This is a genomic window from Clostridium chromiireducens (genome assembly GCF_002029255.1).
In the GTDB taxonomy this organism is placed as follows: domain Bacteria; phylum Bacillota; class Clostridia; order Clostridiales; family Clostridiaceae; genus Clostridium; species Clostridium chromiireducens.
In genome coordinates, this window is sequence record NZ_MZGT01000045.1 from 1 (window position 1) to 45,217 (window position 45,217).

The window sequence follows — 45,217 nt, forward strand, 5'->3', positions numbered from 1 at the left end:
ATAATATGCTATAATTATTTATATACAGCAGTTTGCCGTATTATTCTATTTAGTATTATGGATCATAAAATACTTAGAAAGGTAGGTGGTAAATAGAATGAGCACATTTATGTTGAAAAATAAATCTCAAGGATTTACTCCTGTTAGTAATGTATTTATAGAAAAATACATGCCACAAGCTAGAGGCGAATTTGTAAAAATTTATTTATTAATGCTAAAGCATAATATTTCTGGAGAGTTAGGTGTTAGCTCATCAATACTAGCTTCCTCACTTAATTTATTAGAATCTGATATTATGAACGCACTCAATTATTGGAATGATCAGGGAGCTATAAAGCTTACTCAAATAGATAAAATGGGTAACTTTAATGTTGAATTTATAGATTTAGTTGACGAACCAGTTAAACCTAATAATCAAGTAGACTTATTAGAAGCTCTTGATAGCTCTAGCACCAAAGATATGCTAAAAGATATAGAAACGCTTTTAGCTAGACCACTATCACCAAACGAAATGTCAATTTACTTAAATTGGCAAAGAGAATTCGGTTTCTCTTCTGAATTAATTTTGATTTTAATGGAATACTGTATATCAAAAGGTAAAAGTGATTCGCGATATATAGAAAAGGTGGCATTGGCTTGGCACGATCAAAAGATAACTAATATTGAACAAGCACAAAATTTAATTAAGAAGACCGAAGATAAGTGGCTTAACATAAGAAAAATATTAACCTATTTAGGTATTAACAATACTGATATAATGAAACCTCAACAGGACTTGATAGAAAAATGGCTTCTTATTTATAAGTTTCCAAATGAAATTATTTTAAAAGCTTGCGATGTATGTTTTGAAAGATTAAATAGAGCAGATTTTAAGTATATTGATGGTATACTATCTAATTGGAATAAAAATAATATTAGAACTCTAGAAGATATAGCTATTAAAGATATTAAGAATAATAAAAATGTTAAATACCAAAAAAGCTATAATAATAGTAATACCGAAAAATCTCCTCTTAAGTTCAATAATTTTGAGGCAAGAGAGTATGATTATGATTCCTTAGAAAAAAAACTTTTAGGATGGGATAATGATGATTAAAGGCTATCAAACTGAAATTTTAAAAATATATGATAAACTTAGAGAAGACGAAGCTAAATCACTAAAATCTAGAAGAGCAGAGATATCTGAAAAATATCCTGAAATTATTGAATTAGATAATCAGATTCAAAGAATGTCTTTGCAGATGGCAGTATCGATTCTTAAATCTAGAGATGGGGAAAAAACAATAGACAATTTTAAAGAACGTATTACAGATTTAAGAGTAAAAAAATGTGAAATGCTGGTTGAAAGAGGATATGATCCTGAATATTTAAACTTGCATCATCATTGTAACAAATGTAAAGATACAGGATTTATTGGTAATATTAAGTGCAGTTGCTATAAACATAAGTTAATTAAGCTATACTATAAAAATTCCGAACTTGAAAGTGCCATTGCATCAAATAACTTTGATAATTTTGACTTAAGTTTATTTTCAAGTCATAAACTTGGGGATGAGAAGTTTTCCCCTCGAAAAAATATGGAGAATAATTTAGAATATATATTAAAAGATTATCTTCCAAACTTCTCTGCAATCTCAACAAATCTACTATTTTATGGAAATCCAGGCAGTGGAAAGACTTATTTATCTTATTGCATTGCTAAAGCTGTATTAGATATGGGATATTTAGTTATATACAAAACTTCAGATGAATTAATTAAGAATTTAAGAGACATAAGATTTAATAATGACTCCTCTCTAGAGTCGTTAATACTTGATTGTGATTTATTGATTATTGATGATTTAGGTGCGGAACATCTTAATGAATTTTCTGTTACTGAATTATTTAATGTTATAAATAAAAGAATTCTTAGTAAAAGAAAAATGCTTATCTCAACCAATTTAACTCTACCAGGAATTACAAAGCAATACAGTGAAAGAATCGCTTCAAGATTAATTGGTGAATTTAAGCTTTGCAAATTTTATTCAGAGGATATAAGAATAAAGAAGAATCTTGAGAAAAACAGATAAATGAATTAAGCTAGAGCACAATATATAATGTACTCTAGCTTTTAACACCTTTAAAAGAAACAATTATTTTTCTTTGTGAAAATTACTTGTATAGCAAGATGATATTTAAATACAATAAAAAAACAAGTTCTAGTTTATACTAGAACTTGTTCTTTAATGGCGACTCAGAAGGGGCTCGAACCCTCGACCTCCGGCGTGACAGGCCGGCACTCTAACCAACTGAGCTACTGAGCCATCTTATGGTGGGCACAACAGGGCTCGAACCTGTGACCCCCTGCTTGTAAGGCAGGTGCTCTCCCAGCTGAGCTATGCGCCCATAAGATAGATAAAATGGTGACTCCTAGGGGAATCGAACCCCTGTTACCACCGTGAAAGGGTGGTGTCTTAACCGCTTGACCAAGGAGCCATATTAAGTTTTATGTTTTATTTAAAATGGAGCTGGCAATAGGAATCGAACCTACAACCTGCTGATTACAAGTCAGCTGCTCTACCGTTGAGCCATGCCAGCATATTTTAAATGGCGACTCAGAAGGGGCTCGAACCCTCGACCTCCGGCGTGACAGGCCGGCACTCTAACCAACTGAGCTACTGAGCCATCTTATGGTGGGCACAACAGGGCTCGAACCTGTGACCCCCTGCTTGTAAGGCAGGTGCTCTCCCAGCTGAGCTATGCGCCCATAAGATAGATAAATGGTGACTCCTAGGGGAATCGAACCCCTGTTACCACCGTGAAAGGGTGGTGTCTTAACCGCTTGACCAAGGAGCCATGCTTATATTGTCTTTCGCTTAAATATCTTAACTTTATATCCTTTAGTTATTCAAGCTGCCGACCACATAGACTATAATACCTAAAATTAGATTGCGTGTCAACACATTTTTTCATTTTTTTTATTTTTATCTTATTTTATTGATTTCAAAAGCTATTCTTTGGCTCTATAATGTGATTTTTACTAGGCTTTTGTTAATAATAAAAATAAACATAATAAAATATTTAACAACTTATATTATTGATTCTTTTAACGTTAACACTACTATGATAAAATTTATTTATTATAAAACTAAGGAGTGATTAAAAAAATGATTTATCACGATTTAATAGTTGTCGGTGGTGGTGCATCAGGCTTAATGGCCGCAATAATAGCAAAAGACTTTGGAATTGATGTTGCTATTATTGAGGGAACCGATAGAATTGGTAAAAAGATTCTTGTTACAGGAAATGGAAGATGCAATATTTCCAATAAAAGTATATCATATCCATATAAATGCTTTCATAGTGAAAATAATACTTTTTTTGAAGAAGCTTTAAATAAATTCACAGTAAAGGATACAAAAAATATGTTTTTATCTCTTGGACTTCCTTTAGTTGAATTAGAAAATGGTAAAATGTATCCAAAGTCTCTTCAAGCTTCTTCTGTCATAGATATATTTAGAATGGCTCTGGATGATAGACAAATACCTTTATATTCAAATTGTAAAATTAATTCTATAAATAAAAATAAGATTTTTACTTTATGCAGTAATAACGAAGAATTTAAAAATTTTTCCTGCAATAAACTTATTTTGAGTTGTGGGGGTAAATCTGCCGTGAAAACAGGGTCAGATGGTTCTGGTTACAAGTTATGCAAATCTTTTGGTCATAGCATTATAAGCACGCTTCCTGGTATTGTTCAGTTAAAATTAGATTACCCTTACTTAAAAGCTTTATCTGGGATTAAATTTGATGGCTCTGTTTCTCTTCTAGTTAACGATGAAATAGTGCGTACAGAGGTTGGAGAAGTCCTATTCACAGACTATGGAATTTCTGGGCCTCCTATAATGCAGTTATCATCTCATGCCTCTAAAGCTCTTTATAACAACTCAAAAGTTACTATAAGACTTGATATGTTTCCATATGAAAGCAAAGAAGATATTGAAAATTTCTTTTCTAGTCATTTTTCAATGTTTAATTACAGAGGTATATCATCTGCATTAATTGGAGTAATAAACAAAAAATTAATTCCTACGATATTAAAAGACGTTGGAATAAAAGATATCCATTTGCCTTGTAGCAATATTGATTGGAAGAACATTAACAAATTAATTGATAGATTTAAAGAATGGGATTTCAATTGTATAGATACTAACGGCTTTCCTAATGCTCAAGTCACTGTAGGAGGTGTAAATACCTCTGAGGTAAACAATAAGCGTTTAGAATCCAAGCTAGTTAAGGATTTATACTTCTGTGGAGAAATCTTAGACGTTCATGGTGATTGTGGAGGTTTTAATCTTCAATGGGCATGGAGTTCCGGCTATTTAGCTGCCAAGTCTGCTGCTAGTAGATAATCAATTAATAAAAATTATTCAAGATTACATATTAAAAATAAGTAACAACTATAAAATTCTTAAAAATTTTATAGTTGTTACTCTAATGGTTATTCTTTTAACCTTTCTAATTCAGTTTCAAGTAAAGTAACAGTATCTCCTTCTCCATTCCTTATAGTGTGATATGATTTTAGACTATCATCATTTACTTCCTTAACTGTTGCAATTGATGATATAGTATCTCCATACTTAGTCTCTTTCTCAAATGTCACTTTAATTCTTTTAATAATATAGCTATTAACAATATCCAGAGGAACAGCTTCAGTTGCCCACTCAATATATTTAACGTTATTAACATGATTATTTGAATCAATATCACTATACCTAATTCTGAACTCCTTCTGATACTGCTCTTCATCAACCCTTTCTATTTTATCCATACTTATGTCATAGTCTACATCTCCATCCACCCCATAAATATCATATTGCTCTTTTTGTATCCTCATAGGTCTTCTTTTTTTAATATCAATCAAGAAAAATAGTGCCTGAGCTTCTCCAACAATATTATTTTCCTCATCTCTTATAAAATACGCCCTCAATCCATAGAACTTTTTAAATCCTATAGGCTGAGTCGTAATGCTTACAGTTTCGCCAAACATTGGATACCTATTTATTTTAATATCATACTTATAGAAAACCCATGCACAATTATTTTCTGTGCAATATTCTATTCCACCGCCCAAGTGTTCAGATTGCTGAGTACCTACGTCACAGATAAAATTAATCAAAGATGACAATTTACATCTTAACTTAGAATCTACTTCATAATAGTGTATTTCATATTTCTTAGTAAAACTTTTACTCATATTTATTCATTGCTTATTAATAAATAACAGGTAAACTTCATAGTTAAAAACCTCTTTCTATCCACAATAATTTTTCACTTATACTATTACCTTAAATTATTTATAATTCAACAATGTTTCTCTCCCCCCTTATTGTATACTTTGTTACCTTATCTATTGATACAGCCCTAATTTCAGTAAAGCTGTATCTTACTATAATATATTTTATCATCTATTAACACATAAGAGTTAATAGAATTATTGATTTTCGCTTAATTTTTAAAATCCATAATTCTAATTACTGTGATATTAGTGCGAAGAAAAGAGGACTCTCTAAAAAGAAAATCCTCTAATGAACAATATTATTATCTATTTAATGCTTCTAATAAATCGTCTAAATTTAATCCGTGAACTGTTGCTGCTTCAGCTATAGTTTCAGCTTGAGCTGATGGACATCCAACACATCCCATTCCAAAACTCATTAGAACTTGAGCCTTAGATGAATCTGAACTAACTACTTCACCAATTGTCATATCTTTAGTTATCATACTTTCACCTTCTTTAATATAACTTTTATGTAATTATTGTCTACAATAAAATTATATTTTATACAAAACATAAAGTCAATACCCGAGTATAATACTAAACAATAGGCTATATACTGTCTATTCTCATAGTTTGATCTCTCTTCGGACCAACCCCAACTATTGAAATTTTAGTTTCTGTAAATTCTGATATTCTAGCTAAATACTTTTTAACATTTTCAGGTAGTTCATCATAACTTCTAACATCAGCTACACTATCATCCCAACCATCAAATTCTTCATATATTGGCTCACATTCAGCTAGATCTTCTAAACTTGCTGGGAAGTAATCTATTACTGTATCATTGAATTTATATCCAACACATACTTTAATTTTTTCTAAACCAGCTAGTGTATCGATTTTAGTTACTGCCAATGAAGTCAATCCACTTACTCTAGCAGCTGTTTTAACTATAACTAGATCTAACCACCCACATCTTCTTGATCTTCCTGTAGTTACGCCATATTCATGTCCTTTTTCCCTGATCCACTCTCCAGTTTCATCAAGTAATTCTGTTGGAAATGGCCCTTTACCAACTCTTGTAGTATATGCTTTTGTTATCCCTACTGAATTTGTTATCATATTAGGCCCTATTCCAGCACCGCTTGATACTCCTCCAGCAGTTGTATTAGATGATGTCACATATGGATATGTACCATAATCGATATCTAAAAGCATTCCTTGAGCACCCTCAAATAAAACAGTTTTATCAGCTTTTATTTCATTGTATACTCTAACAGATGTGTCCTGAACAAATGGTCTTAATTTCTTAGCAATTTCTAAGTATTCTTTTAATATTTCATCAAAATCTAATGCTTCGCCACCTAATATCTTTGTAATATAGGCATTCTTCATTTCAACATTTTCTCTTAATTTTTCTGCGAAAACATCTTCATGCATTAAATCACAAACTCTAATTCCGCATCTTTCAAATTTATCCGTATAACAAGGTCCTATTCCCTTACCTGTAGTACCTATATCATTTTTACCTCTAGCCTTTTCTTTTAATTGATCTAATATCTTATGATATGGCATGATAAGTTGAGCTCTGTCACTTACGATTAACTTTTCAGGTGTAACTTTAACTCCAACACCTTCTAAATAATCTATTTCTTGAAATAAAGCCTTTGGATCAACAACTACTCCGTTTCCAATAACATTTAATTTGTCATCATATAAAATCCCTGATGGTATTAAATGTAATTTGTATTCTTTATCGCCAACCATTACAGTGTGACCAGCATTATTTCCACCTTGAAATCTAACAACTACATTAGCCTCTTCTGCTAAGTAATCTGTCATCTTTCCTTTTCCTTCATCTCCCCATTGCGCTCCTAAAACAATAAATGCTGACATTTATCTTGCCTCCCTTAATATAAATAAGCTTGCACTTTTAGCTTTAATTTTAATTATTAATTTGGAGTTTTATTAAAAATTATTTTAATCTCTCCTTTTAAATAGTAGCAAAGTACCTTTCTATGGTCAACTATATATCGAATATTTTTTTGCTTTTTTTATAAATAATTCGTATAATTGTTTTATAATGTTATCTTAAAGCCTATATTTCAGTGAATTTAAATATATTTAACATATTAAGGAGTGTTTTTAATGAATATTTATGAAGAAGCCTTAAAATTTCATGAAGAAAAAAAAGGTAAGTATGAAATCAAACCTACATGTGAGGTAAAAACTGCCAAGGACTTAAGTCTTGCATATACACCTGGTGTTGCAGAGCCTTGTCGTGAGATACATAAAGATCCATCAAAAGCTTACACATATACTCGTAAATGGAATACTGTTGCTGTTATTTCCGATGGTACTGCAGTTTTAGGCCTTGGAGATATTGGTCCGCTTGCTTCTTTACCTGTCATGGAAGGTAAAAGTATTTTATTTAAGGAATTTGGTAATGTAGATGCATTCCCAATAGTTCTAGACACTAAAGATGTAGATGAAATTGTTAATACAGTTGTAAATATCGCGCCAACTCTTGGTGGAATAAATCTAGAAGATATTTCAGCTCCTAGATGTTTCGAAGTTGAAAGAAAATTGAAAGAGAAATTAAATATACCAGTATTTCATGATGACCAACACGGAACAGCTATAGTTGTTTTATCAGGTCTGTTGAATGCCTTAAAAATAGTAAACAAAAAGCTAGAAGACATCAAAGTAATTATAAATGGTGCCGGTTCTGCCGGAACTGCCATATGTAAGTTATTACTTTCTTCGGGAGTTAAAAATATAGTAATGTGTGATATAGATGGCGTAATAAGTAGAGATAAAGATTTAAGTCATAATATTTACATGCAAGAGCTAGCTAATATAACTAATCCAAATAATGAAGCTGGTACACTTAAAGATGTTATAAAGGGTGCAGATGTTTTTATTGGTGTTTCTGCTCCAAATATAGTTTCTAAAGATATGGTTAAAACTATGAACAAAGATGGAATAATATTTGCAATGGCTAATCCAACTCCTGAAATTTTTCCTGAAGATGCAAAAGAAGCTGGAATCGCAGTAATGGGTACTGGTCGTTCAGATTATCCTAATCAAATAAACAATGTATTGGCCTTTCCAGGAGTATTTAGGGGCGCATTAGATGTAAGAGCTACAGAAATTAATGAAGAGATGAAAGTAGCTGCTGCTTATGCTATTGCAAATGCTATATCATCTGATGAATTAACTCCTGAAAATATAATTCCTAAAGCATTTGATCTCAAGGTTCAAGCTTTAGTCGCAGAGGCTGTCAAAGAGGCTGCAATTAGAAGTGGAGTTGCTAGTATTCAATATTTCTGAATTTAATCTTGAATAATTTATTTTAATAAAAACCTATAGTTGAACTTATATTTCAATTATAGGTTTTTATTATTCCTTTACTGATGAGTTATGCATACAAAAGACGATCTTAACTTTATCCACAAATACATTTTAATAAAAATTATTTTTAGAATTTATCCACAGAATTAATATAATATAATTATCCACATTATATTATTATAAATCTTATGCACAAAAAATTTTTTTAAATGTTATGTTGATAAGTATTTTCTCTCCCTAAAAGAACTTAATCCTAGACAATATCAAATCATTTAGTTAATATAAAATTGATATTAATCATATTAGGAGTGAATTATATGGCTAAATTACTAATCCCTATAGATGATGATGCTTTTAAATCCGAAGTCAGTATAAGATTTAATAATATTTTGGAAGGCTTCGATTCCTTTAAAAATTTTACTCTCATGGCTAATAGCATTGAAAACGGAGAGAACAACTTTATCAAATTTATAGAATATATTTTCGAAATAAATAATTGTAGCGCTTATGTAGATTTTTATATAAATAAAATTTCAGATGCTGATAAAAAAAAGCTTCTTGATTTAGTTCCAGATGAAGATAAAGATATATTAAAATCCCATTTAAGTTTTGATAAACATACTGGAGTATTTTTTAAACTTCTCAATAAAGATCTTATACCTTTTTTAGTTCGTTTAAATACAAGGGAAATTTTTTTTCTTACTTTTTATTTTACTTACAAACCTATCAGTATCTGGGGAAATTATAACTTAAACTTTCCTTGCTTCTTTAATAGTCAGGAAAATCTCGAATTTTATTATAATATATCTAAATCTTTTGAATTAATATCAGTTTTATGAATTAAAACTAATAAAAGTATGGGAAGCTGAATGTATTATAAACATTCAGCTTCCCATTATTTTGTTTATCATTTTAGATTAATAACTTAAATTATTAATTCTATTCAATAAATTCCTAATTGTAATTCGCACTTTTTTATTGGTGTTAAGTTCTTAATTGCGCTTCGCACTTTTTTTAATTGTGAAAGGATCTTAATTGCGCTTCGCGCTTTTTTTAATTGTGCATATTTTTTGATTTCTCTGCGCACTTATCCATTGCTTGTATGACACTATTTCTAAACCCTAGTTTTTCTAATTCAACTACTGCATCTATAGTTGTACCAGCAGGTGAGCAAACCATATCCTTTAATTCGCCTGGATGCTTTCCTGTTTCTAGAACCATCTTTGATGATCCTAAAACGCTTTGAGCTGCCATTTTATAAGCTTTAACTCTAGGTATTCCTAATTTTACTGCTGCATCTGCCATAGCCTCTATAAACATAAATACATATGCTGGTGACGATCCACATAATGCTATAAATCCGTGAAAATCTTTTTCCTCTAGTTGAACACACTCTCCAAAACTTTCAAAAATCTTAAAACAATAGTCTAGCTCATCTTTGGTAACATTTTTGTTAGGACATATAGCTGACATTGCTTCCCCTACAAGGGCTGGCGTATTTGGCATTGTTCTAATTATTTTAGAATTACCGCTAATCCATTCTTCCATATTACTAATTGTAATTCCAGCAGCTATAGTAATAATCAATTTATCTTCTGTTAACTCTGATCTAATTTCAGTTATCATTTGCTTAAACATAAAAGGCTTGATAGCCAAAATGATAATATCTGATTCCTTTGCAACAATAGTACTATCTAAAGTTGTTTTCACTTGAAACTGCGCTTCTAGTTTCTTTAAAGATGCTTCGGTTTTAGTTGATACTATTATATCCTCAGCTTTTAGAAAGCCTGAATTAATAAGACCTCCAACCATTGAACTCCCCATATTACCACAACCAATAAAACCAACTTTTTTACTCATTTCATAGCCCCCATTAAAAAATTTTTGTTATTATTTGAAATTTTATGATTTTATATGAATATCTTAATTATAAACCACCATAATCATAGGATAGCTTGTATCAAAACTCACAAACTATAGTTAAATATGAAGGGAGGAATATATATGAAAGATAATTCTTTAGTATATAATAATTCTTTAATCAGCCCAGAGAACTTTATTGACTCTATTTTGTATCATGAGCCTAAAGAACAACTTCCCACATGCGATATTGAAGAAAGTCCAGACTTTTACTATATAAATATAAGTTCATTTTACGACGATAAACACGTATTAGAAATATCATATAAAAATAATTTTTTAACACTAAAATTTATGCTCGATGATGATTTTAAGCAACTTCTATTTCAAAGAATCTTTTATCTTTTAAAAATTGATTTAGATTATATATTACTGCACGAATATAAAGACAGTATAAAATTAATAATACCTAAAATGGCTTAACTTATATAATACAACAATAATATTCTTCAAATGAATATTACTTACAATACTCAAAGATATAAGAATAGTTATGTCAAACTGTTCTTATATCTTTATTCTTAGTTTTTCTATTTTCTTTAAATTTTATTCTCTATGAATCACATCTAAATTACCAAATTTACTAAACTGTCCAAGCCAAGCAAGTTTAACAGTACCAACTGGACCGTTTCTTTGTTTAGCCATTATGCATTCAGCCATATTTTTATCTTCAGTTTCTTTATTGTAATACTCATCTCTATACAAGAACATAACTACGTCTGCATCCTGTTCTATAGAACCTGATTCTCTTAAGTCAGATAACATTGGCCTATGATCTGCTCTTTGTTCAGGAGCACGCGATAACTGCGATAAGGCTATTACAGGACATTCCATTTCTTTAGCCAATGCTTTAATAGATCTAGATATTTCAGATACTTCTTGTTGTCTATTATCAGAACCAGCACCTCCAGACATAAGCTGCAAATAGTCTATAACAATTAAGTCTATTCCATATTCCATCTTAAGCCTTCTGCATTTTGATCTCATCTCCATAACAGTAACCCCTGCTGTATCATCTATATAAATCTTTGCCTTGGATAATGGCCCTGCGGCCATAGCAATGTTTTCCCAATCTTTATCTTCCAAATTACCTGTTCTAAGCTTTAACATATCAACATTAGCTTCTGAACAAAGTAATTTATAAGCTAGCTGCTCCTTAGACATTTCCAACGAGAATACTACAACGCTCTTATTTTCTCTAAGTGCTGCATTCTCTACTATATTTAATGCAAATGTTGTTTTTCCCATTGAAGGTCTAGCCGCAATTAATACCATATCTCCACTTTGAAATCCAGATGTCTTTGCATCCAAATCAGTAAATCCTGACGGAACTCCTGTAACTGAACCCTTATCATTAAAAAGTTTTTCTATTTGTGCAAATCCTCTTTCTAATACATCACTTAGTGGCTCAAAATCCTTTGATGTTCTCTTCTCTGCTATGTTAAATATCTTCTTTTCAGCACTATCCACAACATCTTCTACATTACTTTGATTATTATAACTTTCTTCAATTATAGCCGTCGATGATTTAATTAGTTTCCTCAAAGTAGATTTATCTGAAACAATTTTTATATATGCGCTTAAATTTGCAGTAGTAGGTACAGACGAACTCAATTCTGTTATATATGTTACTCCACCAGCTCTCTCAAGCATGTCAGTGCTCTTTAAATATTCTAATAAAGTTAATAAGTCCACAGCTATATCATTCCTAAACATCTCTAATATAGCTCTATATATTACCTTATGACCATCCCTATAAAAATCCTCTTCTTCTAAACCTTCTAGAACTTTTGCAATAGAATTTTTATCAATGATCATCGATCCTATAACTGATTGTTCTGCTTCTATGCTTTGAGGTAAACTCCTCATTACTGATGCATCCAAGCTTTATTCCTCCTATCTAATTATCGGTTGACAATTATTCTGCACTTTATCATATGTATATAATAATTCTAATTCTATCATTTGTTAGGAATAAAAAAAAGCCTCCTATCCTTATCAAGGAGGCTTATTTTATTAAATTAGCTAAAAGCAATGTCCATAATCTCTTCTATAGAGGCTATAGCTTTAACTTCTATATCTTCAGTATTTAAAGGAATTTCCTTTTCATTATCTTTCGGAACTATAACAAGCTGTATTCCCATTCTCTTAGCTCCATATATCTTTTCAAATATCCCTCCTACTGGTTTAACTTTTCCCTGAAGAGATATTTCTCCTGTAATCGCCATATCCTGTCTTATAGGTTTATCTAATAATGAACTTATTATGCAAATTGTGATGGCAGCTCCTGCTGACGGCCCATCAATTTTTCCTCCACCAACAACATTAACATGAATATCATAATCTTTAATGTCTTTATCGGTTAAATTTCTAATAACAGAGGCCGCATTAAATACAGAATCCTTCGCCATAGACCCAGCTGTATCATTGAATCTAACCACACCTGTTCCTTTTTTCTTTGCTGGAAAAACAGCTGCTTCTATTTCAATTGTAGATCCTAAAAATCCGTTTACTCCTAAACCATAAACATGACCTACTTCGCTCTTATTTATATTTACTAATCTTTCAAACGGAGTATACCTTCCAATCGATATCACTTCATCCAAATCTGATAGCTTTATTTCTAAATCCTCTACAAACTGTTTAGTACGGTGCAGTGCATACCCATATGTATCCGTCAATATATTTACGGCTTTTCTTCCTTCAAAGGTATAATTACTTATTTTCTGAGCAACGCCATCTTCCAGTATAACCTTTAACTTTCTAGCAGCATCTTCAACTATAAGAATAATATCCTTTGATGAAAGTGGTTCAAAGTATACTTCAGTACATCTTGATCTTAATGCTGGATTTATTTCACTAGGACTTTTAGTGGTAGCTCCAATCAAAACAAAATCTGCTGGTGCTCCATTATCGAAAAGGTACTTAATGTACTTAGGAATCGTTTCATCATCTGGATCATAATATGATGATGAAAATTCAACTCTCTTATCTTCTAAAACCTTTAAAAGCTTATTTTGAAGCATAGAGTCTAATTCTCCTATCTCGTCTATAAACAATACTCCACCATGGGCTTGTGTAACCAATCCTGGTTTAGGCTCAGGTATTCCTACTTCAGCTAAATCTCTTTTACTTCCTTGGTATATAGGATCATGTACTGATCCCAATAAAGGATTTGTAATTTCTCTAGGATCCCATCTTAATGTAGTCCCATCAACCTCAACAAAGTTAGATTTGTCATCAAATGGAGTAAACGAAAGTTTCTTAACTTCATTTAACGCAAGTCTTGCCGCTGTAGTCTTACCAACCCCAGGAGGCCCATATAATATTATATGTTGAGGGTATGGAGATGAAAGTTTTGATATTAGAGATTTAATCGCTCTCTCTTGACCAACTACTTGACTAAAATTAGATGGCCTTAGAAAGCTCATAATATTCTTACTGGTAGTCCTACTGTCTAATTCTATCAAATTATTTAATTTATTTATTGTTTTCTTATTTTCAGCACCTTTTTGCTTATTTATAACTGAGAGCCTAACTTCATCTATGTACTTTTCTTGTTTCTCCATAATTGATTGCTCAACTTGAGACTCAATCTTATTTTGAACATATCTTTTTGCTAATTCATTTGAAATTAACCTTACAGTTTTATTAATAGCTTGCTGCAATTCCTCTTTTTTGGGTGCAGACTTTAGATCCTTACCCTCAGCTAAAATAGTATTCAATGCAAAAATTTTATCACAAAGATTTGCTGATTGTATATACTTATCTAATTTAAATCTAACTGTTCTAGCTCTAAACGCACCTTTATCAAGAATATTCTTAGTTATAGAAAATAACGCTTCTATTTGAGAATCTAATGATAAAGTTCCTGAAATAATATCCTGCAGTAGGCTTGTGTCATCATATGAATTCAAAATTAATCCTCCTTATTCTTGTGGAACAATAATCACCTTCATTTTAGTACTAACTTCTGGATATAACTTAACATCTATTTCATATCCGCCTGCTAATTTTATTGTATCCATAACAATTTTCTTCTTATCAACCTCAATTTTATATTGTTGTTTAATTAATTCTACAACATCCTTACTAGTAATAGCACCAAATAATTTCCCGTTTTCGCCTGTCTTAGCCTTTATTGTGATTTCTTTTCCCTTTAACTCTGCAGCTAATTTTTGTGCTGCTTCAAGTTCTGCTAATTTTTGTTTTCTTTCATTTTCTTTTTTGTTGTTTAATATATGCATATTTGAAGTACTAGCCTCTTGAGCTAATTTCCTTGGAAATAAAAAGTTTCTTGCATATCCATCAGATGCTTCAATAACATCACCTTTTTTCCCAATTTTCTTAACATCTTGTAATAAAATAACTTTCATATTTATTCACCTATCCTTAAGTATTTTTTCATTGCTTCTTTTAATTCAATGACCACTTCTTCAATTGTCTTATTTGATATTTTAACACCAGCAATATTCATGTGGCCGCCACCTCCAAGTGCTTCTAATACAACTTGAACATTAATATCTCCTACTGATCTTCCACTAATATATATATCATTATTTATTTCACCTAAAACAAAACTAACTGAAATTCCAGATATATTTAACAATTCATCGGCCGCCTTGGCTATAATTACAGTATCTATATTTTTAGGCGTTATTGCAATAGCAGTACTTTCATTCACCTCTGCTGATTTTATTGTTTCGGCAATAAGTAAATAATCTTCTAAATCATCAGTAAACATCTTTTTAATTTCAATAGTATCTGCACCTAAAGACTTTAAAAATGATGCAGCTTCAAATGTTCTAACACCGGTTTTAAACGAAAAACCTTTTGTATCCATAAAAATACCTGCAAGCAATCCTTCGGCTTCAGTCCTTGTCAGATTTGGCTTATCAACCATATACTGAATTATTTCTGTAATCATCTCAGACGTAGATGAGGCATACACTTCTATATAATTTAATATATCATGTTCTATCATATCAGGACTTCTCCTATGATGATCTATGATGACTTTTCTTTCAGCTTTCTCAACTAACGATAAATCGGCTATATAACTTTTATTATGAACATCTACAATGACTACTAGAGTTTGATTATCTAATTCATTTTTTGCTTCTTCGATTGATATAAATAAATCATCATATTTTGACTCTTTATTTAATTTATTTAAGAAGTAGTCAATTGCATTAATATCACTGCTTAAGATGATATTACAACTTCTTCCTAATTGCTTTACTATACTTGCTAATCCAACTGCCGATCCGAAACAATCCATGTCAGGGTTCTTATGTCCCATTATATATACTTTACTACTCTCATATATTAATTCACTCAGAGCCCTAGCAATTACCCGCGCTTTTACCTTAGTTCTTTTCTCTATCTCTTTAGTATTTCCACCAAAGAACTTGATATCGTTATTGGTCTTAACAACAACCTGATCTCCACCTCTTCCTAATGCTAATTCTTTTGCTATATTTGCATTATTATAATTTTCAAGTGGAGACATGCCACCTTTTCCAACCCCTATACTTAACGTAGTTTCTATAGAATTTCCTTTATCTATTTCTGAAATTACTTCTATTATATTGAATTTTTGCTTTATTTCATCTTCAATATATTTATCTTGAATTGATAGCACATATTTATTCGTATCATACTTTTTAATCATTGCCTTCAAGTTATTAGCATATGCATTTATTGTTCTTTCTATTTCTGCAACTAATAAGGGCCTATTACTTTCATCAGTCTTATCTAATACTTCAGTAAAATTATCTACTTCAATCAACATTATACTTTCTTGAGTAGTTTCATAATCTATAAGTTTGGTTATGTCATTAAAAGACAGCAGATATAGATACTCTTTATTTTTTGTTTCAATAAATGTAGCATACACATCATATAACTTATTGTTGATGCTTAATCTTTGATGCGAATTTTCTTCATTTTTCAATATATTATCTAAATTTACTCCTCTAGTTATACTCAAAATATTTCTCTCTGGATCTTCTTTATTTGTTTTCAGAGTTTTAAATAGATTATTGCACCATATCATTTCACCATCTTCTTTTATTAATGCTAATGGATAAATAGATTTTAGTACATTATCAGATATTCCTTTATCTATGCTCTTTATAAATTCGTTTGCATCTGTTTGATTTTTCCAATAATAGTTTAACTGATAAAAATCATCTATTAAATAAACTATAAGGATAATTATACCTATGCCTATATAATTATATGCAAATAATATTGTTAAAACTATAATTAGCAGTCCCGGCTTAAGCAAGCGTTTAAGCATAGTTATCCAATTCATAAAAAGCCTCCTAAGTTATATTTAATCTCTTCTATCACTAATATAACGTTTTAATTTACTTAAGCTCTTACCCTCTTTTTCTACTTGATCTTCAGCCCTTATCCCCAAATCTAACTTTGATTTCATAATATGATCAATATCTACAAATGAATATCCCAATTTCTCGCCTAAGATATAAAGTACAATTATAGCGCTAGAAATGCAATCTAAAATGGAATCACGGGCTATATTGTTACCTTTTGTTAAAAGCTTAAAAAACTCTCCTATTATACAAAGAAGTTGTGCCTTTAAATCTTCTATAATTTTAATGTTAGTCATTATATTAAAATTATCTTTTCTCATAGTCCTATCACCCCTCTCAAAACCCTTGTATTCTTATTTTAGTTTTTTTTTAGAAGTAATGCAAGAACTTATAGGTCATTTACTAAATTTTACCACAACATAAAGTTTCATTTTATTTTTTTCTATACTAAAAACCCCCTGATTTCTCAGGGGGGATTGTAATTATTACCTTTATTCTGTTGTAAATGGTAATAATGCTATGTTTCTAGCTCTCTTAATTGAAGCTGTTAATTCTCTTTGGTGCTTAGCACAAGTTCCAGAAATTCTTCTTGGAAGAATCTTTCCTCTTTCTGTAACATATTTTCTAAGCTTATTTATATCTTTGTAGTCGATAAATTCAGCTTTATCTACACAAAAAGCACAAACTTTTTTTCTAGATCTTCTCATTTTACCGCCCGGTCTTCTATTATTGTTACCTTCTTCTCTGCTCATCTTATTCCCTCCTTACTCAAAAATTAGAAAGGCATATCTCCATCATCAACTGGAGTTATATCCTCTTCAAAACCTCCACCACTGAATGCATCATTCATTGGCATTGAATATTCATTGCTGTTACCAAAACTAGCTCCAGCATTTCCTGACGCATTTCCTTTACTTAAGAACTGAACCTCAGTAGCAACTACTTCTGTTACATATCTTTTAGTACCATCTTTTGCATCATAACTTCTGGTTTGAATTCTACCACTAATAGCCATTTGGCTACCTTTACTCATGTAATTAGCAGTACTTTCAGCTTGTTTTCCCCATACTACTACGGGTACAAAATCAGCTTCTTTTTGACCAGTTTTTGTGTTATATTTATCAACTGCTAATGTTAAGGTTGTTACTGCTGCTCCACTTCCTGGAGTAAATCTTAGTTCTGGATCTTTAGTTAATCTTCCAATTAGAACTACTTTATTCATTTACAACACCACCTTATACTTGTTCATTAACAATGATATGTCTGATAACACCATCAGTGATTCTGAATATTCTATCTAATTCTCTTGGTAATTCAGGACTAGCAGTAAAGCTAACTAAAGTATAGTAACCTTCACCAACTTTTTTAATTTCATAAGCAAGTTTTCTCTTACCCCAGAAATCAACGTTATCTACTGTTCCTCCACCATTTTCTATAACACCCTTAAACTTTTCGATGTTAGCTTTAACTGTTTCTTCATCGAATGATGGGTTTAATATAAATATAGTTTCGTACTTTCTCATTAATTTCACCTCCTCCCCTCGGACTAACGGCTATGCTTTGCATAGCAGGGATTACAATAAATGATTATAACATCTATCATAATCATTATCAAGTATTTTTTCTAATTTTCTGCAACAACTACTATTTTTTTTGCTTCCTTTTTAAATTTTCCCCTCGGAATCATTACTATTCTGCCACAGCCAGTACATTTTATTTTTATATCTGCACCTACTCTTATTACCTCAAATTGATTTGTTCCACAAGGATGCTGCTTTTTCATTTCTACTATATCTCCAAGATTAAAACTTTCTATCATTACCTATCACTCTTTCCTATATTTTTATCTACTAATCGGATTTTATGAAGCTGGCATTTCTATTTTGTTTTTATCTAGCGCCAATTTTATTGCCATTCTAAGTTCATTTTCCATTTTTCCTTGCATTAATGGTTTCGCTTTTCCTACAACTCTTATTGTAACGCTTGCTACTCCTAATGCTGTAACACCTGTAACTTCTAATGACTCGCTTATATATTCTTCATTTTTATCTTTAAACTCATTGCAGGCAGTTTTAATAATTTCAATTACCCTTTCCACATCTTCTTCATGAGAAATATTCAAATCAACTACAAATCTAATATTATTTCTGGAATGGTTGGTTACTCCGGCTATAGACCCATTTGGAATTGAATGAATATCTCCAGTAAAATCTGTGATTACAGTAGTTCTAATTCCTATACTCTTCACTATCCCATTAAAGCTTCCTATCGTTACATGATCTCCAACGCCAAATTGATTTTCAAATAAAATAAAGAATCCGTTAATTAAATCTTTTATTAAACTTTGTGAACCTAACCCCACAGCAACTCCGCCTATACTTGCAAAAGTAAATGATACTGCACCAAATAATATTGATATTATTATTGCACTTCCCATAAAATATACTGAGTATTTTAAAATACTTTTTAATACTTCACCTATAGTCTTAGCTCTTTGAGTATCTAAGGAAAGTACAGCATTACTTTCAATTTGCCTTTCAACAAACTTCTTTATTAAATACTTACCAATTTTAATTGAAAAATACATTGCAGTGATTACAAAAATTATCTTCAATCCCTTACTTATAACCATTTCAAGCGTTTCAATACTTATAGCCTCTTCTATATATAATTTAAAGCTTTCTTGTAACTTTATTAGATAATTATCATGCAAATATACTCCCCCTTTCTACTCACTAAATAATGCATATCCTCCATTATCTCTGAAATATACATTTTTATATTCTAGTATATTTTTATTTATTACTTCATCAATGTCATCTTTTTTATCTATCCTAACACATATTCCACAACTCATAGTTATAGATGTCGGTGTAGGCATAATTTTAAATTCATATTCTAACTCTTTTAGTTTCTTTTCTGCTGCCATAGCATCATATGTATTTTTAAACACTATGATATAATAATTCATGTTTGCACCACCTTCTTATACTGTTATACTATAATTTATATTATATATATTTTTTTTACTTTATAAAGGTAAGATTGTATTTAAAATAAAAACTTCGTAATTTTAATGAAAAAAAGTACTTTTTATTTTATAATAATATACAAATGTAACTTAAAGGAGAATATGATGTTTTCAGTAATTAATATATTACAAGCTATATTAATAGGTTTTTTTACAGGTTTTATGGCCTCTATCCCATTAGGACCATCAGGTCTTGAATCTGTTAGCCGTTCCATGTCAAAGGGCTTTAAAGAAGGTTTTAAGGTATCTCTTGGTGCTGTATCTGCAGATATTATATATATAATAATTATAAATCTGGGTTTACTTACTATACTAACTGCAAATCCTAAATTTCATAGTTTATTTTGGATAGTTTCTGGATTTGTTTTAATTTTGGCCAATAGAATATCTTCAAAATCCAAAAATACAAACTCTAAACTCGAAAAATCAATTTACAGCCATGCTTCTAATTCTTTCCTAACTGGATTTTTGATAACATTTTTGAACCCCACTACTCCTTCATTGTGGATTGCTCTTAGTGGTACAATTTTCAATGTTTGGAGGCATCACGGAAGAATATATTTCTTTTTTTCTATTTCTTCTATGATAATTGGAAGTATAACATGGTTTTGTTTTTTGAACATTTTAGTAAGCAAAGGTTCTAAACGGTTAAAACCTGGTTTCACAAATAATACTTCAAAAATCTTAGATTATTTCCTTCTCATACTAGGCATAATATTTATGATTTGGGGAATATATAAATTTATTTTTTAGAGGTGAATAATGGAAGTTTATTTAGATAATTCATCAACTACTTTTCCTAAGCCAAAACAAGTTATTGATAGTATGTATGAATATATGCTTAATGTAGGTGGTAATGCTGGGCGAGGTAACTATAATAATTCTCTTAAAAGTAATCGATATCTATATGATGCTAGAGAAAGCGTCTGTAACTTTTTCGGATATGACTCTCCTAGTAATGTAATTTTTACAGGCAATGTTACTATGTCTTTAAATATGTTAATTAAAGGAATATTAAATCCTGGAGATCATGTAATTACTTCATCCATGGAACATAATTCTGTTATTAGACCACTTTCTTTTTGTAAAGAACACCTTAACATTAAGTTAGATATAGTAAATGCTGATTCTAGAGGATTCCTTGATATTGATGATTTTAAAAGTAAAATTACAAGCAAAACAAAATTAGTTGTAATAACTCAAGCATCAAATGTCACCGGATCAATTCAAGATATACATAGTATAGGTGAAATTTGTAACTCACATGGAGTATTCTTTGTTATTGATTCTTCTCAAGGAGCTGGAGTCTTGGATCTTAATATGAAAAAGATTAAAGCTAATGCAATAGCCTTTACAGGGCATAAAAGCTTATTAGGACCACAGGGTGTAGGAGGCTTCATACTCGACTCAAAATTTAATGAATCCTGTTCTAGTTTGTTACATGGTGGTACCGGAAGCCTTTCATCATCTTTAGATCAACCCGACTTTTTACCTGATAAATTTGAATGCGGGACTCATAATCTTCCAGGTATAATAGGATTGGCTGAAGGAATTAGATACATAAATTCTATAGGCCTAAATGTCATATACGAACATAATCATGATCTAATGAAAAATCTTATTGACGGTTTATTAAATATAAGTGAACTTGAGGTTTATGGAGACTTATCTGGAAAAAGGTTATCAACTTGCGTTTCCATAAATGCTAAGGCTTTAGATTCTTCTGAATTAAGTTATTACCTTGATGATCATGGAATTAAAACTAGAGCCGGTTTACATTGTGCTCCATTAGCACATAAAACTATAGGCACTTATCCAATAGGCACTGTAAGATTGAGCATTAGCTATTTTACTACAAAAAAGGAAATCGATTATACTCTTAACGCTTTAAATAAAATTGTAACTAATTTAATAAACTAAATTAGACCTTTTATGGAGCCATTATCGCTAATTATTATTTTATTGAATTAATAATTATAAAACTAATGAATAAAACCTTTTTTTATTGGAAATAAATCTAATAAAAGGAGGTTCTTTTATGTGCGAAAGTTTTTCTGTAAATTCAGCTTCACTTAACTCCTACATAAAGATTAAAGATTATTTATTTACTGAATTACAACCAATTCTTGAAGAAAAGAGACCTATCATATTTATATGCATTGGTAGTGATAGATCAACTGGAGATTCTCTTGGTCCATTAGTAGGACATAAACTTAAGTACTTTTCAAAAAATAATATATATATTTATGGCACACTTGAAAATCCAGTTCACGCAAGAAACATAGTAAATATTTTGGATGAAATCAACTTAACCTTTCACAATCCATACATAATAGCTATTGATTCCTGTTTGGGTTCTATAAATAATATTGGAAAGATATTTATACAAAAAAAACCTCTTCTTCCTGGCTTAGCATTGAATAAAAATCTTCCATCTGTCGGAGAAATGAGTATAACTGGCATAGTTAACATATCGGGAAGTTTTGATTTTCTAGTATTACAAAACACACGCTTAAATACAGTAATGAACTTAGCAGATTCTATTTCAAGGGGCATATATTACTTTATTCTCAAGAGTACTGATAAAAATACTTTTGAAAAATATTCTATATAAATTTTCAATTATCTTCTACTTATACTTTATATAAATATTAAATTTACATATAATTTGAAATGCTCTATAAATTTTACTTGATATTATTTATAGCTTATTTTTATATTTAATATAAGCCTCTTTCGTCTTTGTTTTGTAAAGTATGGTTAAATTAATAATCAAATTCATGAAACAATATTTTCTTCTATTAACTTAATACTTTATTGTTTCACGTGAAACACTTTTAAAAGTCACTAATAATTTTACCTAATAGTATAAATTACTCTTCTATCATAAAATTATTACTTTTCAAAGAATCTTTATCTATATCTATAATTGTAATATCATTTAATTATTATCAGCCTTAAAATATTGTGTTTCTATCTTCACCCTCAAATTATGTGATTATATATTTATATTTTATTAAAAAGTAAAGATATCACTAGTTGCACAATTAAACCAAGCTATGAAAAATTAATAGTTGATTATTCTTCATTACGATTCTATAGTTAAACAAAAACATACATGGCTGATAAACACTATGGGCTACACAAATAATAAAACTGAATCACATAAAATTAAAACTTGAGTTTCCAAAAACGTATGATCCAACTTACTTTAAAGACTGATTATCAGCATGCAAAAAATCAAAAGAGCTGAATTTATTAATAAATTCTATTAAAAATGAAATGGAGAATGGAGCCACTATCTAAATAAAACAAGGCTTATGTTAAAATTTACTTTGCTAATGTAGGAGAAGCTGTTTATAAAACGTATCTTTTATACTCTTATAATACTTTTAAGCCCCTAGCGTGTAGCTATTTTAGAATTATACCGTAAATTAAATACAACGTAATTCATAGTTATCATGATGCTTGTGTTGGTAATTCTATCTATAGCATAAAATTCCATAATACTCAAATTATTTTACGTACTTCTAATCTTTAAGAATGTAAAACTAGGTATGCTATGGTATTTGATATTGCAATTTGTCGTTAAATTGACTTATATTAAATTACATATAAATTTTACGTATACGATATCTGTATTTACAATATCAGAAATCTAAAGATTCATTTATATATTTACAATGTTATAGTAACTAAAAAGGGGCTGTTGCAAAACTAACATAGTTAGTTTTGTAGCAGCTCATTTTTTTATAGAAATAAAAAAATGTGAATTCCGAAGAACTCACATTGATTGTATAATTAAATTATGCGACTAACTAAATCATACATTAAAAATTATAATGAGTTTAATGATAATTTTCAACTTATATTACCATTAAATTTAGAAAACTTAATACCAGAAGATGATTCTGTCCGCTTGCTAAGCCATGTATTGGAGGGATTAAATTACAAAAAGTTGTATAAGGCGTACTCTTCCGTTGGAAGAAAACCGGCAGTGGAACCCAAAATCATGTTCAAAATAATATCGTATGCTTATTCTCAAAATATTTATTCAAGTAGAAAAATAGAAAAAGCATGTAGAAGAGATATAAATTTCAGATGGTTACTTCAAGGATTAAAAGCACCTGATCATGCTACAATTAGCAGATTTCGTAAAGACTATCTTTCAAATGAAGTGATTGAAGATTTGTTTTATCAACAAGTTAAATATCTAGCGGATCAAAAGGAAATATTATTTGAAAATGCATTTATTGATGGTACTAAAATCTAGGCGAATGCTAATTGTTATACATTTGTTTGGAAAAAAGCAATTTTAAAAAATGAAGGGAAAATGTTTCAGAAAATTCTTGCTCTTTTTGAAAATATCAACCTTGAAGAGTTAAAAGATTTTACTGTTCAAAATGAAACATTAACAGATGATATTAATAAAATCCTTCAATGGCTGCTTGTATATGAAAAAAAGAAAAGAAACATAGAATTTGTTCACGGAATTGGTAAAATAAAAACTAAAATTCAAAAGTGGACTGAGCAACTATCTGAATATAAAGAAAGACAAGAAAAATATAATTTGAGTAAAAAAATATTTTCAAAAAGAAATAGTTACTCCAAAACTGATACAGACGCAACTTTCATGCATATGAAAGACGATCGTATGAGAAATGGGCAATTAAAACCTGCATATAATGTGCAAATCGCAGTTGAAAGTGAATACGTAACCGGTGTCGGAATATTTGTTGATAGAAATGATATAGCTACTTTAATACCTATGCTTAAGAATTTGAAAGAAAAAATTGGTCTTAAATATCTTAATGTAATTGCAGATTCAGTTTATGAAAGTGAAGAAAATCATCTGCTTTTAGAATCAAGTAAACAAACTCCTTATATAAAGCCACAAACTTATGAGAAGTGGAAAAAAAGAAGTTTTAAAAATGACATAAGTAAGCGTGAAAATATGAAATATGACTCTGAATCAGATTTTTATATTTGCCATAATCATAAAAAATTAATACCCACTTCTATTATCCATAGAAAATCCACAAGTTGATACAAATCAGAAGTAACTGTGTATGAATGCGAAAACTGTGATAATTTCGATCACAAAGTAAAGTGCACAAAAGCAAAAGGAAATAGAAAAATGCAGGTTTCAAAAAAATTTGTGAAAAAGCGTGAAATATCCTATAAAAATATTACAACTGAATTTGGAACTAAATTAAGAATGAACATATCTATTCAGGTCGAAGGAGCATTTGGAGTTCTGAAAAGTGATTATGAGTTCAATAGATTTTTAACACGTGGAAAAAATAGTGTTCAAACTGAGTTTATTTTGCTTTGTTTGGTTACAACATTAACAAAATACATTCAAAAATACAAAATGAAAGAACTCAGAATTATCTTCATGAATTAAAAACCACTGCCTAATTATGGAGTAAAGTGACTAGGCTTATTTGAGTGCGCATAAAAGCCAGAAATATTCAAATAATTGATATTGGATTTTAAATATTTGGAAATTTACTAGTTTAAACCGAAAAGGAGCATCGCTCCTGATTAAAATTTAATCATTTTGCGACACTCCCTTTAATATATGTGACCTATAATATATAAAATTTAATTTTATTTACTTTCTTTATTTGCTGCTTCATTTAAAACATATAGTTCTTCTTCAGATAGATCATATCTTGATATTCCTTTGTCAATAGGTTTAGCATATGTTGTACTTTCTTGTCTTCCGTATATTCCTGTTAAGATAACACCATCATTTTTATCATCCAACATAGCTATCGAAAAACTTAAATCACTACCAACATTCTCGAAAGCTTTATATCTCATGATTGCAACTTTTTGAATACAATCTTTCATTTTTATTTCTAATCTTTTACATTCATCAATAGCCTTATCAGAAGTCTCTTTTGCTTCTTCAATAGTCTTTAGACGATCTAAAAGCATTTCTTCAATGTTAATGTTATTAGTCCCCTTCATAAATTTTCTATATCTATTTTCCACTCTTCCTACTGCCTTAAATAAGACTACTACCATTATAAATAATAATATTATTATTATCATCATTCCACCCATTAAATATGGCGTTATCTCATTAATTGTGTTAATTAGCATATCCAATTTTATGTCATTCCTTTCATAATTGTTTCACGTGGAACATTATATATTAATAATATCTAATATCCTTTGCAAATCTTCTTCCGAATAATATTCGATCTCTATCTTTCCTTTATTTTTTTTATTTGAAATATTTACTTTCGTTCCAAAATAATTCTGAAGTTGATTTTTTATTTCTTTATAATATGGATTTAATTCACCAGTATTACTATTAAGCCTATCCTTTTCAACATCATCATTAATTCTTTTTACTAATCTCTCAAGTTCTCTAACAGATAATTTTTCATCAATTACCTGTTGTGCCACTTCATACTGTCTTTGTTTATCATTAATCGCAAGAAGAACTCTTCCGTGCCCCTCTGAAAGTATACTCTCAATTATATACTGCTGAACTCTTTCATCTAAGTTTGTCAATCTAATTGTATTAGCTATAGCAACTCTTGATTTTCCTATTCTTTTGCTTAACTCTTCTTGAGTTATTTCAAAATCATTTAATAGCTTTCTAAAAGCTACTGCTTCCTCTATTGGATTTAAATCTTCACGCTGAATATTTTCTATAAGAGATATTTCTAAAGTATCCTTATCACTTAGTTCCATCATTATGGCAGGTATTTCTGTTACTCCAGCCATTTTAGCTGCTCTCCACCTTCTTTCACCTGCTACAATAGTATATTGTTCATTAGAGTTTTTCTTCAATATTAATGGCTGGATAATTCCATGAACTTTAATTGATTCTGCTAACTCAGCAATCTTCTCAGAATCAAAAAGCTTTCTTGGTTGTTCATCATCACTTTTAATTTTATTTATTGAAACCAATATCCTGCTGCTTTGTTCCACATCATTTTCTGGTTCTTCTGGTATAAGAGCACTCAATCCTTTTCCTAAAGTAAATTTTTTTGCCATCTTATCACCTACTGCCTTTTTAAAAATTCTTTTGTTAATTTTACATAAGCTTCTGCACCTTTGCATTTCTCGTCATATAGCATTATTGGTAATCCAAAACTAGGCGCTTCAGCTAATCTCACATTTCTTGAAATTGTTGTTTTATAAACTTTGTCCTTAAAATATTTCTGAACTTCTTTTAATACTTCATTGCTAAGATTTGTCCTATAATCAAACATAGTCATTACAACACCTTCAATTTCTAACTTCTTATTAAGTGACTTTTTTACTAGCTGTATAGTATTTACTAATTGACTGACTCCCTCTAATGCATAAAATTCACATTGAATAGGAACTAAAACTGAATCAGCACAAGTCAATGCATTGATTGTTAATACTCCTAAAGAAGGCGGGCAATCAATAAATACATAATCGTACTCATCTTCAATTTCCTTTAACTTATTCTTTATTATGTTTTCCCTATCACTTCTATTTATAAGTTCAACTTCCGCACCTGCAAGCTCCATAGTTGATGGTGATATATATAAATTTTGAACCAGATCACTTCTAAGTATAGATTCTTTCATAGTCGTCTCAGAAACAAGTACATCATAAATAGACAATTTTAAATTATTTTTATCTAATCCTAGTCCACTCGTTGTATTTCCTTGAGGATCTATATCTATAGTTAAAACTTTATAACCTTCCATTGCAAGGTAAGAGCATAAGTTTATATTAGTGGTCGTTTTTCCAACGCCACCCTTTTGGTTAAAAATACAAATTACTTTCATAGTTTAGCCCTAAAAGAGCCTCCCCCCTTTCCCATAATATTATTATATATACTTTTTTACGATAATAAAAGATTTATGTTCTAAAAAGTAAAATCTGAGTGACATAATCCATTGAAAATCTGTTGAAATTTTTATTTATGAATATATTTAATATACCCTAATTATAAACCAAGTATAATTATATTACTGCACATAAAGTAAAGTTAAGATTACGCAATGATAACCTTAACTTTACTTATATGTTATTATTGAATTCTATTTATTAACTTTTGGAATCTTTACAATTACTTCTATGAACTCATCTTCATCTTTATATGCATATTCAGCGGGTATATCAAACTTTTGTAACACCTGCTTAATTGTATTTACGTATAACTTTGCAGGCAAGACACCTTTAACAGTCCTCTTTCTTTTATTCTTTAATTCCTCACTTGCTAGCTTAAGTAACTGATTATTGATAAGCTCTTCTGTTTTTTTTACATTCAATCCATCCTTTATTACTCTTTCAACTATTTTTAGCTGCAATTCCTCACTCGGAACCGTAAGTAATGCCCTTGCATGTCTTTCAGTTAATTTATTATTTAAACATATTTCTCTAACTTCAGAGCTTAGCTTTAATAATCTTAACTTATTTGCAACAGTAGATTGTTTCTTTCCCATTCTCTTAGCAAGCTCATCTTGCGTAAAATTATGGTCATTAATCAAATTATAATATGCCTCTGCTTCTTCTATATAATTTAGATCCTCTCTCTGCAAATTTTCCAATAAAGCTATTTCAGCTGATTCAGAATCTGTAATGTCCACAATATTACATGGAACTGTTTCTAGATTAGCTAATTTGGCTGCTCTAAGTCTTCTCTCACCAGCAACAAGTTCAAAAATTTCCCCTCTTTTTCTTACTGTAAGAGGTTGAATTATCCCAAACTGCTTAATCGACTGAGATAATTCCTCAATTGCTTCTTCATTAAAATATTTACGTGGTTGATAAATATTTGGAATTACCATATCTATGCTAATCTTTACTATTTCGTTATTCATGCTCCCAACCCATCCCTTATTAAATTACTATACACTTTGCACAACTTCTTAATTATCTATTCTACTTTAGTTTTATTTTTCCTCCAAAAATCTAATTGTTTCCTTGCTTTTACAATATTGTAACTTGCATTTATTACTTAAGAGGATTTTTAGTAATTAAACCTGCTTTTCTTGGATATGTTTTAGGGCATTCTTTAATCTTTTTTACTACAACTAAATTATGCCTTAATTCAGTTTCTTCAATATTGATTTCACAAATATCTATTAATTCACCACCAAGAACTCTAATAGCATTTAAACTGTCTTTGATCTCTTGATCAACAGAAGGCCCCTTTAATGCTATGAAATTCCCACCAACCCTTACATATGGTAAGCATAGTTCTGATAATACGCTCATATTTGCAACTGCTCTAGAGGTTGCTATGTCAAACTTTTCTCGTAACTGATTATTCCTTGCACCATCCTCTGCTCTTGAATGAATTGTTTCTACATTAGAAAGTCCTAACTTAGTGACAACATTATTCAAAAAGTTAACTCTTTTATTTAAAGAATCCAGCAATGTTATTTTAATATCATCTTTCATAATAGCAATTGGTAATCCAGGAAATCCTGCGCCTGTTCCAACATCTATTAAATTGGCAGCATTTTTAAATTCTTTCCTTTTAAATGCTTTTATTGAATCTATAAAATGCTTTTTAATTATTTCTTCATCTTCGGTTATGGCCGTTAAGTTTATTTTTTCATTCCATTCTTGAAGAAGCTTCATATAATCAATAAATTTTTCATACTGTTCCTTTGATAGTTGTAAACCTACATCTTCAGAAGATTTACTCATTAAATCATAAAAATTCATAATTCCTCCATACTAATATATTAGGATTGCTTATTATAGCGATGTTCAAGATAAATAAGTAAAACTGAAATATCTGCTGGAGATACTCCTGAAATACGTGAAGCCTGCCCCATACTAATTGGTTTAATACTATTCAACTTCTGCACAGCCTCTGTCCTTAACCCCTTCACGCTACTATAATCAATATCTCTAGGTAATAATTTTTTTTCAAACTTCTTAAATTGTGCAACTTGTTCAAGTTGACTTTGTATATATCCTTCATATTTTGTTAGTATATTAATTTGTTCACCAACATCATATGGTAAGTCTAGTCTTTCATCATCTAATGGAGATAAATCAAAATAATCTAGCTCTGGTCTTTGCAATAATTCATAAAAACTGATAGGTTTTCTTAATTCAGCTGAATTTAATGAAATTAGGAATTCATTTACTTCCTTTTTATTTGTTATTCGTAATTTTTTTAATCTTTCTAATTCATTTTCAACATTTTGTTTTCTAACTAAAAATCTATTATATCTTTCTTCTGTAACAAGTCCTACTCTATGACCAATTTCAGTTAATCTAAAATCTGCATTATCTTGCCTTAATAATAGCCTATATTCAGCTCTTGAAGTCATCATTCTATAAGGCTCATTAGTACCCTTTGTCACCAAATCATCAATCAGTACTCCTATGTAAGCATCTGATCGCGTTAAAATTAAGGGTTCTTCATTCCTAATTTTTAGTGCCGCATTTATTCCGGCAACTAATCCTTGTGCACCAGCCTCTTCATATCCTGAACTCCCATTTAGCTGGCCTGCACCATATAATCCTTCAACCTTTTTAAATTCTAATGTTGGTTTTAATTGAGTCGGATCAATTGAATCATATTCAATTGCATATGCTGTTCTCATCATTTCAACATTTTCAAGTCCTGGTAAAGTTTTAAGCATCTTAATCTGAACTTCTTCAGGTAGCGATGAAGAGAATCCTCCAACATACATTTCTAAAGTATCAAGGCCTTCTGGTTCAATAAATATTTGATGTTGAGGCTTATCTGGAAATCTCATTATCTTATCTTCTATTGATGGGCAATATCTTGGCCCAACACCCTTTATACTACCATTATAAATCGGTGATCTATCAATATTATCCCTAATTATTTTACGTGTTTCTTCATTTGTATATGTTAAATAGCATGGAACCTGTTCCTTTTCAATATTGCCATTCATGAATGAAAATGGTACTATTTTATCGTCACCATTTTGCTCTACCATCTTTGAAAAATCAACAGATTTCTTATTAATTCTAGCCGGAGTTCCCGTTTTAAATCGCCTTAATTCAATACCTAATTTTAAAAGTGATTGTGATAAGTCATTAGCTGGAAATAATCCATTAGGGCCTCCATCATATGATACTTCTCCAATAATGATTTTTCCTTTTAAATATGTACCTGTTGCAAGTATCACTGCTTTACATCCAAAAACGGCACCATTTTTAGTTATTACACCAACTACTTTTCCACCTTCAACCTTAAGTTCTGTAACTTCAATTTGCCTGATTATAAGATTATCTTGCTCTTCTAATATTCTTTTCATTCTATACTGATAATCTTTTTTATCTGCTTGTGCTCTTAATGAATGAACGGCTGGTCCCTTTGAGGTATTTAACATTCTTGATTGAATAAATGTGTTATCAATATTAACACCCATTTCTCCACCAAGTGCATCAATTTCTCTAACCAAATGTCCCTTTGCAGTACCTCCTATATTAGGATTACAAGGCATTAAAGCTATTGAATCTAAATTTATCGTGCACACTAATGTATTAAGCCCCATCCTTGCCGAAGCCAATGCTGCCTCACACCCAGCATGCCCTGCACCTACAACAATTACATCAAATTGCCCGCCATCATAATTTATTGCCATTACTCTTACCTACTTTCCTACACAAAATTCACTAAAAATCTTATTTAATAAATCTTCTTCTAGTTCATCTCCTGTTATTTCACCTAACGCCTTCATAGCCGCTGTAACATAAATAGATATTAAATCAAGATATTCTCCAACACTAACTTTGTTTAAAGCTATATCACAGTTATCCAGCGCTTTATAGAGCGCTTGCTTATGCCTTACATTAGATATTATTAAGCTTTCAGATTTTACATCTCCATTAAAAAATAAGTTTTTAATTTCTTTCTTTAAATTATCAATACCTTCTCCTGTTTTTGCTGATATATTTATCTTGTTATCAAGATTATTAATTATGTTTTCTGATATCTTTGCATCTAAATCTACTTTATTTAATAAAACTATATTTTTTTTATCTTTTATTTTATCAATTATAATTTGATCCTCTTCATCAATCTCCCTCGATACATCAAGCATTAATATTATTAGATCAGCTTCATCTATCTTTTCTTTAGATTTTTCAACGCCTATTTTCTCTACTATATCCTCAGTATCTCTTATTCCTGCAGTATCAGTTATTCTAATCGGAATTCCATCAAGATTAATATACTCTTCAATTACATCTCTTGTTGTTCCTGGAATATCAGTTACTATTGCTCTTTTTTCCTTAAGTAATGCATTAAGTAATGATGATTTACCTACATTGGGCTTACCAACAATAACAACATTTAGCCCTTCCCTTATTATCTTACCTTCATCCGCATTTACTAATAAATTTCTTATATTCACAATCGATTTATTTATTCCATCTTTAATCTGGCTAATTAAATCTTCATCAATAATATCCTCATCATCCTCTGTAAAATCAACTGCATATTCTATTAATGCCAATACATTTAGTAAATACTTTCTTAATTCTCCTATTTCCTTAGAAAGAGCCCCCTTACTTTGTAATATCGCTGCCTTCATAGCTAATTCAGTCTTTGCAGTAATGATATCCATTACTGCTTCTGCTTGACTTAAATCAATTCTTCCATTCAAAAAAGCTCTTTTAGTAAATTCTCCAGGCTCAGCAAGTCTGGCCCCTGACTTAATAACTTGATTCAAAACGCTATTAGTTGATACAACTCCACCATGACAATTAATTTCAACTACGTTCTCTCCTGTATAACTGCTTGGCGCCCTCATATAGCTTAAAATAACTTCATCAATAGTTTCCTCATTTTCCAAATTAATAACATTTCCATACTTCATTGTATATGTCTTCATATTTTTAATATCAAAATCATTCTTAGGTTTAAATATTCTACTAGCAATATCTAAAGCTTTTTCTCCAGATATTCTTATTATTGCAACTCCGCCTTCCCCGATTGGAGTCGCAATTGCAGAAATAGTATCAAATTCCTTCATTTATTTTCCTCCTTCATAAAGAAGAATCTTTATATTAATATCCATTAAAACTAATATTAATTTTACATAACAAACTTTAAATAGTCAAAGTCATATTAACTAAAATTTTCTTTATACAATCATGAAATATATTTATAAATTTAAAAAGAAAGCCCTAGGGCTTTCTTCTACAAATTATTTTTTAATTCAACAACTACTCTTCTAAATGGCTCATCGCCTTCACTATATGTATTAACAAAAGTATCTTCTTGAAGCGCAGAATGAATAATTCTTCTCTCATACGGGTTCATTGGTTCCAACTTAAATACTTTCCGTGTCTTTTTAACTTTATAGGCAGTTTTAGTCGCAACGCCCCTAAGAGTTTCTTCTCTCTTACTTCTGTAATTTTCTGTATCTAGTATAACTTTTTTATGAGGAAGCTCATGTACCTTATTAACTACTAATGAAACTAAATATTGTATAGAATCTAAAGTCTCCCCCCTATAACCAATTATCACACCCATCTTTTCTCCTGATAAATTAATTATAAGCGTGTCATTTTCCTCTTTGATATCTATCTTAGCTTCTATTTCCATACAATTAAGTATATTTGCTATAAAATTTCGCGCTTCTTCAATATAATAATATTTTTTAGAAACCCTAATTCTAGCTGGCTTAACTCCTATAACATTAAATAAACCCTTTGAACCATGATGCAAAACTTCAACATTAACCATGTTTTCATTTGTATTTAATTCAATTAAAGCTTTATTTAAAGCTTCTTCAACAGTTTTTCCCTCTACTTCTATTGATTTCATCCGTTAATTCACCACCTCTAATACTAAATCAAACTTAAATAACCTATTTATTTTTCTTTCTTTTTCTACTAGCTAAATTTTTAGGCTCTTCAACTGCCATAACAAATTTTTCTGATTCTACTTTAGCTTCTTTTTCTTTTCTAGAATCAATTTCTTTAATTGCTGGTTTATAGTTTAAGAAATATGTTTGTATAGTTTGAATTATATTACCAATTATCCAGTATAAAACTAATATAGCACTAAAGTTCCATGACATAACGCCCATCATTCCAGCCATAGTAATATTCATAGTTCCCATATTCATGCCTCCTGGTTGAGCCGGAGTTGCTTTAGACATTAAATATGATGGAATATATGTTGATAGTGCTGCTAAAACAGGAAGTATGTGCCAATTATCAGGAGCAAATAAGTTTGTAATCCATAAAAATGATGCTCCTTCTATTCCATGTATACCCATAAACACCCAATAAAGAGCCATCAATATTGGTAATGGTAATAGTGACGGAAGACATCCTCCTGTCATGCTAACATTATGCTCTTTATATAGTTTCATAGTCTCGGTACTTAATTTTTCTTTATCATCTTTATATTTCTCTTGAATCTTTTTAATTTCAGGTTGAATTTTTTGCATTCCTTGTGTAGATTTTGCTGCCTTAATATTAAATGGCAATATTAAAATTCTTATGATTAATGTAAAAATAAATATTGCTAAAACATAAGACAATCCTACATCTGATACACCCATACTTACAATAAAGTTATGCAGGGAATCAAATATATTTCTCATAAAATCAACTATTGATTGAAACATTAAAATATATACCTCCTATATTTCATCTTACTGGATCATATCCACCCTTGCAAAAAGGATTACATCTTAATATTCTGTAAACAGCCATTATGCTCCCTTTTAAAACACCATATTTATTTATAGCATCTAACGCATATTGTGAACAAGTCGGCGTAAACCTACAACATGGAGACCTTCCAGGCGAAATATGTTTTCTATAAAAATTAATTAGGTGTATGAGTAGTTTCTTCATTATTATATAAGCCTGCCTTTTTAATTAAATTTTTCATAGCCTTCTCTACCTCAAGGTAACTTTTTCCCTTCATAGGATTTCTTGCTATAAAAATAAAATCATATCCCTTTATTGCATATTGATAATTTAATCTAAAACTTTCACTTATTAATCTTTTACATCTACTTCTAACAACACTGTTTCCTACTTTTTTGCTTACAGAAACGCCTAATTTATTGTAAAGATTAAAATCTTTATCTTTATTCCTCTTATTCTTTAATATATACATAACTAAAATTTCATTAGCAAATGATTTACCTCTTTTATATATAATTGTAAATTCAAAATTCTTCTTTAATCTATAAGTCATAGATATTTTTATTCTCCTTTTTTCCCTGCATTTGCAGAAAAAAGGCCACTTAGAGCGGCCCTTAAGCTGTTAGTCTTTTTCTTCCTTTTTGTCTTCTGTTTCTAAGAATGTTTCTTCCTGATTGAGTGCTCATTCTTTTTCTGAAACCATGTTCTTTTTTTCTTTGTCTCTTTTTAGGTTGGTAAGTCATGAACATTATAAATGCACCCCCTTAAAATTATTATTTATAGTAAAACTATACTTTACGCTTTTAAATTTTACTTTATTTATTATATATATATACTATTTTTCTGTCAAGGTGGTAATAATTGTTGATAATTATATTTATATATATTTTTTTGTGGATAACTTATTGAATATGAATAATTACTTATGTTATCATAAGTATTATGTTGTGAATAACTTATTAATGCTAAAACTTATCCACATGTGTGGATAAAACTGTGTATAACTTGTTTGTTTCTATTATTAGTACATCCTAAATCCCTTGATAATGCTAGTTAAGCATATGTTCATAAATTTTAGTAACAATTTGTTATTAATTTTTTATTCAATTAATATATACACATAATTATTAACATGTTGATATATTTATATACATACTTGGCTATAATAAATAAATGTTGATATCTCTGTTAATAAACTGTACATAATGTCATAAAAAATTTTTTTATAAAAATATTGGAGGAATACGAATGGATGCCGATCTTAAAAATTTGTGGGGTAAAACCTTAAATATCATAAAAAGTGAACTAAGTGAAGTTAGCTTTAATACTTGGATTAAAAGCTGCGAGCCAATATCTATTTCTTCTGATACTCTAAAGATAAGCGTTCCGAATTCCTTTACTCAAGATATTTTAGATAAACGATATAAAGATTTAGTTGCAAATTCAGTAAAAGCAATCTGTTCAAAATTATATAAAATTGAATTTATTATAATGTCTGATAACTTTGATAAAGAAGATAGTAAAAATAATTCTAACCCATCTCCAAAATCAGTTATTGTTAATGATGAAATGTCATCTACTTTAAATCCAAAGTATACATTCAATTCATTTGTAATCGGAAATAGTAATAGATTTGCCCATGCTGCATCTCTTGCTGTTGCAGAATCTCCTGCAAAAGCATATAACCCTTTGTTTATATACGGGGGAGTTGGACTAGGAAAAACCCACTTGATGCATGCCATAGGACATTATGTTTTGGATGGTAATCCTAACGCTAAGGTTGTATATGTTTCATCTGAAAAATTTACAAATGAGTTGATTAATGCAATTAAGGACGATAAAAATGAAGAATTTAGAAATAAATATAGAAATGTAGATATATTACTTATAGATGATATTCAATTTATAGCTGGAAAAGAACGTACCCAAGAGGAGTTTTTCCATACATTCAACGCATTACATGACGCAAATAAACAAATTATATTATCTTCAGATAGACCCCCAAAAGAAATTCCGACTTTAGAAGATAGGCTGCGTTCTAGATTTGAATGGGGACTAATAGCGGATATTCAGGTTCCTGATTTTGAAACAAGAATGGCTATCTTAAAAAAGAAAGCTGATGTTGAAAATCTAAATGTGGCTAATGAAGTTATGGGGTATATTGCTACTAAAATTAAATCCAACATAAGAGAACTTGAGGGTGCCTTAATAAGAATAATTGCTTATTCTTCATTAACAAACAGAGAGGTTACTGTAGATTTGGCTTCAGAGGCACTAAAAGATATAATATCTAAAAAACAAGGAAAGCATGTGACTATTGATTCTATACAAGATGTAGTTTCTAGTTACTTTAATTTACGTGTCGAAGATTTAAAGTCTCAGAGGAGAACGAGAAATGTAGCATATCCAAGACAAATTGCAATGTATCTAAGTAGAAAACTGACAGATATGTCCTTGCCTAAAATTGGAGAGGAATTTGGAGGTCGAGATCATACTACTGTTATACACGCTTATGAAAAAATTTCTGAGAACTTAAAAACTGATGATTCATTGCAACATACTGTCAATGACATTACAAAGAAACTGACTCAAAATTAATCCACAGCTGTATATAACAAATCTAGTATATACTGTGGATAATATTTTTATAATAATATAGTGTTTATTATTGTGGATAACTAGGTCAATTTGTTACTGAATTATCCACAATATTTTTGAATGCAATTTTGTTGATATTACTGGGTTTGATGTAGTTATCAACAAATCAACAGCCCCTACTACTATTATTACTATAAAAGTATTTATCTATATCTAATTATTGTCATTAATTTATTGTTAATAAATAAGGAGGTTTTCCAATGATTTTTACATGTGAAAAACAAAAAATATTAGAAGGTATATCAATAGTTCAAAAAGCTATAACAGGTAAATCAACTATGCCTATACTTGAAGGAATATATATAAATACAAATAAAACAACATTAACTCTTATAGGATCAGATATGGATGTAAGCATTGAAACATCTGTTAATGCAACAATCATAGAAGAGGGAAGCATCGTTATTGATGCCAAAATATTTGGAGAAATAATAAGAAAGCTACCAAATTCAACTATAAGAATAGAAACAATCGAAAACCAATTAATAAAAATAACTTGTGAAAAATCGGTATTTGATGTAGTTTATATGAATACAAATGAATTTCCTGAATTACCTCAAATTAATGAAAACTTAAAAATATCAGTAAATCAAAACATATTAAAAAATATGATAAAAGGAACATCATTCGCAATTGCACAAGATGAAACTAGACCAATTCTACAAGGGATTTTATTTGAAGTAAAAGAAAAAAATTTAAATTTAGTTGCACTAGATGGATATAGGCTAGCAATTAAAAGTGAATTCTTAGATACTGATATAAATATAGAAGTTGTTATACCTGGTAAAACTCTAAATGAAGTATCAAAGATACTTGAAGATGTAGATGACATTGTGGATATAACTTTTACTAATAATCATATTTTATTTAATTTAGAAAGAACTAAAATAATATCTAGATTGTTAGAAGGAAAATTTATAAATTACAATTCATTATTGCCTCAAGAGCATAAGTTATTTGTTAATGTTAATAGACAAGAATTACAAAATGCTATTGAAAGAGCATCTTTAATGGCCAAGGAAGGAAATACAAATTTAATAAGATTAGATTTACAACAAGATAACCTGATAATAACATCCAATTCTCAATTGGGAAAGGTAAGAGAAGAAATATCTATAAAATTGCAAGGTGAAGAAATACAAATTGCATTTAATTCAAAATACTTGTTGGATGTATTAAAGAACATGGAAGAGAGCGATGTTATTATGAAGATGACTTCAGGGATAAGTCCATGTGTAATTCAGGAGAAGGATAATGAAAATGCGAAGTATTTAGTTTTACCAGTAAGATTAATGAGATAGGAGGATAAGTATTTATTTGTGAATACTTATGCAAAAATATGAATAAAATAAAAATTAGCACTGAATTTATAAAACTAGACGCTTTTCTGAAGTGGGCCGCTATTGTTGGATCCGGTTCAGAAGCAAAAGTATATATACAAAATGGATTAGTAAAAGTTAATAATGAAATTTGCATTCAACGAGGAAAAAAATTAAAGGTTGGAGATATTGTAAGTTTCGAAGATTCAGATTTTGAAATAGTATAGATATAGTTATAAAAAATAATAAGTAGACAAATGTTTTATTATGATATAATTATTATAGGTGTATTTTTATGTATGTTAAAAATATAAATTTAATCAACTACAGAAACTATGAAAATTTATCTATAGAATTAGATAAAAGTGTAAATGTGTTTGTAGGTGATAATGCTCAAGGAAAAACTAATATTGTTGAATCAATTTATTATGGTGCTTTTGCAAAATCGCATAGAACATCAAAAGATAAAGAATTAATAAATTGGAAAAAGGATAAAGCCTATATAAGTTTGCTTATAGGAAAAAATAGGCTGGATAAAAAAATTGATATTAACATTCTAAGAGATGGAAAAAAGGCCATTAAGGTAAATAGCATAAAAGTAGGAAAAATAGGAGAGTTATTCGGGACATTTAATGTAGTTATGTTTTCACCAGAAGATTTAAAAGTTATCAAAGAATCTCCTAGTCTAAGGCGAAGGCTACTTGATATGGAGTTATCTCAAATAAATTCAAAGTATTATTTTAATTTAGTTCAATATCACAAAATTTTAAATGAAAGAAATATTTTATTAAAAAGCAAAAAGTTCGCTGAAGATGTTTTGGAAGTATATGATTTACAATTAATTGAATATGCTGATTATATTGTATCAAAAAGGTTAGAATATATAGATAAAATAAACTTTTATGGAAAAAGCATTCATAATGATATAACTTCTGGTAAAGAAAAGATTGAATTTAAATACAATTGTACCGTTAATCTAGATAGTTATAAAAGTAATTATTTGAAAAAATTAAAGGATAACGTTCTTAGAGATAGAGAAAAAGGATTAACTTCAGTTGGTCCTCATAGAGATGATTTCAATGTTTTTATAAATGAGATTGATGCAAAAACATTTGGATCACAAGGACAGCAACGTACATCAATTCTAACGATGAAGTTTTCATCTTTAAAGATCATCAAAGAGATTACTGGAGAGTATCCTGTTTTATTATTAGATGACGTTCTCTCAGAACTTGATGTAAATAGAAAAAAATATATATTAAGTTCTATTAGAGATATACAAACAATAATAACTTGTACAGGAGTTGATGATTTAGGTAATTATTTAGATTATAGATCTAAGATATTTACTGTATCGAACGGGAAGATTTTAAATTAAAGGAGGAATATTTAGTGTTTTTACATTTAGGTGAAAATGTTGTAGTTCCCATTAAAGACATAATTGGAATATTCGATTTGCAAAATACAATGTACAGTTCTGATACAATACAATTTTTGAGATTAGCAGAAGAAGATGGATTTGTAGAAAGAATTACAGATGAAAAACCAAAATCGTTTATTATAGCAGAAGTTGATAATAAAAGTAAGATATATTTTTCACCAATATCATCAACAACGTTAACAAAAAGAACTGATATGGAATATAATTTTTAATTTCGTAAAGTTCATGAGTTTAATATTTTAAAGTTTAGGAGGAGTCTGATTTGGAACAAAATAATAAAAGCTATGATGAAAATCAGATACAGGTTCTTGAGGGATTAGAAGCAGTAAGAAAAAGGCCAGGAATGTATATCGGAAGTACAAGTTCAAGAGGTCTTCATCATTTAGTTTATGAAATAGTAGATAATAGTATTGATGAAGCATTAGCTGGATATTGCAGAAAAATAGAGGTCAACATTAATGAGGATAATTCAATAAGAGTAGTTGACGATGGTAGAGGTATGCCGGTAGGGATACATCCTAAGATGGGGAAGTCCACTGTTGAAGTTATAATGACAATATTGCATGCAGGTGGTAAATTTGGTGGTGAAGGATATAAGGTTTCTGGTGGATTACATGGAGTAGGTGCATCTGTAGTAAATGCGCTTTCTGAAGAATGTATTGTGACAGTTAAAAGGGATGGTCATATATGGGAGCAAAAGTACAGCAGAGGTAAAGTTTTAAACGATATTGCTAAAATAGGGGATAGTGATGAAACAGGAACAGAAACTTATTTTAGACCAGATCCAGAAATATTTGAGGAAACAATTTTTGATTTTGAAGTTTTATCCCAAAGATTGAGAGAATTAGCGTTTTTAAATAAAGGAATTTATATAAGACTTTTAGATAAAAGAGATGAAAAGGAAGAAACGTTTCATTATGAAGGTGGAATAAAATCTTTTGTAAGCTATTTGAATAGGAATAAAGTACCACTTCATGAGGAACCTATATATATCGAGGGCATAAAAGATAAGGTTTCTGTTGAAGTAGCACTTCAATATAACGATGGTTATACTGAAAATATCTTTTCATTTGCAAATAATATAGATACAGTTGAAGGTGGAACACATCTAGTTGGATTTAAGACAGCATTAACAAGAGTATTTAATGATTATGCAAAGAAATTTGGACATATAAAAGAAAATGATAAAAACTTTACTGGAGACGATATCAGAGAGGGGCTAACTGGAGTAATATCTGTTAAAATAGAAGAGCCTCAATTTGAAGGTCAAACAAAGACTAAGCTAGGAAATAGTGAAGTTAGAGGAATAGTTGATTCTATTGTTGGTGAAAATATAGGAATATTTCTAGAAGAAAATCCAAACATAGGAAAAATAATAGTTGATAAAGCATTAATGGCGGCTAGAGCTAGAGATGCAGCTAGAAAAGCTAGAGAATTAACAAGAAAATCAGTATTAGAAAGATCCACATTACCAGGAAAATTAGCAGATTGTTCATCTAAAGATCCTAGAGAATGTGAGATTTACATAGTCGAAGGAGATTCTGCTGGTGGTTCGGCTAAGCAAGGAAGAAATAGGAGATTCCAAGCAATTCTACCATTAAGAGGAAAGATACTAAATGTTGAAAAGCAAAGGTTAGATAGAATATTGAATGCAGATACAATTAGATCTATGGTTACTGCATTTGGTGCTGGTATTGGAAATGATTTTGATGTAGAAAAAATTAGATATAACAGAATCATAATAATGACAGATGCGGATGTCGATGGAGCTCATATTAGAACGTTATTATTAACATTCTTTTATAGATATATGAGAAAAATGGTTGATGATGGTCATGTATATATAGCACAACCTCCATTATATAAAGTTAGTAAAAATAAAAAAGAATACTACGCATATACTGATTCAGAATTAGAGAATGTTTTATCTGAAATAGGTGGAAAAGATAATTCAACAGATATTCAAAGATATAAAGGTCTAGGAGAAATGAACGCAACCCAATTATGGGATACGACAATGGATCCAGAAAAAAGAATTTTATTAAAAGTAAACATAGAAGATGCTATGGCAGCAGATGAAATTTTCACCATATTAATGGGAGAAAAAGTAGAGCCAAGAAAAGAATTTATTACACAAAATGCTAAAAATGTTGTTAATTTAGATATTTAGTACTGAAATATGAGGTGAAGTACATGGACTTTAATGAAGGAAAAGTTATACCTGTAGATATAAAACATGAAATGAAAAAATGCTATATAGATTATGCAATGAGTGTTATTGTTGGTCGTGCATTACCAGATGTTAGAGATGGATTAAAACCTGTACATAGAAGAATACTGTATTCTTTACAAGAATTAGGTTTATATCCTGAGAAGGGATATAGAAAATGTGCAAGAATAGTTGGAGATGTTTTAGGTAAATATCACCCACATGGTGATAGTTCAGTTTATGATGCGCTTGTAAGGATGGCTCAAGATTTTTCAATGAGATATATGTTAGTAGACGGTCATGGAAATTTTGGATCTGTTGATGGAGATAGCGCAGCAGCTATGAGATATACAGAAGCAAAAATGAATAAAATAGCTGTTGAAATGTTAAGAGATATCAATAAGAATACTGTTGATTATATGCCAAATTTTGATGGTGAAGAAGAAGAACCTGTAGTATTGCCATCTAGATTTCCCAACCTTCTGGTTAATGGTTCATCAGGAATAGCCGTTGGGATGGCTACTAATATTCCGCCACATAACCTTGGTGAGATTATAGATGGAACTGTTATGCTTATTGATAATCCAGACGTAACTGTACTGGACCTTATGACTAAAGTTAAAGGTCCAGATTTCCCTACAGGTGCAACTATAATGGGGAAGGCAGGAATTAGAGCTGCCTATGAAACTGGTAAAGGAAAGGTAATTGTAAGGGCAAATGCTGAGATAGAAGAGGAAAATGGAAGGCATTCAATAATTGTTACTGAGATACCATACCAAGTAAATAAGGCAAAGCTTGTTGAGAATATTGCCGATTTAGTGAAGGATAAGAAGATTACTGGAATATCTGACTTAAGAGACGAATCAGATAGAGACGGTATGAGAATTGTAATTGAACTAAAAAGAGATGCTAATCCAAACGTAGTATTAAATTTGTTATACAAGCATACAAAACTTCAAGATACATTTGGCATTATTATGTTAGCGCTAGTTAATAATGAACCTATAGTTTTGAATCTAAAGCAAATATTGGAACACTATGTGGAGTTTCAAAAAGAGGTTATAACAAGAAGAACTATATTTGAATTAAATAAAGCAGAAGCTAGAGCACATATATTAGAGGGATTAAAAATTGCTTTAGACAACATAGATGAAGTAATAAGTATAATAAGAAATTCTAGTACTAGTGAAATTGCTAAAAACACTTTGATGGAAAGATTTAACCTTTCTGAAAAGCAATCTCAGGCTATATTAGAGATGAGACTAAGAAGGTTAACTGGCTTAGAAAGAGATAAGATTGATGAAGAGTTTAATGGGTTGATGAAACAAATAGAATATCTAAAATCTATTCTAGCAAGTGAAGAAAATTTATTAGGTGTAATAAAAGATGAATTATTAGAGATAAAAGCTAAGTATTCAGATGAAAGAAGAAGTAAAATAGAAAAGATAATAAATGAGATTGATATAGAGGATTTAATACAAGTAGAAGATGTTGTTATAACATTAACTCACTCTGGATATATAAAAAGAATTTCGGCAGATACTTACTCTTCACAAAGAAGGGGAGGAAAGGGTATCCAGGCGATGTCAACAAAAGAAGATGATTTTGTTGAACAATTGATGATAACATCAACCCACTCAGATGTATTATTCTTTACGAATAAAGGAAGAGTATATAAGTTAAGAGCTTATGAAATACCTGATGCTGGAAGGCAAGCAAAAGGTACAAATTTAATAAATCTTATTGCTATAGAGTCTGATGAAAAAATCCAAACGGTATTAACTGTAACAGATGATAGAAAAGAAGGATTCTTATTTATGGGAACTAAGCAAGGTATAGTAAAGAAAACTCCACTTAGTGAATTTAAAAATTTAAGGAAAAGTGGATTAATTGCAATAAGTCTAAAAGATGGAGACGAGTTACTTAAAGTAAAAAATACCTATGGAGATGCTAATATTATGGTAGTTACTCAAAATGGGTATGCTGTTAAGTTTAACGAAAAAGATGTAAGGTCTATGGGAAGAACCGCATCAGGGGTTAAGGCTATTAACTTAAAAGAAGATGATATAGCAGTATGTATGGATATTGCTGTTGAAGGAGAAGAATTGTTAGTAATTAGCCAAAATGGGTACGGGAAGAGAACGCCTATCACTGAGTATAAACTACAAAATAGAGGTGGAGTAGGATTAATAACGTATAAGATTAGTGAGAAGACAGGAAAATTAGCAGGAGCTACAATATGTAAAGTTGATGATGAATTAATGCTTATCAATTCTAGTGGAGTGGCAATTAGAATTAATGTTTCTGATATTTCAGTTACAAGCAGGTCTGCAATGGGAGTAACATTAATGAGAACTAATGAGGAAGAAAAAGTAGTTGCAATAGCAAAAATACTAAGTAGTGATGATCCAGAAGAAGAATCAGTTGAATTAGTTGAAATTGAAACTAATGATATAGAAGAATAATATTAATATCAGAAAACTTTAAATAGGTCATTTAACAACATTGCAAATGTGTTAAATGACCTATTTTTATATGTAATGACTATATGACAGTAATAAGTAAGGTATCATATGAACCTGGTGTATCATAGTAAGAAATATTAAATAAAATAGATAATAATAGAGTAAATTGAATTTAAATCAATATAATGAGGCTATATATAGGGAAAATTAATATATAATATGTTAAGATAAAACACGTCGTCAAGAAACATAAATATTTTTAAAGAAATCATTAATAATAATTCAAAAAGATTTTAAAAAATATATTGACAGTACGAACTTCAAGTGATATACTAAGAAAGTCGCTTGAGAGTGATGAAAAATTTACAACAATATGTTGTAATAAAGAAATTGGTCTTTGAAAATTGAACAGAATATATAAATACATTTAAGTAAACCAGCAATTCTTTATTTGAGTAAGCTAAGATTAAACTTTTTATTGAGAGTTTGATCCTGGCTCAGGACGAACGCTGGCGGCGTGCTTAACACATGCAAGTCGAGCGATGAAGTTCCTTCGGGAACGGATTAGCGGCGGACGGGTGAGTAACACGTGGGTAACCTGCC

At 29.9% G+C, this 45,217-nt stretch carries 43 protein-coding genes, 7 tRNA genes, 1 rRNA gene and 1 pseudogene; 18 read left to right on the plus strand and 34 right to left on the minus strand.

The annotated features are described in order from the left end of the window. Positions 1-97: 97 nt before the first annotated feature. Entirely contained in the window at positions 98-1,096 is a 999-nt protein-coding gene (locus CLCHR_RS15880; RefSeq protein WP_169896819.1) for a DnaD domain protein, read from the plus strand. Next, positions 1,089-2,069 carry an ATP-binding protein gene (locus tag CLCHR_RS15885; RefSeq protein ID WP_079440814.1) on the plus strand — a complete coding sequence of 327 codons (981 nt, stop codon included), beginning with the start codon at positions 1,089-1,091 and terminating at the stop codon, positions 2,067-2,069. The genes CLCHR_RS15880 and CLCHR_RS15885 overlap by 8 nt, the downstream gene beginning before the upstream one ends. A gap of 157 nt (positions 2,070-2,226) precedes the next feature. Here CLCHR_RS15885 and CLCHR_RS15890 read toward each other — a convergent pair. From CLCHR_RS15890 to CLCHR_RS15920, 7 genes are all read right to left on the minus strand, one after another. Then, positions 2,227-2,303, minus strand: a tRNA-Asp gene (locus CLCHR_RS15890). Between the two features lie 6 nt (positions 2,304-2,309). Then, positions 2,310-2,385 (minus strand) — tRNA-Val (locus CLCHR_RS15895). A 15-nt stretch (positions 2,386-2,400) separates the two neighbouring features. Then, a tRNA-Glu gene (locus tag CLCHR_RS15900) sits at positions 2,401-2,475 on the minus strand. Between the two features lie 27 nt (positions 2,476-2,502). Beyond that, positions 2,503-2,577 (minus strand) — tRNA-Thr (locus tag CLCHR_RS15905). Between the two features lie 10 nt (positions 2,578-2,587). Continuing rightward, positions 2,588-2,664 (minus strand) — tRNA-Asp (locus CLCHR_RS15910). A gap of 6 nt (positions 2,665-2,670) precedes the next feature. Next, positions 2,671-2,746, minus strand: a tRNA-Val gene (locus CLCHR_RS15915). A gap of 14 nt (positions 2,747-2,760) precedes the next feature. Continuing rightward, positions 2,761-2,835, minus strand: a tRNA-Glu gene (locus CLCHR_RS15920). Between the two features lie 311 nt (positions 2,836-3,146). Between CLCHR_RS15920 and CLCHR_RS15925 the strand changes: the two genes are divergently transcribed. After that, complete coding sequence (locus CLCHR_RS15925) at positions 3,147-4,391, plus strand: BaiN/RdsA family NAD(P)/FAD-dependent oxidoreductase (RefSeq protein WP_079440815.1); 1,245 nt, start codon at positions 3,147-3,149, stop codon at positions 4,389-4,391. Between the two features lie 89 nt (positions 4,392-4,480). Here CLCHR_RS15925 and CLCHR_RS15930 read toward each other — a convergent pair whose 3' ends face one another. The 3 genes from CLCHR_RS15930 to CLCHR_RS15940 all read right to left on the minus strand — a co-directional run bounded on the left by CLCHR_RS15930 (position 4,481) and on the right by CLCHR_RS15940 (position 7,156). Then, the gene (locus tag CLCHR_RS15930; RefSeq protein ID WP_079440816.1) at positions 4,481-5,236 is read right to left on the minus strand and encodes an acyl-[acyl-carrier-protein] thioesterase; all 756 of its coding nucleotides are present in this window, start codon (positions 5,234-5,236) and stop codon (positions 4,481-4,483) included. A gap of 344 nt (positions 5,237-5,580) precedes the next feature. After that, positions 5,581-5,763: a DUF1858 domain-containing protein gene (locus CLCHR_RS15935; RefSeq protein WP_079440817.1), complete on the minus strand. Its 183-nt coding sequence runs from the start codon at positions 5,761-5,763 to the stop codon at positions 5,581-5,583. Between the two features lie 106 nt (positions 5,764-5,869). Continuing rightward, positions 5,870-7,156, minus strand: coding sequence for an adenylosuccinate synthase (locus CLCHR_RS15940; RefSeq protein WP_079440818.1), 1,287 nt, complete (start codon positions 7,154-7,156; stop codon positions 5,870-5,872). A gap of 252 nt (positions 7,157-7,408) precedes the next feature. Between CLCHR_RS15940 and CLCHR_RS15945 the strand changes: the two genes are divergently transcribed. Together CLCHR_RS15945 and CLCHR_RS15950 are read left to right on the plus strand one after the other, a co-directional pair. Then, the gene (locus tag CLCHR_RS15945; RefSeq protein WP_079440819.1) at positions 7,409-8,593 is read left to right on the plus strand and encodes an NAD(P)-dependent malic enzyme; all 1,185 of its coding nucleotides are present in this window, start codon (positions 7,409-7,411) and stop codon (positions 8,591-8,593) included. 338 nt (positions 8,594-8,931) lie between these two features. Next, positions 8,932-9,453, plus strand: coding sequence for a hypothetical protein (locus CLCHR_RS15950; RefSeq protein ID WP_079440820.1), 522 nt, complete (start codon positions 8,932-8,934; stop codon positions 9,451-9,453). Between the two features lie 214 nt (positions 9,454-9,667). Here the strand turns inward: CLCHR_RS15950 and proC are convergent, their stop codons facing one another. Continuing rightward, entirely contained in the window at positions 9,668-10,474 is an 807-nt protein-coding gene (gene proC, locus CLCHR_RS15955; protein ID WP_079440821.1) for a pyrroline-5-carboxylate reductase, read from the minus strand. Positions 10,475-10,618: 144 nt separating this feature from the next. Between proC and CLCHR_RS15960 the strand changes: the two genes are divergently transcribed. Next, positions 10,619-10,957, plus strand: a complete 339-nt coding sequence (locus CLCHR_RS15960; protein ID WP_079440822.1) for a hypothetical protein — start codon at positions 10,619-10,621, stop codon at positions 10,955-10,957. Between the two features lie 123 nt (positions 10,958-11,080). Here the strand turns inward: CLCHR_RS15960 and CLCHR_RS15965 are convergent, their stop codons facing one another. The 11 genes from CLCHR_RS15965 to CLCHR_RS16015 form a co-directional block, all read right to left on the minus strand. Then, positions 11,081-12,418: a replicative DNA helicase gene (locus CLCHR_RS15965; protein ID WP_079440823.1), complete on the minus strand. Its 1,338-nt coding sequence runs from the start codon at positions 12,416-12,418 to the stop codon at positions 11,081-11,083. A gap of 137 nt (positions 12,419-12,555) precedes the next feature. Then, a complete protein-coding gene (gene lonC / locus CLCHR_RS15970) occupies positions 12,556-14,451 on the minus strand; it encodes a Lon family ATP-dependent protease (RefSeq protein ID WP_079440824.1) in 1,896 nt (631 codons plus the stop codon). A 12-nt stretch (positions 14,452-14,463) separates the two neighbouring features. Next, on the minus strand, positions 14,464-14,910 hold the full coding sequence (gene rplI / locus CLCHR_RS15975) for a 50S ribosomal protein L9 (RefSeq protein WP_079440825.1): 447 nt from the start codon (positions 14,908-14,910) through the stop codon (positions 14,464-14,466). A gap of 2 nt (positions 14,911-14,912) precedes the next feature. After that, a complete protein-coding gene (locus CLCHR_RS15980) occupies positions 14,913-16,853 on the minus strand; it encodes a DHH family phosphoesterase (RefSeq protein WP_079440826.1) in 1,941 nt (646 codons plus the stop codon). Between the two features lie 21 nt (positions 16,854-16,874). Beyond that, on the minus strand, positions 16,875-17,195 hold the full coding sequence (locus CLCHR_RS15985) for a MazG-like family protein (protein WP_079440827.1): 321 nt from the start codon (positions 17,193-17,195) through the stop codon (positions 16,875-16,877). Positions 17,196-17,366: 171 nt separating this feature from the next. Continuing rightward, positions 17,367-17,627 (minus strand): 30S ribosomal protein S18, encoded by a 261-nt coding sequence (gene rpsR, locus CLCHR_RS15990; protein ID WP_008419001.1) that lies wholly within the window; start codon positions 17,625-17,627, stop codon positions 17,367-17,369. Between the two features lie 23 nt (positions 17,628-17,650). Beyond that, positions 17,651-18,097 carry a single-stranded DNA-binding protein gene (locus CLCHR_RS15995; protein ID WP_079440828.1) on the minus strand — a complete coding sequence of 149 codons (447 nt, stop codon included), beginning with the start codon at positions 18,095-18,097 and terminating at the stop codon, positions 17,651-17,653. A 13-nt stretch (positions 18,098-18,110) separates the two neighbouring features. Continuing rightward, entirely contained in the window at positions 18,111-18,398 is a 288-nt protein-coding gene (rpsF, locus tag CLCHR_RS16000) for a 30S ribosomal protein S6 (RefSeq protein WP_079440829.1), read from the minus strand. 101 nt (positions 18,399-18,499) lie between these two features. Further along, positions 18,500-18,694, minus strand: a complete 195-nt coding sequence (locus tag CLCHR_RS16005; RefSeq protein ID WP_079440830.1) for a DUF951 domain-containing protein — start codon at positions 18,692-18,694, stop codon at positions 18,500-18,502. 42 nt (positions 18,695-18,736) lie between these two features. Next, positions 18,737-19,588, minus strand: coding sequence for a mechanosensitive ion channel family protein (locus CLCHR_RS16010; RefSeq protein ID WP_182629469.1), 852 nt, complete (start codon positions 19,586-19,588; stop codon positions 18,737-18,739). A 15-nt stretch (positions 19,589-19,603) separates the two neighbouring features. Continuing rightward, positions 19,604-19,846, minus strand: coding sequence for a putative Se/S carrier protein (locus CLCHR_RS16015; RefSeq protein ID WP_079440831.1), 243 nt, complete (start codon positions 19,844-19,846; stop codon positions 19,604-19,606). A 165-nt stretch (positions 19,847-20,011) separates the two neighbouring features. On the opposite strand from CLCHR_RS16015, the gene CLCHR_RS16020 reads away from it, so the two are divergent. The 4 genes and pseudogenes from CLCHR_RS16020 to CLCHR_RS24490 all read left to right on the plus strand — a co-directional run bounded on the left by CLCHR_RS16020 (position 20,012) and on the right by CLCHR_RS24490 (position 25,327). After that, on the plus strand, positions 20,012-20,659 hold the full coding sequence (locus CLCHR_RS16020; protein WP_079440832.1) for a LysE family transporter: 648 nt from the start codon (positions 20,012-20,014) through the stop codon (positions 20,657-20,659). Between the two features lie 9 nt (positions 20,660-20,668). Next, positions 20,669-21,826, plus strand: coding sequence for an aminotransferase class V-fold PLP-dependent enzyme (locus CLCHR_RS16025; RefSeq protein ID WP_079440833.1), 1,158 nt, complete (start codon positions 20,669-20,671; stop codon positions 21,824-21,826). A 118-nt stretch (positions 21,827-21,944) separates the two neighbouring features. Next, positions 21,945-22,520: a spore protease YyaC gene (yyaC, locus tag CLCHR_RS16030; RefSeq protein WP_079440834.1), complete on the plus strand. Its 576-nt coding sequence runs from the start codon at positions 21,945-21,947 to the stop codon at positions 22,518-22,520. Between the two features lie 1,194 nt (positions 22,521-23,714). After that, a pseudogene (locus CLCHR_RS24490) lies at positions 23,715-25,327 on the plus strand (IS1182 family transposase). A gap of 192 nt (positions 25,328-25,519) precedes the next feature. On the opposite strand, the gene CLCHR_RS16050 reads toward CLCHR_RS24490, so the two are convergent. The 12 genes from CLCHR_RS16050 to rpmH form a co-directional block, all read right to left on the minus strand. Beyond that, positions 25,520-26,026, minus strand: a complete 507-nt coding sequence (locus CLCHR_RS16050) for a DUF4446 family protein (RefSeq protein WP_079440838.1) — start codon at positions 26,024-26,026, stop codon at positions 25,520-25,522. Positions 26,027-26,065: 39 nt separating this feature from the next. After that, entirely contained in the window at positions 26,066-26,926 is an 861-nt protein-coding gene (locus tag CLCHR_RS16055) for a ParB/RepB/Spo0J family partition protein (RefSeq protein ID WP_079440839.1), read from the minus strand. Between the two features lie 8 nt (positions 26,927-26,934). Then, entirely contained in the window at positions 26,935-27,696 is a 762-nt protein-coding gene (locus CLCHR_RS16060) for a ParA family protein (RefSeq protein ID WP_079440840.1), read from the minus strand. Between the two features lie 255 nt (positions 27,697-27,951). Then, positions 27,952-28,734 carry a nucleoid occlusion protein gene (gene noc, locus CLCHR_RS16065; RefSeq protein WP_079440841.1) on the minus strand — a complete coding sequence of 261 codons (783 nt, stop codon included), beginning with the start codon at positions 28,732-28,734 and terminating at the stop codon, positions 27,952-27,954. 133 nt (positions 28,735-28,867) lie between these two features. Continuing rightward, positions 28,868-29,587: a 16S rRNA (guanine(527)-N(7))-methyltransferase RsmG gene (gene rsmG / locus CLCHR_RS16070; RefSeq protein WP_079440842.1), complete on the minus strand. Its 720-nt coding sequence runs from the start codon at positions 29,585-29,587 to the stop codon at positions 28,868-28,870. A 20-nt stretch (positions 29,588-29,607) separates the two neighbouring features. Continuing rightward, entirely contained in the window at positions 29,608-31,494 is a 1,887-nt protein-coding gene (mnmG, locus tag CLCHR_RS16075) for a tRNA uridine-5-carboxymethylaminomethyl(34) synthesis enzyme MnmG (protein ID WP_079440843.1), read from the minus strand. Between the two features lie 9 nt (positions 31,495-31,503). Next, positions 31,504-32,886, minus strand: a complete 1,383-nt coding sequence (gene mnmE / locus CLCHR_RS16080) for a tRNA uridine-5-carboxymethylaminomethyl(34) synthesis GTPase MnmE (protein WP_079440844.1) — start codon at positions 32,884-32,886, stop codon at positions 31,504-31,506. 167 nt (positions 32,887-33,053) lie between these two features. Continuing rightward, on the minus strand, positions 33,054-33,683 hold the full coding sequence (jag, locus tag CLCHR_RS16085; protein ID WP_079440845.1) for an RNA-binding cell elongation regulator Jag/EloR: 630 nt from the start codon (positions 33,681-33,683) through the stop codon (positions 33,054-33,056). A gap of 43 nt (positions 33,684-33,726) precedes the next feature. Further along, positions 33,727-34,494, minus strand: coding sequence for a membrane protein insertase YidC (locus CLCHR_RS16090; protein WP_079440846.1), 768 nt, complete (start codon positions 34,492-34,494; stop codon positions 33,727-33,729). A 22-nt stretch (positions 34,495-34,516) separates the two neighbouring features. Further along, complete coding sequence (gene yidD, locus CLCHR_RS16095) at positions 34,517-34,726, minus strand: membrane protein insertion efficiency factor YidD (protein WP_079440847.1); 210 nt, start codon at positions 34,724-34,726, stop codon at positions 34,517-34,519. After that, the gene (gene rnpA / locus CLCHR_RS16100) at positions 34,698-35,075 is read right to left on the minus strand and encodes a ribonuclease P protein component (RefSeq protein WP_079440848.1); all 378 of its coding nucleotides are present in this window, start codon (positions 35,073-35,075) and stop codon (positions 34,698-34,700) included. The genes yidD and rnpA overlap by 29 nt, the downstream gene beginning before the upstream one ends. A 61-nt stretch (positions 35,076-35,136) precedes the next feature. Then, positions 35,137-35,271 (minus strand): 50S ribosomal protein L34, encoded by a 135-nt coding sequence (rpmH, locus tag CLCHR_RS16105; protein WP_079440849.1) that lies wholly within the window; start codon positions 35,269-35,271, stop codon positions 35,137-35,139. Between the two features lie 499 nt (positions 35,272-35,770). On the opposite strand from rpmH, the gene dnaA reads away from it, so the two are divergent. From dnaA to CLCHR_RS16145, 8 genes are all read left to right on the plus strand, one after another. Then, on the plus strand, positions 35,771-37,120 hold the full coding sequence (gene dnaA, locus CLCHR_RS16110) for a chromosomal replication initiator protein DnaA (protein ID WP_079440850.1): 1,350 nt from the start codon (positions 35,771-35,773) through the stop codon (positions 37,118-37,120). 260 nt (positions 37,121-37,380) lie between these two features. Further along, positions 37,381-38,481 (plus strand): DNA polymerase III subunit beta, encoded by a 1,101-nt coding sequence (gene dnaN, locus CLCHR_RS16115; protein ID WP_079440851.1) that lies wholly within the window; start codon positions 37,381-37,383, stop codon positions 38,479-38,481. Between the two features lie 38 nt (positions 38,482-38,519). Then, a complete protein-coding gene (locus CLCHR_RS16120; RefSeq protein WP_079440852.1) occupies positions 38,520-38,726 on the plus strand; it encodes an RNA-binding S4 domain-containing protein in 207 nt (68 codons plus the stop codon). Positions 38,727-38,794: 68 nt separating this feature from the next. Next, positions 38,795-39,877 carry a DNA replication/repair protein RecF gene (gene recF, locus CLCHR_RS16125; protein ID WP_079440853.1) on the plus strand — a complete coding sequence of 361 codons (1,083 nt, stop codon included), beginning with the start codon at positions 38,795-38,797 and terminating at the stop codon, positions 39,875-39,877. 14 nt (positions 39,878-39,891) lie between these two features. After that, positions 39,892-40,152, plus strand: a complete 261-nt coding sequence (remB, locus tag CLCHR_RS16130; RefSeq protein WP_008419054.1) for an extracellular matrix regulator RemB — start codon at positions 39,892-39,894, stop codon at positions 40,150-40,152. Positions 40,153-40,202: 50 nt separating this feature from the next. After that, complete coding sequence (gene gyrB, locus CLCHR_RS16135) at positions 40,203-42,110, plus strand: DNA topoisomerase (ATP-hydrolyzing) subunit B (RefSeq protein WP_079440854.1); 1,908 nt, start codon at positions 40,203-40,205, stop codon at positions 42,108-42,110. 23 nt (positions 42,111-42,133) lie between these two features. Further along, positions 42,134-44,614 (plus strand): DNA gyrase subunit A, encoded by a 2,481-nt coding sequence (gene gyrA, locus CLCHR_RS16140; protein WP_079440855.1) that lies wholly within the window; start codon positions 42,134-42,136, stop codon positions 44,612-44,614. Positions 44,615-45,088: 474 nt separating this feature from the next. Further along, positions 45,089-45,217 (plus strand): 16S ribosomal RNA (locus CLCHR_RS16145); the annotation flags it as partial.

What these genes read in the sequence shown, in the direction of transcription:
- CLCHR_RS15880 (WP_169896819.1), top strand. Translation starts at nt 98, where the DNA reads ATGAGCACATTTATGTTGAAAAATAAATCTCAAGGATTTACTCCTGTT.
- CLCHR_RS15885 (WP_079440814.1), top strand. Translation starts at nt 1,089, where the DNA reads ATGATTAAAGGCTATCAAACTGAAATTTTAAAAATATATGATAAACTT.
- CLCHR_RS15925 (WP_079440815.1), top strand. Translation starts at nt 3,147, where the DNA reads ATGATTTATCACGATTTAATAGTTGTCGGTGGTGGTGCATCAGGCTTA.
- CLCHR_RS15930 (WP_079440816.1), bottom strand. Translation starts at nt 5,236, where the DNA reads ATGAGTAAAAGTTTTACTAAGAAATATGAAATACACTATTATGAAGTA.
- CLCHR_RS15935 (WP_079440817.1), bottom strand. Translation starts at nt 5,763, where the DNA reads ATGATAACTAAAGATATGACAATTGGTGAAGTAGTTAGTTCAGATTCA.
- CLCHR_RS15940 (WP_079440818.1), bottom strand. Translation starts at nt 7,156, where the DNA reads ATGTCAGCATTTATTGTTTTAGGAGCGCAATGGGGAGATGAAGGAAAA.
- CLCHR_RS15945 (WP_079440819.1), top strand. Translation starts at nt 7,409, where the DNA reads ATGAATATTTATGAAGAAGCCTTAAAATTTCATGAAGAAAAAAAAGGT.
- CLCHR_RS15950 (WP_079440820.1), top strand. Translation starts at nt 8,932, where the DNA reads ATGGCTAAATTACTAATCCCTATAGATGATGATGCTTTTAAATCCGAA.
- proC (WP_079440821.1), bottom strand. Translation starts at nt 10,474, where the DNA reads ATGAGTAAAAAAGTTGGTTTTATTGGTTGTGGTAATATGGGGAGTTCA.
- CLCHR_RS15960 (WP_079440822.1), top strand. Translation starts at nt 10,619, where the DNA reads ATGAAAGATAATTCTTTAGTATATAATAATTCTTTAATCAGCCCAGAG.
- rplI (WP_079440825.1), bottom strand. Translation starts at nt 14,910, where the DNA reads ATGAAAGTTATTTTATTACAAGATGTTAAGAAAATTGGGAAAAAAGGT.
- CLCHR_RS15980 (WP_079440826.1), bottom strand. Translation starts at nt 16,853, where the DNA reads ATGAATTGGATAACTATGCTTAAACGCTTGCTTAAGCCGGGACTGCTA.
- CLCHR_RS15985 (WP_079440827.1), bottom strand. Translation starts at nt 17,195, where the DNA reads ATGAGAAAAGATAATTTTAATATAATGACTAACATTAAAATTATAGAA.
- rpsR (WP_008419001.1), bottom strand. Translation starts at nt 17,627, where the DNA reads ATGAGCAGAGAAGAAGGTAACAATAATAGAAGACCGGGCGGTAAAATG.
- CLCHR_RS15995 (WP_079440828.1), bottom strand. Translation starts at nt 18,097, where the DNA reads ATGAATAAAGTAGTTCTAATTGGAAGATTAACTAAAGATCCAGAACTA.
- rpsF (WP_079440829.1), bottom strand. Translation starts at nt 18,398, where the DNA reads ATGAGAAAGTACGAAACTATATTTATATTAAACCCATCATTCGATGAA.
- CLCHR_RS16005 (WP_079440830.1), bottom strand. Translation starts at nt 18,694, where the DNA reads ATGATAGAAAGTTTTAATCTTGGAGATATAGTAGAAATGAAAAAGCAG.
- CLCHR_RS16015 (WP_079440831.1), bottom strand. Translation starts at nt 19,846, where the DNA reads ATGAATTATTATATCATAGTGTTTAAAAATACATATGATGCTATGGCA.
- CLCHR_RS16020 (WP_079440832.1), top strand. Translation starts at nt 20,012, where the DNA reads ATGTTTTCAGTAATTAATATATTACAAGCTATATTAATAGGTTTTTTT.
- CLCHR_RS16025 (WP_079440833.1), top strand. Translation starts at nt 20,669, where the DNA reads ATGGAAGTTTATTTAGATAATTCATCAACTACTTTTCCTAAGCCAAAA.
- yyaC (WP_079440834.1), top strand. Translation starts at nt 21,945, where the DNA reads ATGTGCGAAAGTTTTTCTGTAAATTCAGCTTCACTTAACTCCTACATA.
- CLCHR_RS16055 (WP_079440839.1), bottom strand. Translation starts at nt 26,926, where the DNA reads ATGGCAAAAAAATTTACTTTAGGAAAAGGATTGAGTGCTCTTATACCA.
- CLCHR_RS16060 (WP_079440840.1), bottom strand. Translation starts at nt 27,696, where the DNA reads ATGAAAGTAATTTGTATTTTTAACCAAAAGGGTGGCGTTGGAAAAACG.
- noc (WP_079440841.1), bottom strand. Translation starts at nt 28,734, where the DNA reads ATGAATAACGAAATAGTAAAGATTAGCATAGATATGGTAATTCCAAAT.
- rsmG (WP_079440842.1), bottom strand. Translation starts at nt 29,587, where the DNA reads ATGAATTTTTATGATTTAATGAGTAAATCTTCTGAAGATGTAGGTTTA.
- mnmG (WP_079440843.1), bottom strand. Translation starts at nt 31,494, where the DNA reads ATGGCAATAAATTATGATGGCGGGCAATTTGATGTAATTGTTGTAGGT.
- mnmE (WP_079440844.1), bottom strand. Translation starts at nt 32,886, where the DNA reads ATGAAGGAATTTGATACTATTTCTGCAATTGCGACTCCAATCGGGGAA.
- jag (WP_079440845.1), bottom strand. Translation starts at nt 33,683, where the DNA reads ATGAAATCAATAGAAGTAGAGGGAAAAACTGTTGAAGAAGCTTTAAAT.
- CLCHR_RS16090 (WP_079440846.1), bottom strand. Translation starts at nt 34,494, where the DNA reads ATGTTTCAATCAATAGTTGATTTTATGAGAAATATATTTGATTCCCTG.
- yidD (WP_079440847.1), bottom strand. Translation starts at nt 34,726, where the DNA reads ATGAAGAAACTACTCATACACCTAATTAATTTTTATAGAAAACATATT.
- rnpA (WP_079440848.1), bottom strand. Translation starts at nt 35,075, where the DNA reads ATGACTTATAGATTAAAGAAGAATTTTGAATTTACAATTATATATAAA.
- rpmH (WP_079440849.1), bottom strand. Translation starts at nt 35,271, where the DNA reads ATGTTCATGACTTACCAACCTAAAAAGAGACAAAGAAAAAAAGAACAT.
- dnaA (WP_079440850.1), top strand. Translation starts at nt 35,771, where the DNA reads ATGGATGCCGATCTTAAAAATTTGTGGGGTAAAACCTTAAATATCATA.
- dnaN (WP_079440851.1), top strand. Translation starts at nt 37,381, where the DNA reads ATGATTTTTACATGTGAAAAACAAAAAATATTAGAAGGTATATCAATA.
- CLCHR_RS16120 (WP_079440852.1), top strand. Translation starts at nt 38,520, where the DNA reads ATGAATAAAATAAAAATTAGCACTGAATTTATAAAACTAGACGCTTTT.
- recF (WP_079440853.1), top strand. Translation starts at nt 38,795, where the DNA reads ATGTATGTTAAAAATATAAATTTAATCAACTACAGAAACTATGAAAAT.
- gyrA (WP_079440855.1), top strand. Translation starts at nt 42,134, where the DNA reads ATGGACTTTAATGAAGGAAAAGTTATACCTGTAGATATAAAACATGAA.